The organism is Novosphingobium sp. UBA1939 (assembly GCF_002336885.1).
Classification (GTDB): domain Bacteria; phylum Pseudomonadota; class Alphaproteobacteria; order Sphingomonadales; family Sphingomonadaceae; genus Novosphingobium.
Genome location: NZ_DDFB01000016.1, coordinates 57,672 through 98,810, shown reverse-complemented (window position 1 = coordinate 98,810; position 41,139 = coordinate 57,672). Strand labels below are relative to the sequence as shown.

The window sequence follows — 41,139 nt, the reverse complement described above, 5'->3', positions numbered from 1 at the left end:
CGTGGCACCGGCGGGCGCGGCTGGCGCAGGACGCGGAGCCGGAGCGGCTGCGGCGACGGGAGCGCTGGGCGGAGCGACGGCAGCGGGGCGCGGCGCCGGCGCGGCGGCACGTGGTTCGGCCGATGCCGGGCGGACGACCTTGGGCGTCGAAGGAGCCTCGGCCTTTTCATTCGCCTTCACCGGCGACGGCCGCGCCTTCAGCCCCAGGCGATGGGCCTTGCCGATCACGGCATTGCGGCTGACGCCACCGAGTTCCTCGGCGATCTGGCTGGCGGTTGCGCCGCCTTCCCACATCTTCGTCAGCTTCTCGATCCGCTCTTCGGTCCAGCTCATGCCCGTGCCAATCCTTCGTATAAAACCTTGCGCGATCCGCGTTTCCGCCATCGGCGCCCAATCGTTTTCCCCAACGCGGGGACGCCCCCGCGCCAGCTTTGTCACGCCGTTGCCGCCAGCCCTTGTCAGAGGCAGGCTGGCGCGATACCGCATCTGCCATGGCAGATCAAATCACGTCCCGCGCAGGGGACGACAACCGGTATCACGGCAGCTTTCCGCAACCTGGGCAACCGATTTTCCGCGGTTTCAACCGGCTGGGATTGTGGACCCTCTATATGAAGGAGGTGCGGCGGTTCTTCAAGGTGCAGACCCAGACGATCTGGGCGCCGGCCGTCACCACCTTGTTGTATCTGGCGATCTTCACGCTCGCGCTTGGCGGTGGAGGGCGCGTGGTGCTGGGCGTGCCGTTCGCCAGCTTCGTGGCGCCGGGCCTGATCGCCATGGGCATGATCAACAATGCCTTCGCCAATTCGAGCTTCAGCTTCCTTGCCGGCAAGATCCAGGGCACGATCATCGACTATCTGATGCCGCCGGTTTCCGAAGGAGAACTGCTGCTGGCGCTGGTCGGCGCGGCGGTTACGCGCGCCGTCCTGGTCGGCCTTGCCGTGACGGCGGCGATGATGCTGTGGCCGGGCGTGCATCTGGAGGCAAAGCACCCCTGGGCGATCGTCTGGTTCGGGCTGATGGGCGCAACGCTGCTGGCGCTCATCGGCGTGCTGACCTCGATGTGGGCGGAAAAGTTCGATCACAACGCGGCGGTCACCAATTTCATCATCACGCCGATGTCGATGCTTTCGGGCACGTTCTACGTGATCGATCGGCTGGCCCCCGCGTTCCAGGCGATCAGCCGGGTCAATCCGATCTTCTATGTGATTTCCGGTTTCCGTTTCGGCTTTCTCGGGGAAAGCGACATTGGCGACAGCAACCTTGCCGTGTTGCACGGCGCGATCGGCCTGGGCGTGCTGAACGTAGCGCTGGCAGGCGTCACGTATGCGCTGCTGCGGTCAGGCTGGAAGCTGAAAAGCTGACGTCGACGGGGGAACGCGGGCGAGGCGACGATGCGCCAGCCCGCCCCGGCCGATCCACTTAGTGGGAAAGGCTCCGGCGCAGACGATAGCGGCCGTTGCGATAGCCATCGAACATCTCGTCGAGCGAAGGGTGCTCCACCGGTCCGGTGTCGGGATCGGCCATCAGGTTCTGCTGGCTGACATAGGCCACGTAACTGCTCTCCTCGTTTTCGGCGAGGAGATGGTAAAAAGGCTGGTCGCGCGGCGGGCGCATGTCGGCCGGGATGGATTCATACCATTCGTCGCTGTTGGCGAAGACCGGGTCGATATCGAAGATCACGCCACGGAAATCGAACAGCCGGTGCTTCACGACATCACCGATCGCGAAGCGCGCCGTGGCGACGTGAGGCGCCGAAACATGCCGACCGGCCTGCTGCGAAAAGTAGCGGGCCTGATCCGTGTCCATGGAGGGAATATGGGGCATGGCAGCAATATAGGGCGCGGCGCAGGGCGAAACAAGCGAGCCCTTGTGCATTGCGTCATCTTTCTGCTTGGCAAGCCCCAATCCATGCGCTAACGGCGCGCTTCCTCGACCGGGCGGCTTTCTAAACCGTCCCTTGGCGCTTCATGGAGAGGTGGCAGAGTGGTCGAATGCGCCGCACTCGAAATGCGGTGTACGGGCAACCGTACCGTGGGTTCGAATCCCACCCTCTCCGCCAAGTTTCCGTTCCCGACGGTTCGTATTTCGGATGCTCCGCCTAGCTCGCGCCAATGTCCCGGGCGACGCGGCGCAGGGCGGGCAGCAGGCGTGCGCGCAGATCGGCCATGGAAACGCGCGCGGCCTGGGTGCCGATGTTGAGCGCGGCGATAGTGACGCCCGAACGGTTGCGCACCGGAACCGCGATCGAGCGCAGCCCCGGCTCCAGTTCCTGATCGACGATGGCATATTCCTGTTCCGCGACGTTGCGGAAAACCTCCAGCAGCGTGGCCGGATCGGTTTGGGTGCGGCCGGTCAATGGGGCAATCGCGGACGTGCGCAGATAGGCCTCCTGTTCCGCGCGGGGCAGGGCGGAGAGCAGGACGCGGCCCATCGAGGTGGCATAGAGCGGCAAACGGCTGCCCACGCGCAGCGAGATCGACATGATGCGGCTCGCTTCGGCGCGGGCGACGTAATAGACTTCGCCTTCCTCCAGCACGCCCAGCGAACAGGATTCGTGGATGTCGTCGCGCAACCGGTCGAGCAGGGGTTGCGCGCGCTGGGCCAGCGTGTTGGACGATAGATAGGCATAGCCCAGAGCCAGTGCCTTGGGGCGGAGCGTGTAGCGGCTTTCGTCGCGCGCGGCATAACCCAGGCTGACCAGCGTGTGCAGGCAGCGCCGGACCGCCGGGCGGCTCAGCCCGGTCAGGCGACTCGCCTGGGCGATGGTCATCGGTCGCTGTTCGTCAGCGAAGCAGCGCAGCACCGCCAGTCCACGTGCCAGCGACATCATGAAATCCGGATCGTTCTCCTGCGGCGTTTCCACGCGGCTGCTCCCGATTTGTAAACGATAATCGTACAATATACCGTTTATCGGTTGACTCAAGCCATCACTGGGCACGAAGTGCGGCCCATGCCGTGCCGGGGCACGCGCGTTGCGGGAGAATGGCGGTGATCGACAAGTCGGTGGCTTCGGTGCGCGCGGCAGTGGCCGATATCGGCGATGGCGCGTCGGTGATGATCGGCGGCTTCGGTACGGCCGGCATGCCGGACGAACTGATCGAAGCGCTGATCGATCGTGGCGTGGGCGACCTTACCATCATCAACAACAACGCCGGCAATGGCGAAACCGGGGTGGCCGCGCTGATCAAGGCCGGGCGGGTGCGCAAGATCATCTGTTCGTTCCCGCGCCAGTCGGATTCGCATCATTTCGACGCGCGTTACCGCGCCGGGGAAATCGAGCTGGAACTGGTGCCGCAAGGCAACCTTGCCGCGCGGATCCAGGCGGCCGGAGCCGGGCTGGGCGCGATCTTCACGCCCACCGGCTATGGCACGCTGCTGGCCGAAGGCAAGGAAACGCGCCGGATCGACGGGCGCGATTATGTGCTGGAATATCCGATCCACGCCGATTTCGCGCTGATCAAGGCGCACCGCGCCGATCGCTGGGGCAACCTCGTCTATCGCAAGACCGCGCGCAACTTCGGCCCGATCATGGCGATGGCGGCGCGTACCGCGATCGTCCAGGTCGACGAGATCGTGCCGCTGGGATCGCTGGACCCGGAAACGGTGGTGACGCCGGGGATCTTCGTCCAGCGTGTCGTTGCGCTTGGGGCCTCTGTCGCGCGCGCGGCTTGAACGGAAGGAAGCAAGCATGAAGCGTCTCGACCGCGATGCGATGGCCGCACGGGTGGCCCGCGACATCCCCGAAGGGGCCTACGTCAATCTTGGCATCGGCCTGCCGACCCGCGTGGCCGATTTCCTGCCGGTCGACCGGGAGGTGGTGCTCCAGAGCGAGAACGGGTTGCTCGGCATGGGGCCGGCGCCTGCGGCCGGGGACGAGGACCCGGAACTGATCAACGCGGGCAAGCAGCCGGTCACGCTGCTGGCGGGCGGCGCGTTCTTCCACCATGCCGACAGCTTCGCGATGATGCGCGGCGGACATATCGACATCTGCGTGCTGGGCGCGTTCCAGGTTTCGGTTCACGGCGATCTCGCCAACTGGCACACCGGCGCGCCGGGAGCGATTCCGGCGGTGGGCGGGGCGATGGATCTCGCCATCGGCGCCAAGCGCACGTTCGTGATGATGGACCTGCTGACGCGCGAGGGGCAGAGCAAGCTGGTCGAGGCGTGCAGCTATCCGCTCACCGGCCTCGCCTGCGTATCGCGCATCTATACCGACCATGCCGTGTTCGATGTGGGGCCGGAAGGGGCCTCGGTCGTGGAGATGATCGACGGGCTCACGCTCGATGCCTTGCAGGGGCTGACCGGCGTGCCGCTGCGCATGGATGCCTAGCGCACCCGTCTCCGGAACCAGAACGTCCACACCGCCAGGCTGCCCAGCAGCGCCAGGCCGAGTCCCACGAGGGTCATGACCAGCCGGTAGGCAAGGCCGCCGACCTTGGCGGCGTGGAGCGGATACACCTGGTTGAACATCCGTGCGCCGGCGGGCAGGTCCAGCGCATCGCGCGAGCCCAGCATACGGCCCGTCGCGGCGTCGAACCATACCATTGACCGGCCGTTGGGCAGCCATTCGTCCGCCCGTTTCATGCGGATCGCGATGGGATCGCCGGGCTTGCGGGGCAGGGAAAGGATGCGCAGGCGCGCGTCGGGAAACCGCGCTTGCGCCTGTTCGATCATTGCGTGCCAGTCCGGCCGCGCGGCGAGAGGGCCGCTGGCGAGTTTGGGCGGCTTCAGGGAAGCCTCGATCGCGGAGGGCGGGGAGAAGGGCCAGAGTACCAGTCCGGCGACGGGCCGGAACACCATCATCGTTCCCGTCAGCGTCGCCAGCAACAGCAATGGCGCGATCACGATGCCCAGATCGCGGTGATGCCACAGGATGGCGGCGCGCGACAGGCGCGAAGGCAGCAGCCGCCAGCGGAACGTCCGGCGTGTCCGCCACCACAGGATCGTGCCCGAGACGACGAAGAACACGCCGGCCAGCCCCGCGATGCCGATCACGGTTTCCCCGGCATCCCCGGATAACAGGTGGTGGTGCAGGTCGAACAGCCAGAGTTCGGGCCGCTGCCACTGGCTGTCCCAGCGGGTAACGATGTGCCCCGATTGATCGGCATAGGCGCCGGCATCGCCGGGGCCGCGCAACTGTATCAGCCCGAACCGTTCGCTGGCGTAGATCAGCGCTTCTCCGCGCGGGGCGGGCAGCAGCCGTCCGGTTGCCAGCGCGATCCGGGCGGGATCGCTCACCAGCGCATCGCCGGCGTGGGGCAGGGCGATCCAGTCCTCCTTGTGGACCAGAATCGCGCCCGACAGACCCAGCACGGCCAGCACCAGGCCAAGCAGGCCACCGGTCCAGCGGTGGAGCAGATCGAGCCACTTCATCGCGTCAGAACCGGTAGTCCCAGCCCAGCGTGAAGGCACGGCCGCGTCCCGCGAAATAAAAGAAGTTGTCGGTCGGGCGCGTGGTATCGCTGGCGTAGTCGATATACTGCTTGTCGAACAGGTTCTGCACGCTCAGCGTCCATCCGCCGATCGCGGTCTGATAGCGCAGGCTCGCGTCGGTCAGGGTGTAGCCGCCGAAATCGTTGCGGGGATCGCGCGCAAAGCCCTTGAAGGTGCGGGCGAAATAGACCTGGGTCTGCACTCGCGCGCTGATCGGGCCGCGCACGTAGCTGGCGGCCAGGTTCAGGCGGTCAGGCGAGATGTTGGCGCCATCCAGATCGCTGTCGACCCTGCCGTCGTTGTTGGTGTCCGACCGGCCGATCAGGTGCGCGTAACCCAGCGACAGCTTCAGTCCGTCGATCGGCATCTGCACGCCGAGATTCAGCTCCAGCCCCTGGATCTCGACGCGCTGGCGCTGCACGTCGAAGATCCCGTCAGGTCGCTGAACGAGAAGCTGCCCCTCCTTGCTGGTCGACCAGAAGTAGGTGACGCTGCCATCCAGCGGGCCGCGCTTTACCTCGATCCCGATCTCCCGGTTGTTGGACACGATCGGCCTGATGTTGAGATAGGTGTCGATCGCGATCCCCGGCTTGTTGATGGCGCGGGTAACCCGGCCGACATCGGGGACGGTGAAGCCTTCGGCATAACTCGCATAGGCGCGGATGCCGGGCCAGGGTTCGATGATCAGGCCGCCGTTGAGCAAGGCATCGGAAAAGCGCGGGCTGCCGCCTTTCACGAACGTGCGGTTGGAGGTGGCGAGCGTGGTGAAATCGTCGATGGTGATCCGCACATCCTCATAGCGGACGCCCCCCGCAAATCGCAGCTTGCCATCCAGCAGCTTCAGGTTGAGCTGGCCGAACGGTGCGAAGCTGCGGAAATCGGTCGGCGGCACCCAGACGCGGTTGGTGGCGATCAGGCGCTGTTCGGTCTTGTCCCACAGGGCATCGAAACCGACGATCGCGGTCAGCGCCTCGAAGCCGGGCACCGGCCGTTCGTAGCTGATCTTGCCGCCGATCTTGCGCGACCGGTTCTGCGATTGGTCGAACAGGGTGCCGACCGGCGCGATCAGCGCGTCCTGGAATGTCGCCTGCGGCGTGGGCTCTCCGCCGAAGGTGTCGCGGCTGCGGTTGAAGAACACCTGGCTGACGAAGTTGCCGCCCCACAACGCCGTGTCGGTGATCGACAGCGCCACGCTTTCCGTGCGGTTAGTGGCAGGCTTGCCGGGGGGCGTGCCGGGCGTGGCGCTGGTCGGCAGGCCGGTGGCGCGGTTGCCCTGCACGGCCACGTAGTCGCCATCGCCCTTCAGTTCGTAGCGGCTGGCGATCAGATCTATCCGCCCGGTCGAGGACAAGGCGTAGCCGAACCGCCCGAACAGCGAGAGCGTGCGCGAATCCTGCGTTTCGCCTTGCGTCAGGTTGATGCCGGTGCGGCGTCCCTTTCCGTCATAGAACACGCCGCGCTTGTCGTAGGCGGCGCCCACCGTCGCGTCGAAACGTCCCGCCTTGTATTGCAACAACCCCGCGACCTTGCCGCCGAAGCCATCGCTTTCGAAGCCGTCGCCGCTGGTTCCCTGCACCAGCACCCGGCCGCCCAGCCCATCGGTCTGGGGTGCGCCGACGGTGACCTGGTTGACGATGCCGCCGGTGCCGCCGATGCCCTGCAGCGCGTTCGAGCCGTAGATTACTTCCACCCGGTCGACGAAGAAGCCGTCGATGGTGAAGCCGTCGCGGCTGCCGTCGCGTAGCGGCGTGGATTGGGGAATGCCGTTGATGGCATAGAGCGGAGAGCGTCCGCGCAGCGTTTCGCCCGCCCCGGAGAGCTTCTGGCGCGTGGGCGAGAACGACGGGATCAGCGTGGCGACAGCATCGGTGACCGAACCGGATATGGCTATCTGCTGTTCCAGAGAAGCCTTGTCGATCACCTCCACGGTCAGGGGCAGGGCATTGGGCGGAAGGATCGTGCGCGCGGCCGTAACAACGATCTGGGTGTCGTCGGGTTCACCACGGGTTTCCGCGGACGCCGTTTGCGGCAGCGATAGCGTCCCTCCTGCCAAAGCGAGAACGGAAACTGTGAAACCTGCCTTGGCCCTGATCGACACCGTACTTGTCCCCCGTTTGGCTCGCGATGATCGAGGGGCGCGTTATCAATCTCGACTAAGTAATGCAACTCATTCGCATTAAAAAGAATAGACGCCCACGACACATCGCGGCCGCGGATGAGGCGGCCGTAATGGCGGAGGTGGTGAAGGGGCGGGGGCTGGCCTGTGTGCTAATGCCACGATCGGCCGCGCCGGAGTTCAGCCGGTCCGTTCGCCCCAGACTTCGGATAGCAGCGAGAGCATTGCCGCCCAGCTCTGCCTGTCCGCGCTGGCATCATAGCCGATGGCCGGGATTCCACGCGCGTCACTGTCCGGATCGGTGAAGCCGTGCTTGGCGTGGGCGTAGGCGTGAAAGTGCCAGTCGGCATGGGCGCCGTCCATTTCCTCCCAGAACGCCAAAACCTGCGGTCGCGGCACCAGCGGGTCCTTGTCGCCGTGGCAGATCAGGATGCGGGGGCGGATCGCGTCACCAGGTTGAGCCGGGCGCCCGGTCGCCAGGACGCCGTGGAAACTGACGACGACGTCCAGGTCTGCCCCGTCGCGCGCCAGTTCGAGCACGGCCTGCCCGCCCATGCAGAAACCGATCGCGCCGACCGGCAGATCGGCGGCGGCCTCGTGCGCGCGCAGCGTGGCCACCGCCGCGGCGATGCGGTCGCGGTAATGCCGCACATCGGCGCGCAAGGTTTCCGCCAGGGCGTGCGAAGCGGCGAAGTCAGCCACGGGCTGGCCGTAGAAGTCCGCGATCAGCGCCACGTAGCCAGCATCCGCCAGCATCTGCGCGCGCCGCTCCATCGGTGCGTTCACGTTCATGATCGTGGGAAAGAGCACGATCGCTCCGCGCGCCGACCCCGCCGGCCGGGCAAGCCAGCCGGTGAGCACGGTATCATCGTGATGGTAGCGGACTTCCTCCAGCGCCATCGTCTTACTCCGGCAGGAAATCGGGAACGGAAAGATAGCGTTCGCCGGTATCGTAGTTGAAGCCCAGCACGCGGCTGCCGGCGGGAAGGTCCGGCAGCTTCTGCGCGATGGCGGCAAGCGTCGCGCCCGAGCTGATACCCACGAGCAGGCCTTCGACGCTGGCCGAACGGCGCGCCCATTCCTTGGCGTCGCCGGCATCGACCTGGATCGCGCCGTCAATCGACTGGGTGTGGAGGTTGCCGGGGATGAAGCCCGCGCCGATCCCCTGGATCGGATGAGGCGCCGGCTGTCCGCCGGAAATGACCGGCGACAGCGCCGGCTCGACGGCATAGGCCTTCAGCGCGGGCCAGGTCTTCTTCAGTTCCTCGGCCGAACCCGTCAGGTGGCCGCCGGTGCCCACGCCGGTGATCAGCACGTCGATCGGCGTATCCGCAAAGTCCTTCAGGATTTCCTGCGCGGTGGTGCGGGCGTGGACGGCGACGTTGGCCGGGTTTTCGAACTGCTGCGGAATCCATGCGCCCGGCGTTTCGGCAAGCAGCTGGTTCGCGCGTTCGATCGCGCCCTTCATGCCCTTTTCGCGCGGGGTAAGGTCGAACGTCGCGCCATAGGCGAGCATCAGCCGCCGGCGTTCGATCGACATCGATTCGGGCATGACGAGCACGAGCTTGTAGCCTTTTACCGCCGCGACTAGCGCCAGGCCGATACCGGTGTTGCCCGATGTCGGCTCGATGATGGTGCCACCCGGCTTCAGTTCGCCGCGCTGCTCCGCATCCTCGATCATGGCCAGCGCGATGCGGTCCTTGATCGATCCGCCCGGATTGGTGCGCTCGGCCTTGACCCATACCTCGTGGTCCGGGAACAGGCGCGAAAGGCGAATGTGCGGCGTATTGCCGATGGTGGCGAGAACGCTGTCGGCTTTCATGGTTCAGGTTCCTTCCTTGACGTGATCCGCCTCGGCGTGTGCCGTCGGAGGGGGAGAATCGTATCTACGATACTGCGGCGCAAAGGTCCGCGCGTTTTTGAGTTCCGGGAACAGGACGGCCCACAGCGCGGTGATCGCGATCGCACCCGCGCCGCCGAACACCACCGCCCCGGTCGCCCCGAGCAGCGCGGCGGCGATGCCCGACTGCATTTCGCCCAGCTCGTTGGACGCGGAGATCGCAAGGCCCGATATCGCCGAAACGCGGCCGCGCACTTCATCGGGTGTGTTGAGCTGGACCAGCGTGTTGCGGATGAACACCGAGATCATGTCGCCCATGCCAAGGCAGGCGAGCAACGCCAGCGAGAGGTGGAAGTTGCGCGACAGGCCGAACGCGGCGGTGGCAAGGCCATAGGCGACCACGCCCCACAGCATCTTCACGCCCACGTTGTGCCGGATCGGATATTTCGACAGCAGGATTGCCACCGCGGCCGCGCCGAAGGCCGGCGCCGCGCGCATCAGGCCCAGCCCGTCCGCGCCAACCGGATGGCCGTCCACGAACAGGATGTCGCGGGCGAACACTGGAAGCAGCGCGGTCGCGCCGCCCAGCAGGACCGCGAACAGATCAAGCGTCACACAGCCAAGCAGGAACCGCTCGTTCCACACATAGGTCAGTCCCTCCAGAATCTGGCGCAGCGGGTGCCGGTCGCGATTGCCCGGCGGCGGGGGCAGCGGGCGGATGCGGAAAAGCGAGAACGCGCCGATCAGCAGCAGGGCAACGGAGGTCCAGTACGGCGCGGTTGGCGCCAGCGAGAACAGGATGCCGCCCAGCGCGGGGCCGGTGACGGATCCGATCTGCATGGCCAGCGCGTTGATCGCGATTGCCTTGGGCATGAGGTCGGCCGGAACGATGTTCGGCGCGATCGATGCCATCGCCGGGGCGATGAACACGCGCGCGGTGCCATGCAGCGCGCCCAGCGTGAACAGCAGGGGTAGCGAAAGGAGGTCCAATTGCGTCGTCAGTGCGAGCGAACCAGCGACCAGCAGGTCGATCAGGCTGGCCAGCGCGGCCACGTTGCGCCGATCGAACCGGTCCGCCAGAACACCCGCGACAGGCGTCAGCAGAAACACCGGCAGGAACTGGACGAGGCCGAGAATGCCAAGCTGAAACGCGGCATGGCCGATGCTCATGCCGTATTGCGCGCGCGCCACGTCATAGAGCTGATAGCCCAGCACCACGACCATGCCGGACGTCGCGATGACCGAACACAGGCGCGCCAGCCAGAAGCGCCTGTAATCCGGAATGGCGATCGGCGAACGGGGAGTCTCGGGAGAGGAAGTCACGCGGCTGGAATGGCAGCGAGACTTCCTCTTGCCAAGCAAGCAAATCTCGTAAGCGGTTAAATTCTCAATGACACGGTCACGCGTACGTCGCGCCCCGCGATCGGCACGAAATCGCGCGTTTCCGAGGTCGCCAGCCGGCCTTCCACGTTGAGCAGGTTGTCGCCCGACAGGATCAGCGAAAGCGCGCCATCCTTGCCCATCGGCCGCCAGGTGGCGCTGGCGTTAACGAGCGTGAAGGCGGATGTCGGGTTTTCGTTGGCGGCCACGCGGCTTTGCGCGGCGTTGTGGATCACCTCGCCACGCAGGCTGAACCGGTCGCTGTTGTATTCCGCGCCGCCGCGCACGCGCAGCGGCGGGATGCGCGGGGCAGGGCCGATGCCGGTCAGCTGCGCGTGGACGTAGTCGACGCCGCCGTCGAGCGAAACCGAACGGTCGCCCCAGTCCAGCGCCTTGACCGAGCCTTCGGCTTCCACGCCACGGAACTTCGCGTCACCCTGGATGAACTGATAGACGGGAAAGCCTTCCACATCGGCCCCGGTGGGAACAGGGGCGATGAAGTCCTTGAAATCGGTGGCATAGGCCGTGACCGCACCCGCAAAGCGATCGGCATGGTAGCGCACGCCCGCCTCCACGGTATTGCTGCGTTCCTTGCGAAAGGCCGGATTGCCGCTTTCGTAGGACTGCGTGGCATCATGGATGCCGTCGATGAACAGTTCCTCGGCGCTTGGCGCGCGTTCGCCATGGCTGCCGGACAGGCTGATGGTAAGGCTTTCCACGGGATGCCAGGCCAGCCCCAGCCCTGCGGCAAGCTGGTTGAAATCGCGTGTGATCCCATTCGGGCGCGCCTTGACCGAGGTGTGTTCGTAGCGGCCGCTGGCCTCGAGGTCGAAGGTGCCCACCGAAAGCTGCTGCCGCGTGAACACGGCAAAGCGGTCGGTCAGGTTGTCGGGGATCAGGCGTTCGTCGCCCACCACGCGCAAGTCGCGGCTGCCATACTGGATGCCGGTTTCGCCGCGCCAGCCGCCATGCCGCGCCTGCACCAGTTCCAGACGCGTCTCGATGCTCTTGTTGAAGAAGCGCGTGCCCGCCACGCCACCTTCGATCTCGGCATGGGTATAATCGCCATAGGCTCCCCGGAATTCGAGCTTGTCGAAGAATCCGTCGAGATTGAGGCTGCCGCGTATGTCGTAGCGGGTCTGGCGCAGCGAGATCGACACCGGATCGCCGCTGCCCGCTTCGGGGCGGGGCGGGATGCCATAATCGCTGGTCAGGCGCGAGACGGAGATGCCCAGGCTGCCCCCGGCGTCGATGAACGCAACGCCGGCACCCAGCGTGGAACCGCGCGCGAAGCTGTTGGCCAGCCGCCCGCGCGCATTCGCCTGCTGGGTCAGCGAAGCTGCGCCTTCGGCGTCACCGTCGCTTGCCAGCTCCGCCGCCGAGGCCAGCGTGTCGGCGCGCAACTGCGGCGAAAGCACGTTGCCGCCGATGCGCAGGTTATCGGCGTGGTTGTACGAGGCGTCGAGATGCGCGACGAAGCGCGGCGCGAGGGCAACGTCCATCGCTCCGCCGACGTTGACCGAGTTTGCCGCGGTGCCGTAGCTCCCCTGCGCGGTCAGTTCGACGGGCTTGTCGGGCACGCGGCGTGGAATGCGCTTGTCGATCGCGTTGACCGCCCCGCCGGCCGGATCGGCGGCATAGAGCAGCACTTCCGGCCCGTGGAGCACATCGATCCGGTCGATGTTGAGCGTATCCAGCGCGACGCCGTGGTCGGCCGAGACGGACGACGCATCGAGCGAGCCCAGGCCATCGGTCAGCACCTGCACGCGCGGACCGTCGAACCCGCGCAGCACCGGGCGCGATGCGCCGGGCGCGAAACCGCTGGTGGAAACGCCGGGCAACCGGGCGAGCATCGCGCCGATCTGCGGCTGCGTATTGCGGGCGAGGTCTTCGCCGGTCAGCACGACCGGCGCAACGATCACGTCCCGATCACCGGAGATCAGGCGGCCTGTCACCACGATCGGCGCGTGGCCGGCGTCGTCGGGCGTGCCGGTGGGGTGGGCGCTGTCCACGTGCCCGTCCGTGCCATCGGCCGGAGGGGCGGGGGGCGTCTGTGCAAGCGGAGCGGCAAGGGCCGGCGATGCGGCAAGAAGAAGCGCGAGGGCGGAAGAGGACAGGAATTGACGTTGCAAGGAATCACCCCGGGGTTTGAATTCCGGGCGTTCGTAATGAAATGATATAATATATCAACCCTGAATCGACGAACGTGGCAACAAGGGCGGTTGTCCGCCTTGAGCCGGAATCAGCCCGGAATCAGCCTTTGCCGCGCAGACGCGGGTTGGGCTGCAGGCTCTTGATCATTTTCAGGAAATCTTCGGGCCGGATGATGCGTTCGAACTGGAATCCGGTGCGATCATCCTTGATCCACACGATAAAGGCTTCGATGCGGCCGATCTGCGGAAGCCGCACGGTCACGCGCTCACCCCGGCCAAGATCCGTGACTCCCTGAGCCATGAACCCGTTGGACGAGATGTTGACGATGTGCAGCATCACATCGCCCATGCGACGATGCTCACCGATGACCGGCAGATTTACCGGCTGTCGCGTGGCACGGCGCAGGTCGGTGACTGAAAGCTGGGCTCCGCCAGGCATCGTTCCTCCTCGTCGTGGGAAAGTGGAGCCGATGCTGTAGCTGCGAAATGCCAAATATTCCCTAAACCTGCTTCGGACTTTTTCCGCCTGCTTCAAAAGTTTGCGGTAAAGGGATCAGGCCGGGCGGATGATGCCGTGCTTCTTCTTTCCCGCGGAAATCCGCCGTTCCTGGCCCGCCAGCACGATCTGGAAGCCTTCGTCGGATACGGATTCGCCGTCAATCCGGGCGCCACCGCCGGCGATAAGGCGTTTTGCCTCGCCACGGCTCACCGCAAAACCGATACCGACCAGCGCATCGATCAGGCTGATCGCGTCATCGGCGCAGGCGAGCGTGGGCAGGTCCTGACCGATCCCACCGCCCGCGAACGTGGCGGCAGCCGTGGCTTCGGCGGCGCGGGCCGCTTCCTCGCCACGGACCAGCCGGGTGATCTCGTTGGCGAGGACCACCTTGGCGGCGTTGATCTCGCTGCCTTCCAGTGCTTCGAGCCGGGCGATCTCGTCAAGCGGCAGGTCGGTGAACAGGCGCAGGAACCGGCCGACATCGCGGTCATCGCTGTTGCGCCAGTATTGCCAGAAGTCCCACGCGGGCAGCGCGTCCTCGTTCAGCCACACGGCCCCCGCCGCCGTCTTGCCCATCTTGGAACCGTCGGCCGTGGTCAGCAGTGGCGTGGTGACGCCGAATACTTCCACCCCGTCCATGCGGCGGGTCAGTTCGATGCCGTTGACGATGTTGCCCCACTGGTCCGATCCGCCCATCTGCAACCGGCAGGCATGCCGCTGCGACAGTTCGCGGAAATCGTAGGCCTGAAGGATCATGTAGTTGAATTCGAGGAACGACAGCGACTGTTCGCGGTCCAGCCGCTGCTTCACCGAATCGAAGCTCAGCATCCGGTTGACCGAGAAATGCTGGCCCACCTCGCGCAGGAAGGGAATGTATTCCAGCTTGTCGAGCCAGTCCGCGTTGTCGACCATGATCGCGTCGCTCGGTCCATCGCCGAAGGTCAGGAAGCGTTCGAACACGGTCTTGATCGAGGCGACGTTCGCCGCGATCGTGTCCGTCGTCAGCAGCTTGCGCGCTTCGTCCTTGAAGCTGGGATCACCGATCTTGCCGGTGCCGCCGCCCATCAGCACGATGGGCTTGTGGCCGGCCTGCTGCAACCGGCGAAGCAGCATGATCTGGACCATGCTGCCCACGTGCAGCGATGGCGCGGTGGGATCGAAGCCGATATAGCCCGGGATGACCTGCTTCTGCGCCAGCGCATCGAGCGCGGCGGCATCGGTAAGCTGGTGGATGTAGCCACGCTCGTCGAGCAGGCGGAGCAGGGTGGACTTGTATGCGGTCATGGTGGCCTCTTGTCAGGAGCGCGCGCCTAGCACGGAGAAATGCGCTTGGGAACGTTCGAGCTTGTGCCGCACCCCGATCATCCGCCGGTCGCGGTCAGCCGGATCGAGGCGCGGATCATCGGGCATGACGCGAACTGGTTGCAGGTGCGCTGGCGGATCGACGGCAGCGAACGGGTGATCGTGCCACCGTTCGCGGGCAAGGGGCGGGCAGACGGCTTGTGGCAGGCTACCTGCTTCGAGGTGTTCTTCCGCACCCCGGGCGAGGACTCCTATGTCGAACTGAACCTGTCGCCTTCCGAACGGTGGGCGGCCTATGACCTTTCCGGCTATCGCAGCGGCATGGTTGCCCGGCCCATGCCGCGCGATCCCTCCTGCACTCTGCGCTTGGGCGGACGCATGATGATCTTCGATGCCGCGATTCCGGTGGCGGGCCTGCCACCGTGCCCCTGGCAGGCCGCGCTTACCGCCGTGATCGTCGAGGACGGGGGGCGGACCTCCTATTGGGCACTGGCGCATGCCCCCGGCAAGGCGGACTTTCACCATCCCGCTTGCTTCGCGCTGTCGGTTGCGGCACCGGGGGCCGCATGAAATTTGGTATCGATCGCCTCCTCGCCGACCCCGACCTGCGCGCACCGCTGGAAGGAAAGCGCGTCGCCCTTGTCGCGCATCCTGCATCCCTGACCGAGAATCTCGAGCATTCGCTGGACGCCCTGATGGCCTGCCCCGGCATCCGGCTGACGTCCGCCTTCGGCCCGCAGCACGGCCTGAAGGGGGACAAGCAGGACAACATGGTGGAGACCGAGGACTTTCTCGATCCCAATTGCGGCATTCCCGTGTTCAGCCTTTATGGCGAAGTGCGCCGGCCGACGCCGGAGATGATGGACAGCGCCGACGTGTTCCTGTTCGATCTGCAGGATCTGGGGTGCCGGATCTACACCTTCGTCACCACGCTGCTTTACATGCTGGGCGCGGCGGCGAAGCAGGGCAAGGAAGTGTGGGTGCTGGACCGGCCCAATCCCGTCGGGCGCCCGGTTGAAGGAACGGTGCTGCAGCCCGGATGGGAAAGCTTCGTCGGCGCCGGGGCCATGCCGATGCGGCACGGGCTGACGCTGGGCGAGATGGGGCGCTGGTTCATCGACGAGTTCCGGCTGGATGTCGAATACCGCGTGATCAAGATGGAAGGCTGGCAGCACGAGGCGGCGCCCGGCTTTGGCTGGCCGGACAGCCGCGTGTGGGTGAACCCCAGCCCGAATGCGCCCAATCTCAACATGGCGCGCGCCTATGCCGGCACGGTGATGCTCGAAGGCACCACGCTGTCGGAAGGGCGCGGCACGACCCGCCCGCTCGAAGTGCTGTTCGGCGCGCCCGATCTCAACGCCCGCGCGGTGCTGTCGGAAATGGAGCGGCTGGCGCCCGAATGGCTGGAAGGCTGCGCCCTGCGCGAATGTTGGTTCGAGCCGACGTTCCACAAGCACGAAAAGGCGCTGTGCAACGGCTTGATGATCCACGCCGAAAGAGGCTTCTATCATCACTATCGCTTCCGCCCCTGGCGGTTGCAGGCGTTGGCGTTCAAGGCCATCCGCCGGCTACAGCCGGAATACCCGCTCTGGCGCGAATTTCCGTACGAGTACGTCTATGACAAGCTGGCGATCGACGTGATCAACGGCGGGCCTTCGCTGCGCGAATGGGTGGACGATCCCCGCTCGCGCCCGGGTGATCTCGATGATCTGGCATCGCCTGACGAAACCCGGTGGATCGAGGAACGCCGCCACTATTTCCTGTATTGATGGCGACTGGCCCTAAGCGCCGCGCTTAGGGTCCCGCCTCAATGCTTTTTGCGCGTCAGTTCGCGCATCGCGTCGTCCAGCCCCTCCAGTGTCAGCGCATACATCGAGCCGCCCACCAGGTCGCGCAGCATCTTGGTGGATTGCGAATAGTTCCACTGCTTTTCGGGCACGGGGTTCAGCCACACCGTTGCCGGATAGGTCTGCGCCATGCGGTGCATCCACACCGCGCCCGCTTCCTCGTTGAAATGCTCGACCGAACCGCCGGGATGGCTGATCTCGTAGGGGCTCATCGCCGCGTCGCCGACGAAGATCACCTTGTAGTCGTGGCCGTACTTGTGGAGGATGTCCCAGGTCTGCGTGCGTTCCGACCACCGGCGCTTGTTGTCCTTCCACACCCCTTCGTACAGGCAGTTGTGGAAATAGAAGAACTCCATGTTCTTGAACTCGGCGGTGGCCGCGCTGAACAGTTCCTCCACCAGCTTGATGAACGGGTCCATCGATCCGCCCACGTCCAGGAACAGCAGCAGCTTCACCGCATTGCGCTTTTCCGGGCGCATGCGGATGTCGAGCCAGCCCTGCTTGGCGGTGCCTTCGATCGTGCCTTCGAGGTCCAGTTCGTCGGCATTGCCCTCGCGCGCGAAGCGGCGCAGGCGGCGCAGCGCCACCTTGATGTTGCGCGTGCCCAGTTCCCGGGTGCTGTCCAGGTTCTGGAACTCGCGCTTTTCCCACACTTTCAGCGCACGCTTGTGCTTGGATTCACCGCCGATGCGCACACCTTCGGGATTGTATCCCGAATTGCCGAAGGGGCTGGTGCCGCCGGTGCCGATCCACTTGTTGCCGCCCTGGTGGCGTTTCTCCTGTTCCTCCAGCCGCTTCTTCAGCGTGTCCATGATCTCTTCCCACGATCCGAGGGATTTGATCTTCTCCATCTCCTCGGGCGAGAGGAACTTCTCGGCCACGGCCTTCAGCCAGTCTTCGGGAATGTCGACCGGGCGCTGGCCATAATCGGTCAGCAGCCCCTTGAAGACCTTGTTGAAGACCTGGTCGAACCGGTCGAGCAGACCCTCGTCCTTCACGAACGTGGCGCGCGAAAGGTAGTAGAACGCTTCGGGCGTCTGCTCGATCACGTCCTTTTCCAGCGCTTCCAGCAGCACGAGGTGCTCCTTGAAGCTGGCCGGAATCCCGGCCGCGCGCAGTTCGTCGACAAAGTTGAAGAACATGGTGTCAGGCCCTCTCTTGCGGGCGATGAAGCGCCGCGACCAGTACGAAGGAAATATACATGAGCAGAAGCCAGGCGCCCAGCTTGGACGGCCCCACCATCGCCCAGCCGTCGGTCTGGCTCGGATAGATCCACGCGCGCGAAAACGTGGCGATGTTTTCGGCGAACCAGATGAATGCCGCCACCAGAAACCAGCCGAGCAGCAGCGGCATCCAGCGATCCGCGCGCCACACGCGGAACCATATGCGCGTGCGCAGGAACAGCAGCGCCATCGCCGCGAAGAGCGCGGGACGGATATCGGGCAACCAGTGGTGGGTGAAAAAGTTCACATAGATCGCGACAGCAAGCAGCATGGATGCCCAGCGCGCCGGATACCGATCGAAGCGGAAATCGAAGATCCGCCAGACGCGCGCGATATAGCTGCCCACGGCGGCATACATGAAGCCGGAAAACATCGGTACCCCGCCTATGCGCAGCAGGTTGGGTTCGGGATATTGCCACGATCCCACCGCCGTCTTGAACAGTTCCATCACCGTGCCGACGATGTGGAAGGCCAGAATCACCTTGGCCTCGTCCAGCGTTTCCAGCCGGAACGCCAGCATCCCGGCCTGAATTGCCACAGCGCCCAGCGTGAGCGCATCGTACCGGGCGATCGCGGCGTGCGCCGGCCAGAACAGATGCGTCAGGAACAGCATCACCAGCATCAGCCCGCCGAACAGGCAGGCCCACCCCTGCTTGAAGCCGAACAGCAGGAACTCGAACGTCCAGGCGGGAAGGCCCGGGCGCGGCTCCACGGCTTCCAGCCGTGCGCGAATGGCAGCGAACCGCGTGTGCGGCACGTCCTCGTGGCGCGGAGGAGAGGGGTGGGGCGCGTGCAAGGCCGTCAGGCCGCCGGTGGCGGTGGCGGAGCAGGGGGCTGGCGCGGCCATTGCTCCAGCGCGGGATCGATCTGCGCCCAGTTGGGCGCATCGTCCGTCCAGATCACCATGTCCGGGCGCAGGCCGTGCGGCTCGTCGAGCACGCCGAAGCGCACCGTCTTCAGGTGCATCCGCGCCGAGCTTTGCCCATAGACCTGCGTGCCGCAGGACGGGCAGAACGAGAAGGTCAGCGTGTTGCCGCTGGCCGACCGCCAGTCGGACGAGGCCAGCGTGCCCGATACGGTCACGTCATCGCCCTTGAAGATGGCGTTGTGCGTGGGGCCGCCGGCGGCAAGCCGCTGGCACTGGCGGCACCAGCACTGGCGTGTGGCCACCGGTTCTCCGGCGATTTCGAGCGTGACCGCGCCGCAGGCGCACCGTCCGGTGTGGCTCATGGACATTTCTCCATCCGGCTTTTTGCGTACCGGGTATTGTTAGTGTTACATACAATTTGTAGGGTGCGTCCATAAGGAGAGGACAACCGCACCCATGCTCAAGCTCTACAGTTTCGGCCCTGGCGCCAATTCGCTCAAGCCCCTGCTGACGCTTTACGAAAAGGGCCTGCCGTTCGAAGGCCACCGCCTGAACCCGGCTACGTTCGAGCACCATTCGGACTGGTTCAAGGCGATCAACCCGCGCGGGCAGGTGCCGGCGCTGGTGGACGAGGGCCGGATCGTCACCGAATCCACGGTGATCTGCGAATATCTGGAAGACGAGTACCCGACCGAGGTCGCGCTGCGGCCCGCCGACAGCTTCGGCAAGGCGGAGATGCGCGTCTGGACCAAGTGGGTGGACGAATACTTCTGCTGGTGCGTGTCCACGATCGGCTGGCATCGCGGCGTCAGCCACATGGCGCAGCGCCTGTCCGATGCCGAGTTCGAGGAACATCTGAAGAAGATTCCGGTCCCCGAACAGCAGGTAAAATGGCGCCGCGCGCGCGAAGGCTTCCCGCAGGACCTGCTCGACGAGGAAATGCGCAAGATCGCTGTTTCGGTGCGGCGGCTGGACGATCATTTGGCCTACAACGAATGGCTGGCGGGGGGCATGTACACGCTGGCGGACATTTGCAACTTCGCCATCGCCAACGGCATGCAGAAGGGATTTGCCGAACTGGTCAACACCAGCGACACGCCGCACCTGGTCCGCTGGATCGAGCAGATCAACCAGCGCCCGGCGGTTCAGCGCATGTTCGCGGAAGTGCCGATGGAACGGCTCGGGCCGCCGAAGTAAGGGCGTTGCGGGTCGCGAGGCGCGGAGAGATGTTGCCAGCCCGAAGGCCGCACCGTCTCTCGCGCCTCTGTAAGAAACCATCTAGCTGATTTCCCGAGTTCAGTTCCCCCGGCGCGCCATGAAGGCCAGCCGTTCGAAAAGCATGATGTCCTGCTCGTTCTTGAGCAGGGCGCCGTGCAGCGGAGGGATCGCCTTGGTGGGATCGCGGTTCTGCAGCACGTCGAGCGGCATGTCCTCGTTGAGCAGCAGCTTCAGCCAGTCGAGCAGTTCGGAGGTGCTGGGCTTCTTCTTCAGGCCAGGCACTTCGCGCACTTCGTAGAACACTTCCATCGCCTTGCTCACCAACATCTTCTGGATGCCGGGGAAGTGGACGTCGATGATCGCCTGCATCGTGTCGCGGTCGGGGAACTTGATGTAGTGGAAGNNCCTTCTCGTTGTTCGAGGTGATGACCACGATCGGGCGTTCCTGGGCCGCGATGCGCTCCTGCGTCTCGTAGACGTCGAAGCTCATGCGGTCGAGTTCCTGCAGCAGGTCGTTCGGGAACTCGATGTCGGCCTTGTCGATCTCGTCGATCAGCAGCACGGGGAGCGTGGGGCTGGTGAACGCTTCCCACAGCTTGCCCTTCTTGATGTAGTTGCGGATGTCGTGCACGCGCTCGTCGCCGAGCTGGCCGTCGCGCAGGCGGGCAACGGCGTCGTATTCGTAGAGGCCCTGCTGCGCCTTGGTGGTGGACTTGATGTTCCATTCGATCAGCGGGGCCCCCACCGCCTTGGCGATTTCGTGGGCCAGAACGGTCTTGCCGGTGCCGGGTTCGCCTTTGACCAGCAGCGGACGCCGCAGCAGCACGGCGGCGTTGACGGCCACCTTGAGATCATCGGTGGCGACATAGTTGCTGGTGCCTTGAAAACGCATGCCTTCCATCCTGTCTTTTTTAATCGCTTGGTTAAGGGATAGGCGGCGGCGCGCCGTGTGACAAGAGCCGCAACGGCGGGTTTTGAAACGGTGTTCACGGCGAATTTCAAGCGATTGTTTTGGCCGATTGTTTTGGCCGATTGTTTCGGGGCGCGTCCAAGTATTTCCGCATGAATGATATTTCATGATTCAGGGCGATTGCGCCGGCCCGCGCCGGGCTGTAGCCACGCCGCGATGTCAGCGGAGCCCGCGTCCTTGCCTTCCGGTCGATATGGCGCGTCGCGGCGTAGCAGGGGGCCTGCGTTCCTCCTTTCGGCGGCCACCGTCGCGCTGCTGTTCTTCATCATGATCCGGATGGGGGCCTTCACCGGGAATGGCCCCGAAGGCGGCGGGCAACTGGTCGCGGTCAATCTGTCCAAGGAAGCGGAAGCGAGTTCGGCGGGCGCCCGCAAGGCCACGCGCGAAATCAAGGCCAGCGAACGGTCGCAGCAGGCAGCGCAGGCGCCAAGACCGGTAATGCCGCCCCATGTGCCGGTGCCCTCCGAAAACAAGGTCGATTGGCCGCCGGGTTTCATCCACATGAGCCGGGCGGACCTCGCCGCGGCGGACATCAGCAAGATGGCCCGGCGCGGGGATGCGGGCAGCAGCGGCAGCGCGTCGGGCTCGGCGGGCGGATCGGCCGGCGGGCAAGGCGATGGACCCAACGGGGCGCGCCTCTATGCCGCCGAATGGTATCGCGAACCGCGCGATGCGGAGATCGCCGGCTACATGCCGCAGGGGCGCCCGCCCGGCCAGTGGGGCATGATCGCCTGCCGCACGATCGAGAAATACCACGTCGAGGATTGCCGCGAACTCGACGAATCCCCGCGTGGCTCGGGCATCGCCCGCGCCCTGCGGCAGGCCTCCTGGCAATTCCTGGTCCGGCCGCCGCGCGTGGACGGCAAGCCGATGATCGGCGCCTGGGTGCGTATCCGCTTCGATTTCAAGCCGGCGAAGCGCGAGGATGCCGCGGGCGATGAGCCGTCCGACGGCGGTTGATCGGCGTTATTCGTCTTCTGTTTTCCGCAACAGGAAGCGGCGCAGGCGCGGTATCGGCAGGACGCGCCACAAGACGAGCAGCGCGATCAGCAGCGCGAGCCATGGAGCGCCGATGCCGACGATGAAGACGACCAGTGCGACCATCGTGCGCAAGCTGGACCAGGAGGCCTGCGCCACCCCGGCGAACGGGTTGTCGCCCCACACGAAGCTGCCACCGCCGGCATAAGTGAAGGTCATCGGCGTGCTTGCCAATCGCACCGCGCCGGTTGTCTGGGCATCGCGTTCCGCCGCGACCTTCGCGCGCAACGCGCCGGCCTGCTGGTTCAATTCCGCCCGTTCGCGATCCCCCAGGCCACCCTTGGCGAGTTTGGCCTCGATCTGGTTGAGATCGGCCTGCGCGTCCGAACCGCGCTTCTCGGCGGCCGCGATGTCGGAACCCACGTCTTGTCCTTCGATCGCAGCGCGGATCAGCTTTCCGTCGGCGTGCTCCACCGCCGCAATGCCTTCCTTGCCAAATGCGCGGGCAAGATCCGGGGCCAACTTGAATTCGAGGCTGGCGCTGACGCTATCGTTGCGCACCAATGCATAGTGCATGCCGGTGATGCGGCACCGTTCCGGGCCGAGTTTTTCGCAGGCGGCAGCGTGTTGCTCCTGCACGCCCGCGATCGCCTTGTCGGGAAGCGCGAAGTCATAATGATAGTTGAAAGCCACACCCGGCGCCGCTGATGGCGATATGCCGGGGACACTGGAGGCGGCGCTTTCCGAAGCGGCTTCGGGCGCTTTTTCGCCGCACCCGGCGAGCAATAGAGAGCAGGCTGATGTTGCGGACAGAAGGAAGGAACGGACGCCGACGCGCATGTCTATCTCCCGAGTGCTCCGCCGGAAGGCGGTGGCGGGAGAAATTACTACTTAATAAGTAGACATTGTCAATCGAGCCTGCGTCGGCGTTACATCCGTTTGAGCGGGAATGATCAGTGCCCGTGCCCGCGCGGACGCCCGCCGCCGCGCGGTCCGCCTCCGTGGGGATAGTTCGGCATGTGATAGTCGCGCCGCGGCTGGAAATTGCCGCGGAACTCCTGATAGCGTCCGCCGGGGGGAGGCGCGTCGCGGCGGAAGTGGTTGCGGTCGCCGCGCCGGAACGCGCGGGCGTCAGGGGCGGAGCGATAGTAGAAGAAGCCGTCGCGGCCCCAGTAGCCGTCGTAGATCGGGCCGTAATACCCGTCATACCAGCCGTTGTAGGGGTAGGGAGAGCCCCAGCCCACGCTGGTGCCGTATTCGCCGTAGTATCCATCCGACGCGCAGGCAGACAGGCCAAGCGCCAGGGGCAGGGCTAGCAGGGTGATGGAACGCTTCATGGCAAATCTCCGCAATCCGCCGCTGTTCGCGAGCGGTCTTGGCCCCACCCTTCTCGGGATAGGACCGCCGATCTTAGCCATGGGTGAACGGTTGACGGGACGTTCGGGTTCCGGGCGATGGCCGGGTTTTGGGCGCGTCAGGCGTCGATCAGTTCCGGATCGACTTCGCTCGCGCGGTTCTGGATGAACATGAAGCGGTGCTCGGGATTGCGGCCCATCAGGCGGTCGACCAGATCCTTCACGGCCGCGCGGCCTTCGTATTCCGGCGGCAGGGTGATGCGGATCAGCGAGCGGCTGGCCGGGCTCATTGTCGTTTCGCGAAGCTGCTGCGGGTTCATTTCGCCCAGCCCCTTGAAGCGGGAGACCTCCACTTTCTTGCCCTTGAACTTCGTCGCTTCCAGTTCGGCGCGGTGGGCATCGTCGCGGGCATAGGCGGAGGTGCTGCCGCTGGTCAGGCGATAGAGCGGCGGCTGTGCCAGATAGAGATGGCCGCGCCGCACCACGTCGGGCATTTCCTGGAAGAAGAACGTCATCAGCAGCGTGGCGATGTGCGCGCCGTCGACATCGGCATCGGTCATGATGATGATGCGGTCATAGCGCAGCGCATCCGGGTTGCAGTCCTTGCGGCTGCCGCAGCCCAGCGCCAGGATCAGGTCGGCGATTTCCTGGTTGGCGCGGATCTTGTCGCTGGTGGCGCTGGCGACGTTGAGGATCTTGCCGCGGATCGGCAGGATTGCCTGCGTCTTGCGGTCGCGCGCCTGCTTGGCGCTGCCACCGGCCGAATCGCCTTCGACGATGAACAGTTCGGTCTCGCCATCGCCTTCGCCGGAACAGTCGGTCAGCTTGCCCGGCAAGCGCAGCTTGCGGGCATTGGTGGCGGTCTTGCGCTTGACCTCGCGCTCCGCCTTGCGGCGGAGCCGCTCGTCCATGCGCTCCATCACCGCGCCCAGCAGCGCCTTGCCGCGCTCCATGTTGTCGGTCAGGAAATGGTCGAAATGGTCGCGCACCGCGTTTTCGACGAGGCGTGCGGCTTCCGGAGACGTCAGGCGGTCCTTGGTCTGGCTCTGGAACTGGGGATCGCGGACGAACACCGAAAGCATGACCTCGCTTCCGGTGATCATGTCTTCCGGCGCGATGTCCTTGGCCTTCTTCTGCCCGATCAGTTCGGCAAAGGCGCGGATGCCCTTGGTCAGCGCCGCGCGCAGGCCCTGTTCGTGCGTGCCGCCGTCGGGCGTGGGAATGGTGTTGCAGTACCAGCTGTACGAGCCGTCGGACCACAGCGGCCAGGCGATCGCCCATTCCACGCGGCCCATCTCCTGCCCGTCCGGCCCGGCGGGAAAATCCTGCGATCCGGTGAAGGGCACCGACGTCACGCATTCGCGCGCGCCGACCTGTTCGGCAAGGTGATCGGCAAGGCCGCCGGGGAACTGGAACACGGCTTCCGCCGGCACGTCTTCCGAAGCCAGCGATGGCGCGCACTTCCAGCGGATTTCAACGCCAGCGAAGAGATAGGCCTTGGACCGCGCCAGCCGGAACAGCCGCGCCGGCTTGAACCGGGCGTCCGTACCGAAGATTTCGGGATCGGGTACGAAGGTGACCGAAGTCCCGCGCCGGTTGGGGGCATTGCCGATCTTTTCCAGCGGCCCGGTGGGATGCCCGCGCGAGAATTCCTGCGCGTAAAGCTCCTTGTTGCGCGCCACTTCGATCCGCGTCAGCGTTGACAGCGCGTTGACCACGCTGACGCCCACGCCGTGGAGGCCGCCCGAGGTGGCATAGGCCTTGCCGGAGAACTTGCCGCCCGAATGGAGCGTGGTGAGGATAACTTCGAGCGCCGACTTGCCCGGATACTTCGGGTGCTCGTCGACCGGGATGCCGCGCCCGTTGTCGGTGATCGTCAGCCGCCCGGCCGAGCCGGGTTCTTCCTCCAGCGTCACCTCGATGCGGTTGGCATGGCCGGCGACGGCCTCGTCCATCGCGTTGTCGAGCACTTCGGCGGCAAGGTGATGCAGCGCGCGTTCGTCCGTGCCGCCGATATACATGCCGGGACGGCGACGAACGGGTTCGAGCCCCTCCAGCACCTCGATCGCGGAGCCATCGTAGCTTTCGGCGCTGGATACCGGCGCCTTGTCGAACAGGTCGTCAGCCATATGGAACGGCTATAGAACACGCCGGATTCCGGACGCAAGCCGGGAGGCACCCTTATGCGGGCGATTTCGGCGCAAAGGGGCGGATAACTTATCCCGTCCGGCGATACCGGGCGGGCAGGGCTGGTGTCAGGGGGTGAAGCGGGCCGGCGCCGGGCTTACCGTCGTAAAGGTGCCCGCGCCTACCTCGCGCACTTCCATGGCGCGCTCGGCCACGCCGAACTGGTTGAAACGGAACACGCCGTCCAGGCCGATGAACCCGTCGCGGTCATAGAGCTTGGCTGTGGGGAAGATCGTACCGGGCTTCCAGGTGCGGCCCACGTTGAGCGTCAGCAGCACGCTATCGTAGCCGAGCGTGGCGATGCGCGAGGGCGATGCGCCATAGCGGCGGCGATAGCTCTGCTCGAACTGGCCGAAGCGGGCGTCGGATACCGTGGCGAACCACGCCCCGCGCGTGGCGGCGCTGCGCGCGATCCCGGCATCGCCCGCCCACAGTTCGGTGCCGAGCAGGCGTGTTCCGCCGGCCGCCGGCGCGGCCTGGAGCGCAATGCGCGCGCCGTCCGCGATCAGCAGCGCATCGACCGGGGCCTTGGCCAGCAGGCGGCGCACCGCGCTGGCGACCGAAGTATTGCTGCGGTCATAGGTTTCGGTGGCGGTTACCGTTACGCCGCTGGCGCGCGCGGCTTCGGTCAGCGCGTTCATCGCCCGCTGCCCGTAGATGCCGGTGGGGATGATCGCGCCGATGCGATTTACGCCGCGGCTCTTGGCGAAACTGACGACGCGGGCCACCGATTGGCCGGGAACCTGCCCGAGCACGAAGACGTCGCGGTCGGCAACGCTCACGTCGTTGGAATAGGTGATCATCGGCACCTTGGCCGGCCGCGCGACTCCGGAAACGGCGACGACGTCTTCGGCCAGCAGCGGGCCGAGGATCAGGCGGTTGCCGTCGAGAATGGCCTTGTTCGCCGCCGCGCCCGCGCCGGCCGCCGTATCGTAGGTGGTGATGCGCAGGTTCTGCGCGTTGGTATCGAGCAGCGCCATCATCGCCGCATTGGCGATCGACTGGCCCACCGATGCGTTTGGCCCCGTCATGGGCACCAGCAGCGCGACGCGGTGGCGCGAGGCATCGGTAGGCAGGACATTGGCCTGCGGCGCGGTTTCGGTCGGTTCGGGCCTGGGCGCGACCGGCCCCTGCGGCTTGGGAATGACGGTACACGCGGCGAGCGCGGCCATGGCGCCCATCACGAGAAAACGCCGCCCCATCCGGACGGATCCGACCCATTGACCTTTCAACATCGCTTGCCCGTTCCCAATGACCCGGCCATGGAAGGCGCATGACCACGCCTTCGCTTATGGAGCCCGGGCTCTATATTGTCGCCACGCCGATTGGCAATCTCGGCGACATTACCAGACGCGCCGCCGAAACGCTTGCCTCTTGTGCGGTTATAGCGTGCGAAGACACGCGCGTCACGGCTAAGTTGTTGAATCATCTTGGCATCAAGAAGCCGCTGCGGCGCTATGACGATCACGCCGGAGAAGAGGCGCGCGAGCGATTACTCGCCGAAATGGCGGAAAAACCGGTTGTGCTGGTGAGCGATGCCGGCACGCCGCTGATTTCCGATCCCGGCTATCGTCTGGTGCGGGAAGCGCGCGCGCGCGGGATCGCCGTCACCAGCCTGCCAGGGCCTAGCGCGATGATCACCGCGCTGACCATCGCCGGCTTGCCGACCGACCGTTTCCTGTTCGCAGGTTTCCTGCCGTCGAAGGATAAGGCGCGGGGAGATGTGCTGGCGAGCTTCGCCGCCGTCCCCGCAACGCTGGTGTTCTACGAAACCGGGCCGCGCCTTGTCGCCTCGCTGGAAGCCATGGCAACCGTGCTGCCGGGGCGGGAAGTTGCCGTGGCGCGGGAACTGACCAAGCTGCACGAGGAATGCCGGACGGGCACGGCGGCAGACCTTGCCGATCACTATCGCGCGCATCCGCCCAAGGGAGAGATCGTGCTGCTCGCCGGTCCGCCCGCCGCGCCCGAGGCGCCGGACGAGGACGTCGTCGAAGCCGAACTGCGCGCCGCGCTCGCCGAATTGCCGCCCTCGCAGGCCGCCGCCCGCGTGGCGAAGAAGCATGGGCTCGATCGCAAGGCGCTCTATGCACAGGCGATGGCGCTCAAGGCATGAGCCGCGCCCGTGATCGGGCCGTGGCCGAAAAACAGGGCCGGCGTGGCGAGGCGCTGGCCGGCCTGTGGCTGCGCTTGAAAGGCTGGCGCATTCTCGCCCGGCGCCAGCGGATCGGCGTGGGCGAGGTCGACATCGTCGCGCGGCGCGGCCGCACGCTGGCTTTCGTCGAGGTCAAGTGGCGGCGTAGCGGCGAAGCACTCGATCTCGCCATCGATGCCCGCCGCCTGCAACGCGTGGCGCGCGCCGCCGAAGCGATCGCGCCGCGCTTTGCCAGACCCGGCGATGTCCTGCGAATTGACGTGATCCTCCTTGCGCCAGGCCGCTGGCCACGCCACATGGCGAACGTCTGGCAGCCATGACGGCGCCTTCACGGGATGGAACAGCATGACCCTTCGCGTCGCGGTCCAGATGGACCCGCTTCATTCGATCAACATCGCGGGGGATTCCTCCTTCGCCCTGATGCTGTCGGCGCAGGAACGCGGGCATGAACTGTACTACTATGACGTGAAGTCGCTGGCATGGAAGGCCGGGCGCGTGACGGCTGAAGGCGCGCCGGTGACGGTGCAGCGCGTGGCGGGCGATCACTACAAGCTGGGCGAGGTGCGCAAGCTCGATCTTCGCAGCGACGCCGATGTCGTGCTGATGCGGCAGGACCCGCCGTTCGATCTGGGCTACATCACCGCCACGCACCTGCTGGAACGGCTGGAGGGCGAGACGCTGGTCGTCAACGATCCGCGTTCGGTGCGCAACGCGCCGGAAAAGGTCTATGTGCTCGATTACGCGCGCTTCATGCCGCCCACGCTGATCACCCGTTCGGCGAAGGACGTGCGCGCGTTCCAGCACGAACTGGGTGAAACGGCGGTGGTGGTGAAGCCGCTCCATGGCAATGGCGGCAAGGCGGTGTTCAAGGTGGAAGCCGATGGCGGCAACCTTTCCGCGCTGGCCGAACTGTTCGGGCAGGTCTGGCCGGAACCGTTCATGGTCCAGCCGTTCCTTCCCGAAGTGGCCGAAGGCGACAAGCGCATCGTGCTGGTCGATGGCGAGGTGGCCGGCGCGATCAACCGCAAGCCGGGCGAGGGCGAGTTCCGCTCCAACCTCGCGGTCGGCGGCTATGCCGAACAGACCACGCTGACCGCGCGCGAGCAGGAAATCTGCGAGGCGCTGGGGCCGGAGCTGAAGAAGCGCGGCCTGATCTTCGTGGGCATCGACGTGATCGGCGGCAAGTGGCTGACCGAGATCAACGTGACCAGCCCCACCGGCATCGTCGCTATCGACAAATTCAACGGCAGCGATACGGCGGGCATGATCTGGGACGCGATCGAGCGGCGGCTTTGACGCATCGGGAACCGGACCCGTTCCCGTATCGCCGCGTTGTGTGATCGATGAATGACTGGATCGTCCACCTGATCGAAGGCGGCGGCTATTGGGGCATCGCCGCCCTGATGGTCATCGAGAACGTATTCCCCCCGATCCCGTCCGAAGTGATCATGGGGCTGGGCGGGATCGCCGTGGCCAGGGGGCGGATGGAAATCGCGCCGCTGATGCTGTTCGCCACCGCGGGATCGACGCTGGGCAACTATTTCTGGTTCCTGATCGGAAGGGCGTTCGGATACCGGCGTCTGCACCCGCTGGTCACCCGCTTCGGGCGGTGGCTGACGCTGGACTGGCACGATGTGGAACGGCTGGTGGCCTTCTTCGGGCGGCATGGCCAGTGGGTGGTCTTTGTCGTGCGCTTTGCCCCGGTGATGCGCACGATGATCTCGCTGCCGGCGGGCCTAGCCCGGATGGGCCACGCCCGCTTCCTGGCGTTCACCTTCGCCGGCGCGGCAGTGTGGAACGCGCTGCTGGTGGCGGCGGGCTATTATCTCGGCCGCAATTTCGCGGAGGTCGATCGGTACACCGGGCCGCTGGCGACCGGCTGCATGGCGCTGGTGGCTATCGCCTACCTGTGGCGCGTGGTGCGGTGGAAGCCACGCGAGGAGTGAGGTCCCTTACAGAAGGCGATTGTATCGCTTGCAATCCATGGAGCGCTGCCCCCTTCCGCTTGCGGGAGGGGGCGAGACTTGCGCGCCGCAGGCGGCGTCAGTCGCAGCACTTGCAAACGATTCAGGCGTCCTTCGCCAGCCAGTCTTCCAGCCACTTGATCGTATAATCGCCGCTGAGGAAGTCAGGATCGGTCAGCAGCTTCTGGTGCAAAGGGATCGAGGTCTTGACGCCATCGATCACCATTTCCTCCAGCGCGCGCTTCAGGCGCATGATGCAGCCTTCGCGCGTGCGGCCATAGACGATCAGCTTTGCAATCATCGAATCATAGTACGGCGGGATGCGATAGCCGGCATAGAGCCCCGAATCGACGCGCACATGCATGCCACCGGCCGCGTGATAGGTTTTCACCAGGCCGGGCGAGGGCGCGAACGTGAACGGGTCTTCCGCGTTGATGCGGCACTCGATCGCGTGGCCCTTGAACTCGATGTCCTCCTGCGCGACCGACAGCGGCCGTCCTTCGGCGATGCGGATCTGTTCGCGCACCAGGTCGACGCCGGTGATCGCTTCGGTCACCGGATGTTCCACCTGCAGGCGGGTGTTCATCTCGATGAAATAGAATTCGCCGTTTTCCCACAGGAACTCGATGGTGCCCGCGCCGCGATAGCCCATGTCGGCCATGGCGCGCGCGACCACGCCGCCCATGCGCGCGCGCTCCTCGGACGAGATGACGGGCGAGGGCGCTTCTTCGAGCACTTTCTGGTGGCGGCGCTGGAGCGAGCAGTCGCGCTCGCCCAAGTGGATGGCGTTGCCGTTACCGTCGCCGAAGATCTGGAATTCGATGTGGCGCGGGTTGCCGAGATACTTCTCGATATAGACCGTGGCATCGCCGAACGCGGCTTTCGCCTCGCTACCGGCCTGCTGCATCAGCGTTTCGAGCTGGTCGGCGCTGTTGCACACCTTCATGCCGCGTCCGCCACCGCCCGATGCGGCCTTGATGATCACCGGATAGCCGATCGCCTCGGCAATCCTGCGCGCTTCCTCCACTTCGGAGACGGCGCCATCCGATCCCGGAACCAGCGGCAGGCCCAGCGCGCCGGCGGTGCGCTTGGCCTCCACCTTGTCGCCCATCGTGCGGATATGTTCGGGCTTGGGGCCGATCCAGGTGATGCCGTGGGCTTCGACGATATCGGCGAACTTGGCGTTCTCCGAGAGAAAGCCGTAGCCCGGATGGATCGCGTCGGCCTGGGTGATCTCCGCCGCCGAAATGATCGCGGCGACGTTCAGGTAGCTGTCGCGCGCGGGCGGCGGCCCGATGCAGACCGCGTGATCGGCCAGGCGCACGTGCATCGCGTCGGCATCGGCGGTGGAATGCACCGCGACCGTTTCGATCCCCATCTCGTGCGCGGCACGGTGGATGCGCAGGGCGATTTCGCCGCGATTGGCGATCAGCAGGCGTTTGATGGCCATGGGCGCTGGCGCCTCAGCCGATCACGACCAGCGGCTGGTCGTATTCGACCGGCTGCGCATTTTCGACGAGGATTGCCTTCACGGTGCCGGCGGCGGGCGCGGTGATCGCGTTCATCACCTTCATCGCTTCGACGATCAGCAGCGTTTCGCCGGCCTTCACGGTCTGGCCAAGGCTGATAAAAGCGGGAGCGCTGGGGTCGGGCGAGAGATAGACCGTGCCCACCATCGGCGATTTCACGGCATCGGCGTGATCCTCGGCAGGTTGCGCTGTTGCGGGCGCGGCCGCCGGAGCAGCGGCGGCAACGGGCGCCGGAGCGGCGACGGCAACGGTCTGCGCCACCGGCGCCGCCGTCAGCGTGCGCGCGACGCGGATCTTGCGTTCGCCATCCTCGACTTCGATTTCGCTGAGCCCGGTTTCGGCAAGCAGCTCCGCCAGTTCACGCACAAGCGTGCTGTCGATTGCCATTCCTTCGGCCTTTTCGCCGCGGTCGTGCCCCATTTTAATCCTCGCGGGTGGTCATACTGGCTGGCCGCCATGCCTTCAGCGGGCGGCGCTGGCAAGGGGGGGATGGGGTGGGAATGCCCGCGAGGGTGGAAAACAGGCGCTTTCGCCGCTTTTTCGCGCCTACGGGAAGCCGTCAGAGCGCGGCGGCGGCGTCCAGCGCCAGAATGTAGCTGCGCGCACCGAACCCGGCGATGGTGCCCTTGGCGGCCATCCCGACGTAGCTCTTGTGGCGGAATGCTTCGCGGGTGTGGGGGTTGGACAGGTGGACTTCGATCACCGGCGTCCGGATTCCCTTGATCGCATCGTGCAGCGCGACCGAGGTGTGGGTATAGGCGCCGCCGTTCAGCAGCACGGCCTTTGCCCCCACGGCCTGCGCTTCGTGCAGCCAGTCGACCAGGTGGCCTTCGTGATTCGACTGGCGCATGTCGATGTCGAGGCCGAGCGTCTGCGCGTGGTCTTCCAGCATGCCGGCAATGTCGTCCAGCGTCTGTGATCCGTAGATTTCCGGCTCGCGCAGGCCAAGCAGGTTGAGGTTCGGTCCATTGAGGACGAAGACGGTCTTGTCTGACATGGTGGCGTGTTCCCGGTGCGTGTGGCCGCCGCGCCGTGATAGTGCCGCCGCCGCCATGCGCAAGTGGCCGCGCGAATCCCCGGAAGGAACCCGCGCGGTCCATCTCTTTACCGGTCTATGCCCTTGGCCTTGCCCCACTGGCGCGCCGCCGTGTAGCCGAGATAGCCGGTGCCGAAGAGCGCATAGAGCGGCTCGGGCAGGCCATTGAGATAGGCGGTGATACCGACGGCGATGTCGCGCGCCGCTTCGGGCCGCGCCGCAGCGATCAGGCCCATCGGCAGCGACCACAGGATCATGATGTACATGACGTAGAGGAAGCCGGGGCGGGCGCGGCTGGTCCATGGATCGGTAGATCCCGCTTCGGCGAGGATGGCCGACATTTGCGTGCGGATCTGCTCGAGTTCCTGCGTGCCTTGCAGCCTCAACAGTTCGAGCTTGGCGCGGTCGCGGGCTTCCTTGTCGGGAATGATGCGATCGATGATCGAGGAGATGGGGGAAATCAGGGCGTCGAGGAGGGGCATGGGAGCGTCCTTGTTGCGGCAGGACGCGGGACAGTAACCGTATCGGTTCATGTAGGAAACCAAAGTATGATTGCTCCGGCGCTCGACATGATGTGAGATACAGAAATCGCACTGAGCGATCATTGTGACGATTTAAATCGCTTTGATAAATGAGTTCGCCCGAACGATACGGATTTCGGCGGCGCATGCGGCGCGGTTGATGAACAAGGCTGGAGAAACAGAATGAGCAGCAATTCCGCAACGGCGGGGAAGTGTCCCGTCATGCATGGAGGCCTGACCAGCACGGCGGCCTCCGTCACGAGCTGGTGGCCCGAAACGCTCAACCTCGACATCCTGCACCAGCACGACAGCAAGACCAATCCGCTGGGCAAGGGCTTCCGCTATCACGAGGCGCTGAAGTCGCTCGATTTCGAGGCGCTCAAGCAGGACATGCGCGCGCTGATGACCGACAGCCAGGAATGGTGGCCGGCGGACTGGGGGCATTACGGCGGCTTGATGATCCGCCTGTCGTGGCATTCGTCCGGCAGCTATCGCACGGCGGACGGGCGCGGCGGTGGCGGCACCGGCAACCAGCGCTTCGCGCCGCTCAATTCCTGGCCTGACAACGTCAGCCTGGACAAGGCGCGCCGCCTGTTGTGGCCGATCAAGAAGAAGTACGGCAACAAGGTGAGCTGGGCCGACCTGATCGTGCTGGCAGGTACCATCGCCTACGAGACCATGGGGCTGAAGACCTTTGGTTTTGGGTTTGGTCGCGAGGACATCTGGCATCCCGAAAAGGACGTCTATTGGGGCGCCGAGAAGGAATGGCTGGCCCCGTCGGACGAACGCTATGGCGATGTCGCCACGCCTTCGACGATGGAAAACCCTCTCGCGGCCGTGCAGATGGGCCTGATCTACGTCAATCCGGAAGGCGTGAACGGCCAGCCCGATCCGCTGAAGACCGCCGCGCAGATTCGCGAAACCTTCGCTCGCATGGCGATGGATGACGAGGAAACCGTGGCGCTGACGGCAGGCGGCCACACCGTGGGCAAGGCGCACGGCAATGGCGATGCCAGCCGGCTTGGCCCCGAGCCCGAAGCCTCTCCGGTGGAGCAGCAGGGCCTTGGCTGGGCCAATCCGGGCGGCAAGGGCATGGGCCGCGATACGATCACCAGCGGCATCGAGGGGGCATGGACCACGCATCCCACGCGGTGGGACAACGGCTATTTCCAGATGCTGTTCAACCACGACTGGGAGCTGCGCAAGAGCCCGGCCGGCGCCTGGCAGTGGGAACCTGTCAACATCCGCGAGGAAGATCGTCCGGCCGACGTGGAGGACCCGTCGATCCGCACCAATCCGATGATGACCGATGCCGACATGGCGATGATCAAGGACCCGGTCTACCGCGCGATTTCCGAACGGTTCCGCGACGATCAGGCCTATTTCTCCGAGGTCTTCGCGCGCGCCTGGTTCAAGCTCACGCACCGCGACATGGGGCCGAAGGTGCGTTACCACGGACCCGACGTACCGGCCGAGGACCTGATCTGGCAGGACCCGGTGCCTGCCGGCAGCACCGGCTGGGACATCGCCGCGGCAAAGGCCAGGATCGCGGCGAGCGGACTGTCGATCAGCGATCTCGTGGCGACCGCGTGGGACAGCGCGCGGACCTATCGCGGGTCCGACATGCGCGGCGGCGCCAACGGCGGGCGCCTCCGCCTGGCCCCGCAGAAGGACTGGGAAGGCAACGAGCCGGCCCGGCTGGCGCGCGTGCTGGCGGTGCTGGAACCGATCGCGGCGGATGTTGGCGCCAGCGTGGCGGACATCATCGTGCTGGCCGGCAATGTCGGTGTGGAACAGGCCGCCAAGGCTGCCGGCATCGAGGCGACCGTGCCGTTCGCACCGGGCCGGGGCGATGCCACCGACGCGCAGACCGACGCTCACAGCTTCGCGCCGCTGGAGCCGATCCACGATGGCTATCGCAACTGGCTGAAGCAGGACTACGCGGTCAGTCCGGCGGAGCTGATGCTGGATCGCACGCAGCTGATGGGGCTTACCGCGCCGGAAATGACCGTGCTGGTCGGCGGGCTTCGCGTGCTCGGCGCCAATCACGGCGGAACCAGGCACGGTGTGCTGACCGCCCGCGAAGGCGCGCTGACCACCGACTTCTTCGTGAACCTGACCGACATGGCCAACACCTGGAAGCCGGCCGGCAACGGCCTCTTCGAAATCCGTGATCGCAAGACGGGCGCGGTGAAGTGGACCGCCACGGCATTGGACCTGACGTTCGGTTCCAACTCGATCCTCAGGGCCTATGCCGAAGTCTATGCGCAGGATGATGCCCACGGGAAGTTCGTGGCCGATTTCATCGCCACCTGGACCAAGGTGATGAACGCCGACCGCTTCGATCTCGCCTGACAGGGATCGGACGGCCAAAACAAGCGCGCCGCCTGCGGGGTTCCGTGGGCGGCGTGTTTCGTTGTGCGTTGTTGTTGGAAATATTGGTCGGGACGAGAGGATTCGAACCTCCGACCCCCACACCCCCAGTGTGATGCGCTACCAGGCTGCGCTACGTCCCGACCGGAGCGCGCCCTATAGGCAGGTCACTTGCGGATGGCAAGCGGCATGGTGCGCTTTGGGCGGAGACGATTTTTCGTCTCCGAAAGTGCCTCCGGAAGGGGTGCCGTTTGCCTTGCGTGGCCCAAGCTGCTAGGCGGCCGGGCCATATTTTTGCGCAATCTTTCCGGGCGGGCACACCGCTTTCCGTCCGGGCGGGTTGCAATGCCTTTCCACCGATCCCAAGAACGGTTCCATGATGCTGACATTCCTTTCCGCCGCCGCACCCGCCGCCACCCAGGAGCCGCCGCAGTGGCTTTCGTTCCTGCCGCTGGTTGGCATGGCGTTCATTTTCTGGTTCCTGATCCTGCGGCCGCAGATGCGCCAGCAGAAGGCGCACAAGGAAAAGATCGCCGCCATGAAGAAGGGGGACATGGTCGTCACCGCCGGGGGGCTGGTCGGCAAGGTCATCAAGCTGGACGATCACTATGCCGAACTGGAACTTGGCCCCAACGTGCGCGTCAAGGCGGTGCGTTCGACGATCGGTGACATCGTTCCGCCCGGCGGGACGGCTCCGGCCAACGACTGATCCCATCGGCTAGACGAAAAGAACCTGTTCTCATGCTCGATTTCCCGCGCTGGAAGGTACTGTGGCTCTGGGCGCTGACGATCGTCGGCATGCTGGCCGCCGTGCCTTCGCTGACCGCCACGGCGGGCCTCAACTGGCCGTCCGTCCTGCCGGAGCCGAAGATCAACCTCGGTCTCGACCTGGCCGGTGGCAGTCACATCCTGCTCGAAGCCGATCCCTCTCAGGTGCGCCAGCAGCGCATCGAGGGGATGGAGGAAAGCGTCCGCAACAAGCTGCGCCAGTCCGGCGACATCCGCATTAGCGACATCTCCAACCGCGATGGCGCGCTGACGTTCGTGGTGGCCGACCCGACCAAGGTGGACGCGGTGCGCGAGGCGGTGCTGCCGCTGACCAGCGGCGCGGGGCTGACCGGCCAGCGCGACTGGAAGATCGATGTCGTCGACGGCAACCGCTTCGTGCTGACGCCTTCGCAGGAAGGCATCGACCAGGCGGTGACGCAGGCGATGGACACGGCGGTGGAAGTGGTGCGCAAGCGTATCGACGCGCTGGGCACCAAGGAGCCCACCATCATCCGCCAGGGCGCCAACCGCATCGTGGTGCAGGTGCCGGGGCTGCAGGACCCGCAGGCGCTCAAGAACCTGCTGGGCCAGACCGCAAAGCTCGAATTCAAGCTGGTGGATACCAGCGCGCTGCCTTCGGACGTGGCGCGCGGCATCGCCCCTCCGGGCAGCGAGATCGTACCCTATCAGGACCCCAAGCTGGGCGCGATCGCGGTCAAGCGGCTGGGCGGTATTCGCGGCGATCAGCTGACCAACGCGCAGCAGACCAACAGCCAGCAGACCAACGAACCGGTCGTCAACATCACGTTCAATTCGGACGGCGGCGAAAAGTTCGCCAAGCTGACCACGCAGAACGTCAACAAGCCCTTCGCCATCATCCTGGACGGCAAGGTCCTGTCCGCGCCCAACATCAACGAGCCGATCCTGGGCGGCAGTGCCGTCATTTCTGGCCGGTTCACCACGGAAAGCGCCAACCAGCTCGCCATCGCGCTGCGCTCGGGCGCGCTGCCGGTGGACCTCAAGGTGGTGGAAGAGCGGACCGTGGGGCCGGACCTTGGCGCGGATTCGATCCGCAAGGGCATGATCGCCATGCTCGTCGGCACCGGCGCGCTGATGGGCTTCATTCTCATCACCTACGGCCGTTTCGGGGTTTACGCGAACCTGGCGCTGGTCGTGAACGTGCTGATGATCCTGGGCATCATGGGCATCGTCGGCACCACGCTGACCCTGCCGGGCATCGCCGGCTTCGTGCTGACCATCGGCGCGGCGGTGGACGCCAACGTGCTGATCAACGAACGCATCCGCGAGGAGCGTCATCGCGGCCGGCGCGTGGTGCAGGCGGTGGAGATGGGCTACAAGGAAGCGAGCCGCGCGATCTTCGACGCCAATATCACCAATGTCATCGCCGCGGTGCTGATGTTCGCGTTCGGCACCGGCCCGGTGCGCGGCTTCGCCGTGGTGCTCATGATCGGCATCGTGACCTCGGTGTTCACCGCCGTGACCATGACCCGCATGTGGGTGGCGCAGTGGCTCCGCCGCGCGCGGCCGTCCGAACTGAGCCTGTAAGAGGAGACGAAGGACATGAAGCTCCTCAAGCTCATTCCCGACAATACCAACATCCATTTCCTGAAGTGGCGGCTGCCGTTCTACATCGTCAGCCTGCTGCTGATGGCGGGATCGCTGACGCTGGTGGCGACGCGTGGCCTCAACCTGGGCGTCGATTTCGTCGGCGGCCAGATGATCCGCGTGACCTTCGAGCGCAGCGCCGAGGCGCCCGTGGCGCAGCTGCGGGGCGAGGTGGACAAGCTGGGTTACGGCGAGCCGATCATCCAGCGCTACGGCAAGCCCAACGAAATCTCGATCCGGATGAAGCTGCCCGAAGGATCGGACCACGATCCCGCGCTGTCGGACAAGATGGCCCGCACGATCACCGCCGCGATCAAGACGGCCCATGCCGATGCACGGATTGACGGCGTCGATTCGGTTTCGGGCAAGGTTTCCAAGGAGCTTGGCTGGGACGCGTTCAAGGCGCTGGGCTTCGCCGCGCTGGCGGTGGCGGCCTACATCTGGATACGGTTCGAATGGCAGTTCGGCATCGGCGCGCTGTTCGCGCTGGTGCATGACGTGGTGCTGACGCTCGGCATGTTCGCGATCACGCAGATGGAGTTCGACCTCAACATCGTGGCCGCGCTGCTGACACTGATCGGCTATTCGCTCAACGATACGATCGTGGTCTACGACCGTATCCGCGAGAACATGAAGAAATACCGCAAGATGCCGATGCCGGAGCTGCTCGACCTTTCGGTCAACGAGACTCTGGCGCGTACGATCGTGACCTCGCTGTCGATGCTGATCACGCTGGTCGCGTTGCTGCTGTTCGGGCCGGACGTGATCTTCGGCTTCACCGCGGCGATCACGCTCGGTATCTTCGTGGGTACCTACAGCTCGATCTACATGGCCGCGCCGATCCTGATCTGGCTGAAGGTCAATCCCAAGAGCTTCATCCCCACCGAAAGCGCGCTGGAAAAGCAGGAACGCCTGGCGCGCGAGCGGGGGTGAGAAAACGCGTCATCCCAGCGTAAGCTGGGATCTCGGGCAGCCGGGGACGGACCCCTGAAAGGTTTCCCGCAGCGGCCTGAGGTCCCAGCTTGGGCTGGGACGACGGGGGCGGTGTTTGTGCCCGCCGTCAGGCTGTGGTCTGCTCCCGGACCACGCCCTCGTAAATCTCCGCCATCGCGGCCGCATTGCCGTCCCAGCTGAAGCGGGCGGCGCAGGCTGCGACGTCTTCCTGCGCGGGGGGATCGGCCAGCAGATCGCCGAGCGCGGTGGCGATGGCCACCGGATCGCGTGCCGCGATGCGGCCAGCGGCGGGGCAGTCCACCACCTCGCGCGCGCCGCCGATGTCGGGGATGACGACCGGCGTGCCGCAGGCGAGCGCTTCGATCCAGGCATTGGCAAGGCCTTCGCGTTCCGAAGGCAGGACCATGGCGTCCGCCGCGCAAAGCAGCGTGGGCAGGGTCTCGTGATCGACCGCGCCGACGAACTGGACCCGCTCGGCCAGCTCGAGTTCGCTCGCCAGCGCCTTGAGCGCGGTCTCGTTTGCCCCGGTGCCGGCGATGACCAGGCGGACGTCCTCGGGCAGATGGGCCAGGGCGCGGATCGCCAGCGCCTGCCCCTTGATCGGGATCAGCGCGCCGACGCTGACGACGAGCCTACCGACCGACCAGATGCCGAGATCGGGAATGGCCGAGACCAGCTGCCGCGCGGCGGCGCGCGGCAGGGGCGAAAAGCGCGCGTGATCGAGGCCAGTATAATGGACGTGCATCTTGCCGGCTGGCAGGCCCAAGGCGGCCATGTCGTTGGCGAGTGCCTGCGAGACCGACAGCATGACCGATGCCTTTTCGGCGGCCGCGCGCATCTGCCGCAGCGCGAAGGGTTTTGTGCCCCAGTAGTGGATGTCGGACCCGCGCGCCTTGATCGCGAACGGCAGGCCCAGCGCCTCGGCCACGCGCATGGCGGCCGGACCATCGGGATAGAAGAACTGCGCATCGACCATGTCGAACGGTTGTTCGGCGTGGAGACGCTGCACCAGCGGCAGGATGGCGCGCGCGATCAGCAGGGGATTGATGTGGCCGGAAAGGCCGGGGATCAGCGTGAAGCGCGGATGATGGACCGTGACGGGACCGCCGGTTTCGATCAGCGGCGTTTCGGCAATGTCGGCATAGCGGGCCAGCTTGACGGGTGGCAGGCCGATGGGGTTCACCACCGTCACCTCCCAATCGCCGCGCGCGGCCAGCGCTTCCATCTGCCGCGCGACGAAGCGCCCGAAACCGGGGCGCTGGGACGAGGGGTAAAGCGTCGAAATCGAGAGCAGGCGGCGCCCGGTTGCAGGGTTCACAGTTTTCGGACCAGCATTTCCGCCACGCCGATCCACGCCGGGTGGTCGATCACCACCTGCCGCTGCCCGATGCCTGGGGGCAGCAGTGCGATGCGCCCGTCGAGATGGTCGATCATCCGCCCGAAGGCGAAGCGGCCGGCAGGGCGTGGCGCAAGCACGTCGCGGTTGAGCGCACGCGAATAATCCGCCGGATCGACCTGCCGCAGCCACACCTGATCGCCCGCCCGGTATTCGCCCAGGCCCGCATCGACAACCAGCGCCATGAGTCGCGCATCGCCGCCGAACTCGGTGGGCAGCACCGCGTCCATCGGGTGCGTCAGCGCCTCAGGTCCGCCGGCGGTGAGCCGCGCGACGACGTTGGGTATGGCGGAATGGTCCGGCTTTACCAGAAGCTGCGGATCGACATCGAGCGCGGCGCCGATCCGGTTCATCCACGTCAGCGACAAGCTGCGCATCCCGGTTTCGAGCCGGCCGATGGTTTGCGCCGTCGTCGGCGGAACGCAGCGCGCGGCCACGTCGGCCAGGGTCAGGCCTTTCTGGCGACGGATGTCGCGGATGCGGTTGATCATGGTGGTTCCATTTCTGAGAGGAACGGAAGTTGAAATTGCTTTCCTACAAAGCAGCCCCTGGGGCAAGTGCGGCGGCGTTCCCCAAATGTTCAAAGCGGAGGTGACCCGATGCGCCAGGTCTTGATCGATCGTGAACTGACCAGCGAAGGCCCGCGCCGGGCAGGGCGTGGTTCCGCGGCGGCCGCGCGGCGCAGCGTGAAGGTGAATTGCGCCGAATCGCCACTGACCTGGCTGCATGCACGCGGCCATCTCAGCGACCGGCAGTTCGACGCGGGGGAGCGCCTGCGGACCGATTGGGAGCGCGCGCAACTGGCGTCAGCCGTCACGATGCGCTGGGAACCGGTGCGTTTTGGCGGTGGCGAGCGCAACCTTTCGCCGACCGAGCGGCAGATCGCGGCGAAGGAACGCTTCGATGCGGCGATCGCCGCCGCGGGAACCGGCTTGAGCGATATTCTGTGGCGGGTGGTTTGCTCCGGCGATGCCCTGGCGATGGCGGAGAAGGCGCTGGACTGGCCTGTCCGCAGCGGTAAGCTGGTCTTGCGCATCGCGCTTGACCGTGTGGCGGACTTTTATTGCATCCGATGAACGACACAGGCGGATCGACGAACGTCATTGCGGGCTATCCCTGCGCCGTGTCAGGCCGTATCGATTGAAACCACAGTGTCGGGAAGCAACTTCATGGAACGACGGGAATTTCTGGGATTCGCGGGAATCGCGGCGGGTGCGCTTGGCGGAGGCTGGCCGCTCCGGGTTCTGGCCCAGACGGCCGGCGATGCCGCGTTCAACGCGCTGGCCGACAGGTTGTTCTACGAACAGCTGCTGATCGAGCCCGAAAACGCGACGCGCCTTGGCCTCGACAAGGGCACTCGTGCCGGCTTGCGAGCACGGCTTGATGACTACAGCGAGGCCGGGAAGGACGCGTCGCGGGCGTTCAACGAACGCGCCTTGGCGGCAATGCGT

Annotated in this window: 41 protein-coding genes, 2 tRNA genes and 1 pseudogene (1 of these 44 cut by a window edge); 18 read left to right on the top strand and 26 right to left on the bottom strand. The window is 65.7% G+C overall.

The window, feature by feature from the left end:
* Positions 1-333: GcrA family cell cycle regulator (locus B3547_RS03300; protein WP_292960118.1), on the bottom strand; the 333-nt coding region annotated here is incomplete at its 3' end.
* A 158-nt stretch (positions 334-491) separates the two neighbouring features.
* On the opposite strand from B3547_RS03300, the gene B3547_RS03295 reads away from it, so the two are divergent.
* Positions 492-1,361, top strand: coding sequence for an ABC transporter permease (locus B3547_RS03295; RefSeq protein WP_124809821.1), 870 nt, complete (start codon positions 492-494; stop codon positions 1,359-1,361).
* A 58-nt stretch (positions 1,362-1,419) separates the two neighbouring features.
* On the opposite strand, the gene hspQ is transcribed toward B3547_RS03295, so the two are convergent.
* On the bottom strand, positions 1,420-1,806 hold the full coding sequence (hspQ, locus tag B3547_RS03290; RefSeq protein ID WP_124809830.1) for a heat shock protein HspQ: 387 nt from the start codon (positions 1,804-1,806) through the stop codon (positions 1,420-1,422).
* 163 nt (positions 1,807-1,969) lie between these two features.
* Here hspQ and B3547_RS03285 point away from each other — a divergent pair.
* Positions 1,970-2,059, top strand: a tRNA-Ser gene (locus B3547_RS03285).
* 39 nt (positions 2,060-2,098) lie between these two features.
* Here B3547_RS03285 and B3547_RS03280 read toward each other — a convergent pair.
* Positions 2,099-2,863 (bottom strand): IclR family transcriptional regulator domain-containing protein, encoded by a 765-nt coding sequence (locus B3547_RS03280; protein WP_292960114.1) that lies wholly within the window; start codon positions 2,861-2,863, stop codon positions 2,099-2,101.
* A gap of 125 nt (positions 2,864-2,988) precedes the next feature.
* On the opposite strand from B3547_RS03280, the gene B3547_RS03275 reads away from it, so the two are divergent.
* Together B3547_RS03275 and B3547_RS03270 are read left to right on the top strand one after the other, a co-directional pair.
* On the top strand, positions 2,989-3,672 hold the full coding sequence (locus B3547_RS03275) for a 3-oxoacid CoA-transferase subunit A (RefSeq protein ID WP_125955367.1): 684 nt from the start codon (positions 2,989-2,991) through the stop codon (positions 3,670-3,672).
* 16 nt (positions 3,673-3,688) lie between these two features.
* Complete coding sequence (locus tag B3547_RS03270) at positions 3,689-4,330, top strand: 3-oxoacid CoA-transferase subunit B (protein ID WP_125955368.1); 642 nt, start codon at positions 3,689-3,691, stop codon at positions 4,328-4,330.
* On the opposite strand, the gene B3547_RS03265 is transcribed toward B3547_RS03270, so the two are convergent.
* The 8 genes from B3547_RS03265 to tyrS form a co-directional block, all read right to left on the bottom strand.
* A complete protein-coding gene (locus B3547_RS03265) occupies positions 4,327-5,373 on the bottom strand; it encodes a PepSY-associated TM helix domain-containing protein (protein ID WP_292960108.1) in 1,047 nt (348 codons plus the stop codon). The genes B3547_RS03270 and B3547_RS03265 overlap by 4 nt on opposite strands.
* A 4-nt stretch (positions 5,374-5,377) precedes the next feature.
* Positions 5,378-7,531, bottom strand: coding sequence for a TonB-dependent receptor (locus B3547_RS03260; RefSeq protein WP_414690489.1), 2,154 nt, complete (start codon positions 7,529-7,531; stop codon positions 5,378-5,380).
* Positions 7,532-7,729: 198 nt separating this feature from the next.
* Positions 7,730-8,449, bottom strand: a complete 720-nt coding sequence (locus B3547_RS03255) for a dienelactone hydrolase family protein (RefSeq protein ID WP_292960106.1) — start codon at positions 8,447-8,449, stop codon at positions 7,730-7,732.
* A gap of 4 nt (positions 8,450-8,453) precedes the next feature.
* Complete coding sequence (gene cysK / locus B3547_RS03250) at positions 8,454-9,371, bottom strand: cysteine synthase A (RefSeq protein WP_124807615.1); 918 nt, start codon at positions 9,369-9,371, stop codon at positions 8,454-8,456.
* A gap of 3 nt (positions 9,372-9,374) precedes the next feature.
* A complete protein-coding gene (locus B3547_RS03245) occupies positions 9,375-10,712 on the bottom strand; it encodes an MFS transporter (protein WP_194921534.1) in 1,338 nt (445 codons plus the stop codon).
* A gap of 56 nt (positions 10,713-10,768) precedes the next feature.
* A complete protein-coding gene (locus B3547_RS03240; protein WP_292960100.1) occupies positions 10,769-12,781 on the bottom strand; it encodes a TonB-dependent receptor in 2,013 nt (670 codons plus the stop codon).
* 241 nt (positions 12,782-13,022) lie between these two features.
* A complete protein-coding gene (locus B3547_RS03235) occupies positions 13,023-13,361 on the bottom strand; it encodes a PilZ domain-containing protein (protein WP_124807613.1) in 339 nt (112 codons plus the stop codon).
* Positions 13,362-13,475: 114 nt separating this feature from the next.
* Positions 13,476-14,705: a tyrosine--tRNA ligase gene (gene tyrS, locus B3547_RS03230; protein WP_124807612.1), complete on the bottom strand. Its 1,230-nt coding sequence runs from the start codon at positions 14,703-14,705 to the stop codon at positions 13,476-13,478.
* Positions 14,706-14,744: 39 nt separating this feature from the next.
* On the opposite strand from tyrS, the gene B3547_RS03225 reads away from it, so the two are divergent.
* Positions 14,745-15,293, top strand: a complete 549-nt coding sequence (locus tag B3547_RS03225) for a DOMON-like domain-containing protein (RefSeq protein ID WP_292960098.1) — start codon at positions 14,745-14,747, stop codon at positions 15,291-15,293.
* Entirely contained in the window at positions 15,290-16,492 is a 1,203-nt protein-coding gene (locus tag B3547_RS03220) for an exo-beta-N-acetylmuramidase NamZ family protein (RefSeq protein WP_292960095.1), read from the top strand. Before B3547_RS03225 ends, B3547_RS03220 begins: the two co-directional genes overlap by 4 nt.
* 38 nt (positions 16,493-16,530) lie before the next feature.
* Here the strand turns inward: B3547_RS03220 and B3547_RS03215 are convergent, their stop codons facing one another.
* From B3547_RS03215 to B3547_RS03205, 3 genes are read right to left on the bottom strand one after another with little or no spacing between them, the layout of a single operon-like run.
* The gene (locus tag B3547_RS03215) at positions 16,531-17,712 is read right to left on the bottom strand and encodes a vWA domain-containing protein (protein ID WP_292960092.1); all 1,182 of its coding nucleotides are present in this window, start codon (positions 17,710-17,712) and stop codon (positions 16,531-16,533) included.
* Between the two features lie 4 nt (positions 17,713-17,716).
* The gene (locus B3547_RS03210) at positions 17,717-18,640 is read right to left on the bottom strand and encodes a DUF817 domain-containing protein (protein ID WP_414690488.1); all 924 of its coding nucleotides are present in this window, start codon (positions 18,638-18,640) and stop codon (positions 17,717-17,719) included.
* Positions 18,595-19,023 (bottom strand): GFA family protein, encoded by a 429-nt coding sequence (locus tag B3547_RS03205; RefSeq protein ID WP_292960090.1) that lies wholly within the window; start codon positions 19,021-19,023, stop codon positions 18,595-18,597. Before B3547_RS03205 ends, B3547_RS03210 begins: the two co-directional genes overlap by 46 nt.
* A 94-nt stretch (positions 19,024-19,117) precedes the next feature.
* On the opposite strand from B3547_RS03205, the gene B3547_RS03200 reads away from it, so the two are divergent.
* On the top strand, positions 19,118-19,858 hold the full coding sequence (locus B3547_RS03200; protein ID WP_292960088.1) for a glutathione S-transferase family protein: 741 nt from the start codon (positions 19,118-19,120) through the stop codon (positions 19,856-19,858).
* Between the two features lie 99 nt (positions 19,859-19,957).
* On the opposite strand, the pseudogene B3547_RS03195 reads toward B3547_RS03200, so the two are convergent.
* A pseudogene (locus B3547_RS03195) lies at positions 19,958-20,771 on the bottom strand (AAA family ATPase).
* Positions 20,772-21,116: 345 nt separating this feature from the next.
* Between B3547_RS03195 and B3547_RS03190 the strand changes: the two are divergent.
* The gene (locus B3547_RS03190) at positions 21,117-21,809 is read left to right on the top strand and encodes a hypothetical protein (protein WP_292960085.1); all 693 of its coding nucleotides are present in this window, start codon (positions 21,117-21,119) and stop codon (positions 21,807-21,809) included.
* Between the two features lie 6 nt (positions 21,810-21,815).
* Here B3547_RS03190 and B3547_RS03185 read toward each other — a convergent pair whose 3' ends face one another.
* The 4 genes from B3547_RS03185 to B3547_RS03170 all read right to left on the bottom strand — a co-directional run bounded on the left by B3547_RS03185 (position 21,816) and on the right by B3547_RS03170 (position 26,571).
* Positions 21,816-22,520: a hypothetical protein gene (locus tag B3547_RS03185; RefSeq protein WP_124807602.1), complete on the bottom strand. Its 705-nt coding sequence runs from the start codon at positions 22,518-22,520 to the stop codon at positions 21,816-21,818.
* Positions 22,521-22,780: 260 nt separating this feature from the next.
* The gene (locus tag B3547_RS03180; protein WP_125955375.1) at positions 22,781-23,164 is read right to left on the bottom strand and encodes a hypothetical protein; all 384 of its coding nucleotides are present in this window, start codon (positions 23,162-23,164) and stop codon (positions 22,781-22,783) included.
* A 137-nt stretch (positions 23,165-23,301) separates the two neighbouring features.
* Positions 23,302-25,311 (bottom strand): DNA topoisomerase IV subunit B, encoded by a 2,010-nt coding sequence (gene parE / locus B3547_RS03175; RefSeq protein ID WP_292960082.1) that lies wholly within the window; start codon positions 25,309-25,311, stop codon positions 23,302-23,304.
* 126 nt (positions 25,312-25,437) lie between these two features.
* Complete coding sequence (locus B3547_RS03170) at positions 25,438-26,571, bottom strand: penicillin-binding protein activator (protein ID WP_124807599.1); 1,134 nt, start codon at positions 26,569-26,571, stop codon at positions 25,438-25,440.
* Between the two features lie 71 nt (positions 26,572-26,642).
* Between B3547_RS03170 and rsmI the strand changes: the two genes are divergently transcribed.
* From rsmI to B3547_RS03150, 4 genes are read left to right on the top strand one after another with little or no spacing between them, the layout of a single operon-like run.
* A complete protein-coding gene (gene rsmI, locus B3547_RS03165; protein WP_125955377.1) occupies positions 26,643-27,482 on the top strand; it encodes a 16S rRNA (cytidine(1402)-2'-O)-methyltransferase in 840 nt (279 codons plus the stop codon).
* Positions 27,479-27,841, top strand: a complete 363-nt coding sequence (locus B3547_RS03160; RefSeq protein WP_124807597.1) for a YraN family protein — start codon at positions 27,479-27,481, stop codon at positions 27,839-27,841. Before rsmI ends, B3547_RS03160 begins: the two co-directional genes overlap by 4 nt.
* A gap of 25 nt (positions 27,842-27,866) precedes the next feature.
* On the top strand, positions 27,867-28,817 hold the full coding sequence (gene gshB / locus B3547_RS03155) for a glutathione synthase (protein ID WP_292960079.1): 951 nt from the start codon (positions 27,867-27,869) through the stop codon (positions 28,815-28,817).
* A gap of 47 nt (positions 28,818-28,864) precedes the next feature.
* The gene (locus tag B3547_RS03150) at positions 28,865-29,467 is read left to right on the top strand and encodes a DedA family protein (RefSeq protein ID WP_124807595.1); all 603 of its coding nucleotides are present in this window, start codon (positions 28,865-28,867) and stop codon (positions 29,465-29,467) included.
* A gap of 121 nt (positions 29,468-29,588) precedes the next feature.
* On the opposite strand, the gene accC is transcribed toward B3547_RS03150, so the two are convergent.
* From accC to B3547_RS03130, 4 genes are all read right to left on the bottom strand, one after another.
* Entirely contained in the window at positions 29,589-30,935 is a 1,347-nt protein-coding gene (gene accC / locus B3547_RS03145; protein WP_124807594.1) for an acetyl-CoA carboxylase biotin carboxylase subunit, read from the bottom strand.
* A 13-nt stretch (positions 30,936-30,948) separates the two neighbouring features.
* Positions 30,949-31,434: an acetyl-CoA carboxylase biotin carboxyl carrier protein gene (gene accB, locus B3547_RS03140; protein ID WP_292960075.1), complete on the bottom strand. Its 486-nt coding sequence runs from the start codon at positions 31,432-31,434 to the stop codon at positions 30,949-30,951.
* A gap of 139 nt (positions 31,435-31,573) precedes the next feature.
* Positions 31,574-32,011: a type II 3-dehydroquinate dehydratase gene (gene aroQ / locus B3547_RS03135; protein WP_292960073.1), complete on the bottom strand. Its 438-nt coding sequence runs from the start codon at positions 32,009-32,011 to the stop codon at positions 31,574-31,576.
* Positions 32,012-32,118: 107 nt separating this feature from the next.
* Positions 32,119-32,532: a holin family protein gene (locus B3547_RS03130; protein WP_292960071.1), complete on the bottom strand. Its 414-nt coding sequence runs from the start codon at positions 32,530-32,532 to the stop codon at positions 32,119-32,121.
* A 222-nt stretch (positions 32,533-32,754) separates the two neighbouring features.
* Here B3547_RS03130 and katG point away from each other — a divergent pair, with 222 nt between their 5' ends.
* Complete coding sequence (gene katG / locus B3547_RS03125; protein WP_292960069.1) at positions 32,755-34,926, top strand: catalase/peroxidase HPI; 2,172 nt, start codon at positions 32,755-32,757, stop codon at positions 34,924-34,926.
* Between the two features lie 84 nt (positions 34,927-35,010).
* Here katG and B3547_RS03120 read toward each other — a convergent pair.
* Positions 35,011-35,087, bottom strand: a tRNA-Pro gene (locus B3547_RS03120).
* Between the two features lie 236 nt (positions 35,088-35,323).
* On the opposite strand from B3547_RS03120, the gene yajC reads away from it, so the two are divergent.
* Genes yajC through secF form a run of 3 tightly spaced genes read left to right on the top strand, consistent with a single transcriptional unit; the run spans position 35,324 to position 38,271 of the window.
* Positions 35,324-35,653, top strand: a complete 330-nt coding sequence (yajC, locus tag B3547_RS03115) for a preprotein translocase subunit YajC (RefSeq protein WP_190287084.1) — start codon at positions 35,324-35,326, stop codon at positions 35,651-35,653.
* A 32-nt stretch (positions 35,654-35,685) separates the two neighbouring features.
* Positions 35,686-37,278, top strand: coding sequence for a protein translocase subunit SecD (secD, locus tag B3547_RS03110; RefSeq protein WP_292960066.1), 1,593 nt, complete (start codon positions 35,686-35,688; stop codon positions 37,276-37,278).
* Between the two features lie 15 nt (positions 37,279-37,293).
* Positions 37,294-38,271, top strand: coding sequence for a protein translocase subunit SecF (gene secF, locus B3547_RS03105; protein ID WP_292960064.1), 978 nt, complete (start codon positions 37,294-37,296; stop codon positions 38,269-38,271).
* A 127-nt stretch (positions 38,272-38,398) separates the two neighbouring features.
* Here the strand turns inward: secF and B3547_RS03100 are convergent, their stop codons facing one another.
* Both B3547_RS03100 and B3547_RS03095 read right to left on the bottom strand, forming a co-directional pair.
* A complete protein-coding gene (locus B3547_RS03100; protein WP_292960062.1) occupies positions 38,399-39,610 on the bottom strand; it encodes a glycosyltransferase in 1,212 nt (403 codons plus the stop codon).
* Entirely contained in the window at positions 39,607-40,179 is a 573-nt protein-coding gene (locus B3547_RS03095) for a helix-turn-helix domain-containing protein (protein ID WP_125955386.1), read from the bottom strand. Before B3547_RS03095 ends, B3547_RS03100 begins: the two co-directional genes overlap by 4 nt.
* Before the next feature lie 108 nt (positions 40,180-40,287).
* On the opposite strand from B3547_RS03095, the gene B3547_RS03090 reads away from it, so the two are divergent.
* Both B3547_RS03090 and B3547_RS03085 read left to right on the top strand, forming a co-directional pair.
* Positions 40,288-40,764, top strand: coding sequence for a DUF6456 domain-containing protein (locus tag B3547_RS03090; protein ID WP_292960129.1), 477 nt, complete (start codon positions 40,288-40,290; stop codon positions 40,762-40,764).
* Positions 40,765-40,857: 93 nt separating this feature from the next.
* A protein-coding gene (locus tag B3547_RS03085) for a DUF885 domain-containing protein (RefSeq protein ID WP_194920712.1) crosses the window boundary here: on the top strand, positions 40,858-41,139 show its start. Its footprint extends 1,527 nt past the window's final position; only the first 282 of its 1,809 coding nucleotides appear in the window; its start codon is at positions 40,858-40,860; its stop codon lies beyond the right edge, outside the window.

What these genes read in the sequence shown, in the direction of transcription:
- B3547_RS03295 (WP_124809821.1), top strand. Translation starts at nt 492, where the DNA reads ATGGCAGATCAAATCACGTCCCGCGCAGGGGACGACAACCGGTATCAC.
- hspQ (WP_124809830.1), bottom strand. Translation starts at nt 1,806, where the DNA reads ATGGACACGGATCAGGCCCGCTACTTTTCGCAGCAGGCCGGTCGGCAT.
- B3547_RS03270 (WP_125955368.1), top strand. Translation starts at nt 3,689, where the DNA reads ATGAAGCGTCTCGACCGCGATGCGATGGCCGCACGGGTGGCCCGCGAC.
- B3547_RS03265 (WP_292960108.1), bottom strand. Translation starts at nt 5,373, where the DNA reads ATGAAGTGGCTCGATCTGCTCCACCGCTGGACCGGTGGCCTGCTTGGC.
- B3547_RS03255 (WP_292960106.1), bottom strand. Translation starts at nt 8,449, where the DNA reads ATGGCGCTGGAGGAAGTCCGCTACCATCACGATGATACCGTGCTCACC.
- cysK (WP_124807615.1), bottom strand. Translation starts at nt 9,371, where the DNA reads ATGAAAGCCGACAGCGTTCTCGCCACCATCGGCAATACGCCGCACATT.
- B3547_RS03235 (WP_124807613.1), bottom strand. Translation starts at nt 13,361, where the DNA reads ATGCCTGGCGGAGCCCAGCTTTCAGTCACCGACCTGCGCCGTGCCACG.
- tyrS (WP_124807612.1), bottom strand. Translation starts at nt 14,705, where the DNA reads ATGACCGCATACAAGTCCACCCTGCTCCGCCTGCTCGACGAGCGTGGC.
- B3547_RS03225 (WP_292960098.1), top strand. Translation starts at nt 14,745, where the DNA reads ATGCGCTTGGGAACGTTCGAGCTTGTGCCGCACCCCGATCATCCGCCG.
- B3547_RS03220 (WP_292960095.1), top strand. Translation starts at nt 15,290, where the DNA reads ATGAAATTTGGTATCGATCGCCTCCTCGCCGACCCCGACCTGCGCGCA.
- B3547_RS03215 (WP_292960092.1), bottom strand. Translation starts at nt 17,712, where the DNA reads ATGTTCTTCAACTTTGTCGACGAACTGCGCGCGGCCGGGATTCCGGCC.
- B3547_RS03210 (WP_414690488.1), bottom strand. Translation starts at nt 18,640, where the DNA reads ATGGCCGCGCCAGCCCCCTGCTCCGCCACCGCCACCGGCGGCCTGACG.
- B3547_RS03205 (WP_292960090.1), bottom strand. Translation starts at nt 19,023, where the DNA reads ATGAGCCACACCGGACGGTGCGCCTGCGGCGCGGTCACGCTCGAAATC.
- B3547_RS03200 (WP_292960088.1), top strand. Translation starts at nt 19,118, where the DNA reads ATGCTCAAGCTCTACAGTTTCGGCCCTGGCGCCAATTCGCTCAAGCCC.
- B3547_RS03190 (WP_292960085.1), top strand. Translation starts at nt 21,117, where the DNA reads ATGATCCGGATGGGGGCCTTCACCGGGAATGGCCCCGAAGGCGGCGGG.
- B3547_RS03180 (WP_125955375.1), bottom strand. Translation starts at nt 23,164, where the DNA reads ATGAAGCGTTCCATCACCCTGCTAGCCCTGCCCCTGGCGCTTGGCCTG.
- parE (WP_292960082.1), bottom strand. Translation starts at nt 25,311, where the DNA reads ATGGCTGACGACCTGTTCGACAAGGCGCCGGTATCCAGCGCCGAAAGC.
- B3547_RS03170 (WP_124807599.1), bottom strand. Translation starts at nt 26,571, where the DNA reads ATGGGGCGGCGTTTTCTCGTGATGGGCGCCATGGCCGCGCTCGCCGCG.
- rsmI (WP_125955377.1), top strand. Translation starts at nt 26,643, where the DNA reads ATGACCACGCCTTCGCTTATGGAGCCCGGGCTCTATATTGTCGCCACG.
- B3547_RS03160 (WP_124807597.1), top strand. Translation starts at nt 27,479, where the DNA reads ATGAGCCGCGCCCGTGATCGGGCCGTGGCCGAAAAACAGGGCCGGCGT.
- gshB (WP_292960079.1), top strand. Translation starts at nt 27,867, where the DNA reads ATGACCCTTCGCGTCGCGGTCCAGATGGACCCGCTTCATTCGATCAAC.
- B3547_RS03150 (WP_124807595.1), top strand. Translation starts at nt 28,865, where the DNA reads ATGAATGACTGGATCGTCCACCTGATCGAAGGCGGCGGCTATTGGGGC.
- accC (WP_124807594.1), bottom strand. Translation starts at nt 30,935, where the DNA reads ATGGCCATCAAACGCCTGCTGATCGCCAATCGCGGCGAAATCGCCCTG.
- accB (WP_292960075.1), bottom strand. Translation starts at nt 31,434, where the DNA reads ATGGGGCACGACCGCGGCGAAAAGGCCGAAGGAATGGCAATCGACAGC.
- aroQ (WP_292960073.1), bottom strand. Translation starts at nt 32,011, where the DNA reads ATGTCAGACAAGACCGTCTTCGTCCTCAATGGACCGAACCTCAACCTG.
- B3547_RS03130 (WP_292960071.1), bottom strand. Translation starts at nt 32,532, where the DNA reads ATGCCCCTCCTCGACGCCCTGATTTCCCCCATCTCCTCGATCATCGAT.
- katG (WP_292960069.1), top strand. Translation starts at nt 32,755, where the DNA reads ATGAGCAGCAATTCCGCAACGGCGGGGAAGTGTCCCGTCATGCATGGA.
- yajC (WP_190287084.1), top strand. Translation starts at nt 35,324, where the DNA reads ATGCTGACATTCCTTTCCGCCGCCGCACCCGCCGCCACCCAGGAGCCG.
- secD (WP_292960066.1), top strand. Translation starts at nt 35,686, where the DNA reads ATGCTCGATTTCCCGCGCTGGAAGGTACTGTGGCTCTGGGCGCTGACG.
- secF (WP_292960064.1), top strand. Translation starts at nt 37,294, where the DNA reads ATGAAGCTCCTCAAGCTCATTCCCGACAATACCAACATCCATTTCCTG.
- B3547_RS03095 (WP_125955386.1), bottom strand. Translation starts at nt 40,179, where the DNA reads ATGATCAACCGCATCCGCGACATCCGTCGCCAGAAAGGCCTGACCCTG.
- B3547_RS03090 (WP_292960129.1), top strand. Translation starts at nt 40,288, where the DNA reads ATGCGCCAGGTCTTGATCGATCGTGAACTGACCAGCGAAGGCCCGCGC.